The organism is Streptomyces sp. NPDC031365, from assembly GCF_055569765.1.
The window spans coordinates 336410-386451 of record NZ_JBVIIM010000005.1 but is presented as its reverse complement, the minus strand read 5'-3'; the positions used below and the strand labels follow the sequence as shown (position 1 = coordinate 386451).

Sequence of the window (50042 nt, the reverse complement as noted above, 5' to 3'; positions counted from 1 at the left end):
CACCCCCCAGGTCATCCGTTCGACAGGGGGACACAGTCATGCCGGACCCGGAGGCCAGCGGCCCTCTTGCAGGACCGCGAAAAACATAACGGGGGATCAGGCTCTCGCCGTCGCCCTGAAAGTCGTCGCGAGCGCGCCACGGGCCAGCTGTCGACCTGACGTTCTCTGAGTCCCTGACGGCCTAGATCGACGAAGCTGGCCGGGACGGTCTGTCCGTGCTGAACGACCACGACCTCTTGGGCGTTGTGAGCGGGTATGCGGTAGCCTGTGACCTAAATCTCTTAGGTGCATAGTAGAATCTTTTACTGTCGAGACTGACGGAAGCATGCGGAGAGCGGAGTCGCTATTCGCTTGGCCGTCGGTGTCGTGACGCATCCGGACGATGCCGCACGTCCACCCTGGCGGCGGCTTCGGAGCCCAGGGCGGCCAGCGGCACCGGAAACATACGAACCGGGAGATACGCACCTGGAAGGCCACCTCGTGACGGTGCCCTACGAGCTCACGGGGAGCTTGAGCGGCCGATGGAGGTGAGGAGCTCCATGTGCCCGGACAACAGAGCTTTCATCGGTCGCGGCGCCTGCGCTGTCGCCGTACCACTGGTCGAGCCGGGTCGGCACGTGGTGGCCATGCCGCTTGCGCGTGCTCGCCCTCTGCCCGCCGGGCGCAATGTTCATGAGGGGCGGGATGAGCGGCGGCCATGGCAAGGGCCTGGCCGGCAGCTCGTGCGCCGCAGGGGACAGGCGCTACAAGACCGGTACCTCCTCCGCCGCCGAGACGGAACTGAACGAGCAGATCAACGCGCTGCGGGCCCAACCGTGCGCACCGAAGGCCGCCCAGGTCCGGCATCAGAACGTCACCGCTGCCGAGGCCCCGGTCGCCAAGGCCGCTGGCCCCGGCACCGCACCTGACCGCGCCCCGGAGCGCCAGATGCGACATGAGAGGGTGATGGCGCATGCCGAATCCCACAGCAGGATGCGACGAGATCCGCGAATGGCTGGGGGTGTATGCGCTCGGGGCGCTGGAGCCGGGGGAGGACGTGCCGATCCGAGCTCACCTCGACCACTGCCCTGCCTGCCGGTCCGAGTGCGACGACCTCGTCGGCGTGGTCCAGGTGCTCCGCCGTGCTCTTCCGCGGCCGACCGCGGCACACGGTGCGCGACCGCCACACCCTCCGTGGGGAGACTGAAAGGTTCGCGGAAGCGGTGGCACGGTGGTCGCCGACGCCGTCTCAGCCACGTGGACCACCCGTACGGGAGCGAGCGCCCGCGCGGAAAGGTGGGGTCGGAGGGTGAGGCCGGCGGCCGGCCCGTCGGATCAGCAGCAGCGTCAGGAGCACCACCGCTGCGGCCAGCGGCAGCGTGATGGACAGCAGCAGCCAGGCGGACGGCGCCGTGCCCGGACCGCTGCGCAGCAGGTCGGCGTGCGCCTGCTGGTTGGCCTCCAGCGCGGCGAGGAGGGCGACACCGGCCGCGACCGCGGCCCGGCGGTACGTGACCCGGAGGTTCGGCCACCGCCCGCGCAGTCGGCCGATCGCCTCACGCAGCAGCGCTCCAGCGGCTCCCAGGACGAGGACGAGGCTGAGCGGGTTGTAGCGCCACGCCTCGCCGATGTCTCCGAGCATCGCCGCGTGCACTCCCCGGGTGGCGCCACACGGCGGATCCATTACGCCCGCGTAGTGCAGCGGGCCGTGCAGATCCACCGGAGGCAGCCCCAGGACGGCCAGCAACCCTCCCGACACGAGGCCGACGGCTGCCAGCGGCCCCGCCCACCGGTGCCGGTCGCGCTCCTCCCAGATCATCCGGAAGGGCGGCCATCGCCGTCCACGTACTCTCGCAGTCTCCACGAGGTCGCTCATCCCGCCGTCCCATCGCCGAGGGCCGCTGTCACCATGCGTCCACGAGCTCATTGTGGCCACCCACCGGACCGGGACGCATGCATCCGGTGCCGTCGCCGCATCACGGAACGCCAGAGACCGGCGATCCGGCAGCCACCAGCCGGGATCCCGTCCGACCGCGGTGACGAGCCCATCGTCGCCAAAACGAAGGAGGGACGTTTTCCGGGCCCGGACCGAGGCCGGCGAATGACCTGCGGGGTCACAGTTTTCCGCAGGGTCCACGAAGGCGGGCCCGAGCCATGCCGCGGTACCGGGATCCGCCCGGTACCGCGGCATCGTCGGTCTGTCAGACGGCCGATGTCACCTTGACGGGCTCGGTGCCGTCCGCGCTGTGCCGTGCCGCCCAGTTCTCCAGAGCGGTGCGACAGGCGTGGTCGAGGTGGTGCACCCCCGACAGGTTGACCTCGACAGGGCGGTTCTGGGGCAGCGCCTCCAGACTGTCGAGGATCTTCGGCAGCCGCAGGAAGGTGGCATTGCCCTTCAGGTGCGCCTGGATGGGTCCGGCACCCTTGTCGATGATCTCCAGCCGGACGTGCGAGGCATCCCACGCCGTCTTGACCACGGCGAGGGCCAGGCCGATGAGCACGCCCTCGAACATGCTGACCGCGACGATCGACACCGCCGTGACGACGAGGATCAGTGCCTCACCGCGGTGATCCCGCCACAGCGCCTTCACCACCTTGGCCGGGATCAGCTTGAAACCCGAGTAGACGAGGATGCCAGCGAGCGCCGGAATCGGAATGACCCCGAGCGCGGCCGGAAGGAGCGCCGCGAACAGCAGTAGCCACACGCCGTGCAGGACCCGGGATGCCTTGGTGCGGGCGCCCGCCTGGACGTTCGCCGCACTGCGCACGATGACCGCGGTCATCGGCAGCGCGCCGAGCAGCCCGCAGACGGTGTTGCCCGCACCTTGCGCCATCAGTTCCTTGTCGTACTGGGTGCGCGGCCCGTCGTGCAGCCGGTCCACCGCGGCCGCGCTGAACAGGCTCTCGGCGGAGGCGATCAGGGTGAAGGCGAGAACGGTGCTGAGCACCCCGACGTCCACCAGGTCCCCGAAGGCACCGGGCGTCGGCGGCTGTATCGCGCCGAGCAGTCCCTGCACCTCCACCTTGGCCACCGGCAGTCCGAGGAACACCGAAGCGGACGTGGCGAGTCCCACCGCGGCGAGCGGCGCCGGCACCACCTGGATCTCCTTCGGCAGCTTCTTCCACAGCACGAGTACGGCGATGGTGCCCGCACCGAGGCCGAGCGCGGCCCGCGCACCGGGCGACCCCACCGCGTCGGCGAACATCTCTGGTAGCCCGGCGATCTTGGCCAGGCCATCGGCCGGTGCCGTCGCCCCCGCCATGGAGTACAGCTGGCCCGCGATCAGCACCGCTCCGATCCCGGCCAGCATGCCCTCGACGACGGCGACCGAGATGGCCCGGAAGTAGCGCCCGAACTTCAGGGCGCCCATGAGGAGTTGGAGTACACCGGTGGTGAGCACGATGACGCCGAGTCCGGGCAGTCCGTACTCGCGTACGGCTTCGAAGACCAGCACGGTCAGACCGGCGGCCGGGCCCGAGACCTGCAGACTGCTACCGGGCAGCAGCCCGGTGACGAGGCCGCCCACGATGCCGGTGACGAGGCCGAGTTCGGCCGGGACACCGGAGGCGACGGCGACGCCCACGCACAGCGGCAGGGCGACGAGGAAGACGACGAGCGAGGCGGCGAAGTCCTGCCGGAGAGTCGCTCCGGAAGATCCCGCGTTACTGCGGCGGCGGCCGTGCCCCCGGCTGCCCGTGGGCGTCGTACGGGCGACCTTCCTGTGGGCGCTCACAGCGCGACGAAGGTGTCGGTGTGCGGCCGGTGGGCCAGCACGGTGCCGGTGTGGATCTCGTAGAACCAGGCGTGCAGGCGCAGTTCGCCCGCCTCCAGCCGCGGTCCGATGCACGGGTATGAGCGCAACCTCAGAATCTGCGCCAGTACGTGGGACTGCACCGCGTCCGCGACGGTGGGGTCGTCCGGTGCTGTCGCGTCTCCCGGCCGTGGTGCGGCGTGGGCGAGCCAGTCGCGGACGGCGGGTACGGCGGTGAGGTCCTCGCCGCGTACGAGCGCGCCGACCGCGCCGCAGTGCGAGTGGCCACAGACAACCACGTCGTTGACGCCGAGTACCTCCACCGCGTACTCGATGGTCGCGGCCTCACTGGTCGGCCGAGCGAGGGTGTACGGGGGCACGATGTTGCCCGCGGTGCGGAGTTCGAAGAGCTCGCCCGGGCGGGCCCCGGTGATCAGGGACGGTATGACCCGCGAGTCGGAGCAGGTGATGAACAGGGCCTGCGGGGCTTGGCCTTCGGCGAGTCGGGCGAACTCTTCGCGCCGTGCCGCGGTCTGTTGCCGGAACGACCGTGCGTAGTCGATGAGGGGCTGCATGTGAGATGCCTCCTGGGCGCGCCATGAGGGCGCGTCGGTTCGTCAGGTGCGGTATGTCACTGCGGCGGGCAAGCGGAACTGCCTCGGAACGCCTTCGAGCGTGCGAGGGTGCGAGGTGGCTGGGAGTATGGCTTCAGCCGTCCGGTATGGCACTTGCCCGTGGGCTGGATCAGCAGCGGAAGACCTGAAGCGCCGCCGGTGAGAGGTCTGAGGCCGGTCTCTGTCGGCTGTGCGTGTCTCTGTTCGGCGACGAGGCCGACGGTGCCGCGACCGCGTTGGTGTCCGTGATCTGGGTGCTGCGGGAAGGGCCGTCTGAGGTGTGCTCGTCGGCCCGCTGGCGATCGCGGGTCAGGGAGTGCTCGGACATCTCCTCAGAGGAGGAGTGCATGGCGTCACAGACCTCATAGTCCACTGCCTCGCCCTGGGACGTCGTCGTCTCCGGCTTGTGGACGGCTGCGATGGGAGCCGTGTGTGTGAAGAGCTGAAGTGCCAGCAGTGCGGCGGCAAGGGCCGCGAACACGGCCCATACCGGCTTGCCTCGTGACACTTGCGTTCAGCTCCTGGTCGTACGTCGGTCCGTGCAGCATGGGACTGCGCAACGGAGATCTGCACAGCACTCCGCTAAGTTTCTTAGTACATTAACCGTGGTCGGCGTCCGAGCGGTTACGGCGAGATGTCACCCTCATGGGGATCGGTTTCAGGGGTAGGTTCCAACGGCTCTTCCCGCCTGCGCTGCCGCCGCTCCCTCCATATCAGCTCTGCTACCAGGATCACCGCAAGGGCCGCGACCAGTGCCATCGCGAGTGTGCTGATGGTGGAGATCCCTGACAGGAACCCGTCTTCCTCCTTGACGTCCGAAGCGACGTGAAGGGTGCTGGTGATGCCGCTCGGGGTGTAGGCGTCGTTGTGTCCGGTCATGTCCCCCTCCGGTCCCCCGCTGTTGGGGGTGTGTGACGCCTACGTTACCCGAGCGGCTCTAAGGCTCTTAGTAGATAAGCTATCCGGCCCGCGTCTCAGTGGCTGTGTCCGTCTTCCGTGTGACCGGTCTCGGTGTCGGTTGACGCGCTCGTCTCCGGTGCCGCGGATTCGGTGTCGGAAGCCGGGGGCTCCTCTGAGGTGGCGTGCTCGTCGGACGTCTCCGTGCCCTCCCCGTGGCTGTGTCCGCTCTCTCCGGACGACTCGCCCAGGCCATCCGCCACTGCCCGCAGCCCGAAGAAGCTGACAGTCGCGGTGAGGAGGACGGCCAGCCCCATGGGGCCGAAGATGCGGCGCCAGGAGGAGTGGGCGTCCTTGAGTACGAAGGCGATGAAGGAGACCGTTATCCCCAGGGGGACGAGCACAGCCCCGCGGTCCGGGAAGTCCTCGAAGTGCTGCAGGCCTCCGCTGAGCATGCCGATGCCGAACGAGAGCAGCAGTGAAGCCCCGATGACGAGGATCGCGCGCCGCAGTGCGGGCCGGTCGGTGGCGAGAAGAAACTCGTTGACCACTGTCGCGGCCAGGAACACCAGAACGCCGATGACGGCGATTTTCGTGTACCGGGCCGGATCCAGCGGGTGGTGGACCACGGCGCCGCTGATGAGGCCAGCCCCGACGAAGTACAGCACGTATCCGATGTAGCGGCCCGCGAGCGGTGCGGGCTTGCGGGCGCGCCGCCGTCCGCGAGCGCGGCGAGCGGCCGCTCGGCCCCCTGAGGGGGGCGGCTGAGGTGCGGAGCGTACGGGGTGTGCGGGGCGATCGGTGACAAGAGACAAGGCAGGGCCTTTCGGCGACTCGTAGTACACGAAGTTCGGGAAGGAGGTGATCGCAGGCAGAAGCGCCACGGCAGTGCTCAGTCGCAGTCGAAGGGGCGCGGGTGCGTCGCTGCTTGGCTGTGTCAGGACGTGCGAAGCCCTTCACGGAGCTGGAACGTGCGCTCGTGAACAGCGGTCAGGGCGGGGTGCGCCCCGTCTGTCTAAATGCGCAATACGGACGTTGCGGTCACGGAATCGGTGACCAGGTCCGCGACGCCGGTCCTCGTGCCGGAGTGCGGCAACAGGCGGCAGAGTGCGGTCACTTCGAGTGGTGAGTTGCCGGGCGGAGGCACATCGAGGGCCTCATTCGGCTGGCTCGGGGCGCAGTTGTGCGCGGAGTCCGCGAACTCGCCGTCCTCGTGCTGACGGTCCTCGTCGTCGGCCGGAGGCTCCGTTTCATCCACGGGAAATGACGCGGTGACGCCCGCTGCGAGGTGCCCGGCGGCACTCTCTCCATGCAGTCCGTGAGCGAACAGCAGGCTGAACAGCAACATTGCGAGCCACAGCAGACGGGACAGCTGCGGAGCCCGCGTACGGGCTCGCGGCGGGGCTGTGGCCGTCCGTTCCGTGAGCACGGCGTGATCATAGCGAGTCCGGACGACGCTGCGCCGTCGACTTCAAGGTTGCCCGCTCGATGTGGCACCTCCTCCCAGTACCCCGGCTTCGGCACTCTTGGAGTCATACGTCGCGCCGCTAATGGAGACGCTCTGAATTTGACAGAGACAGCGTGTCTCGATAAAGCTGGTCATTGTCATGAGGCCTCGGACGGCGATCCGGAGCGCCCGACGCGACGGGAAGGACACCGGCATGGCCGGCTCACTCCATCACCCCCACCTCCAGCCCGGCTCCGGGGAACCGCTGGAGCCCGACGACCTGTACGCCGAGCCGCCGCCCTGGGACATTGGGCGACCGCAACCGGCATTCCTCGCCCTCGCCGAGGCGGGTGCCATCCGGGGCCGGGTGCTGGACGCCGGTTGCGGGACAGGCGAGCACGTGCTCATGTGCGCGGGCCGAGGTCTGGACGCCACCGGCGTCGACCTCGCCTCCCGGGCCCTGCGCGCCGCGGAGGGCAAGGCTCACGAGCGGGGCCGCACGGCGCGGTTCCTGCACTGGGACGCCCTGAAGCTGGCCGACCTGCACGAAACCTTCGACACCGTGCTCGACAGCGGCCTTTTCCACATCTTCGGCAGCGACGACCGCGCCACCTACGTCGACAGCCTGCGGGCCGCGATCCGGCCGGGCGGCCGTTACTTCATGCTGTGCTTCAGCGACCGGCAGCCCGGCGAGTGGGGACGGGTGCACAAGCTCACGCGAGCCGAGATCGAGGCCTCCTTCGCCGAAGGATGGCGCGTCGACTCCATCGAGCCCAGCACCATCGACATCACCACCGACCCGGACGGCATCCGGGCCTGGCTCGTCGCCCTCGCCAGGATCTGAACCCGAGAATGGCCCGGAAAGGAACGCCATGCTGACCGCGGACGCCCGTGTCGAGACCGAGCGCGCGAGCCGCTACCTCGACCAACTCTGCCGACACGCCGAGCAGATGGGCCGACACCCCCACTATCGGCAGGGCGCTCGCGGCGGCACAGACACGCACAGGCCCCCCGCGGTGCATCACGTCGAATGGACCGACACCGACGGGACCGTCCGTCTGAGCCTGGGCCGTTGGACCTTGCGGGCCACCCCGGACGCGCTCGTGATGCACGTCGAGGCCGCCGCCGAGGAAGATCTGCAACGGATGCGGGATCTCATCGCCGCACGCGTCGAAAAGATCGGCGGGCGCGACCACCTGACAGTGACCTGGCGACAGCCGCCGGAAGCGCCCAGCGCTCTCCCCGGAACAGGCGACCAGGAAGGCGACCAGGAAGACGCTCCGCACCCGAAGGAGCACGGTCACGGAAGTGGCACGACCCGCCGGTGGACCGTCCGGGCAGTCATCGGCGCCGTGGCGCTGCTGGCCGTCGCGCATCTGGTGCTGGGCGGCTCCGTGCTGGCGGCTTCGCAGTGGCTGGGCTGGGGGGCCGGCGCCGTCGTCGTGGTGGTCGTCCTCGTGAAGGTCGTTGGAATGGGCGGCTTCGTCGCCCACCACCGTCGCAGGCGCACCCGGTGACGCGGACGCGCAGATCGCAGCCGACCTCGCCCTCGGCGGCGTTGAGGTGACGTGGGCGACGCAGCGCCCGTCGCGTTTTCTGGCCGACGACGTCGACGGCCGCGTCCTGTCCGACGTCGCCACCGCCCGCCGCCGCGCGCTCGATGAGGCCCGCACCGACACCGGTGGCGTCGCCTCGCTCGGCGACATCGTGGCCGTCCCGCCGGTGCGCGCCGCCCGCGCCGCCGGACTCCTCCACAGGACGGAGCATCCTGGCGGCCTGGCGCCGGGTGCGCTGAGCGGCCAGGATGCCGCTCTGACTGCCCTAGGCGGCCTTGATCATGGTCTTGCCGCAGCAGCATGTCGGGGCGTGCTGGCCGCCGCAGGTCGCCGGGGCGGCCTTGGTGACCGTCAGCTCGCACCCGCAGTTCTCATCGGGGCAGCGATAGACCTCGCCCTCACGGAACGGCATCGCGCCCACCACCCTGTTTACGCGTTCGGTTCGTCGCGAGCGAGGCTAGAACCTGGCCCCAGGGGCAAGGTCAACACTGGACGGGAGGAGGAGCGAGCATGGAGATGCCAGGGATGAGCATCGGGCAGGCGGCGCAAGCAGCCGGGCTCACGCCCAAGGCCGTCCGGATCTATGAGGCCAAGGGGCTGCTGCCGAAGGCGGAGCGCAGCGCGGCCAGCTATCGGCTGTACGGCTGGGACGACGTCGATCTGCTGACGTTCATCCGCCGGGCGTGCGCTCTGGGCCCGCACCTGGAGGATGTGTGTGAGGTGCTGAAGATCCGCCGCGGCGGCACACCGCCGTGCGACGCCGTCCGTGACCTGCTGGACGCGCGCATCGCCGAGATCGACGCAACCGTCACAGATCTCCCGGCACTGCGGCAGGCCCTGGTGGAGACCCGCCGGACCGCCGACGACCGGCCGCGGGGAGAGCCGGCCACGGTCTGCTCGATCATCGAGGACGTCTGAGTGACGCGCCCGGACATGGCCGCAGGCCGACGGCGCTCCGCCAGGTCCACGCCGCGTCACCGACCGACGCTCCCGCGTGCCGACGCGGAAAAGAGCACGCCGCCCGGACGCTCGCTCTCGCGGCTGTCGCGCCAATCCTCCAGGGCCGGCGCGCAGACGCGGTCGTTGACAGAATGGGATGCACACCCTCTCGCCGGTGAGGTGGTCGCCGTGGCAGACGAACGCCCCGCGCGGCCGCAGCCCGGGACGGTGAGGATCGCCGAGGCTGACAGGCAGCGCGTCGTCCTGGCCTTCTCGGGTGTCCTGGACGCACACGTGCTGCGCGAGCTGGAGGAACGACTCCTCGACCAGCGCCTGCGGCAGGCAGGCGTCTGGGTGCTGGAGATGAGCGAGCTCGATCGGATGGACCTCGCGTGCGCCTACGCCTTGCTCCGCGCGGTGACGAGCGCCCCGGAGCCGGCCGCCCTCACCGTCCGTGGCGCTCGCCGCAACGTGCAGCGGACCCTGCGGCATGCCGGCATCGATGTGGTGGCGACGATCGAGGAGTAGCCGACGACACCCACGCACGCGAGGATCCCCTGGGTGAAGGTCAGGTTGCTGGGGCGGCTGTGGTCAGCAGCTTGTCCACCGAGAAGCGCGACAACCCGCTCGAACTCCAGGTCAAGGCCACCCTTGCTGAGCAGGACCTGACCCGCTGGTTCCCCCTCTGGGCCGCCCCCGGCCTGTGACCTGCCGCCCTCCGAGTCAACGGCTGACGACGTTGCGTCCGATCGGTCCGGTGGCCTGCCACTCGCGATCCAGGACATCGGTCATCGCCGATCGATGCTGCCCGGTGTGTCGCGATGCGTGGCGCCAGGAACGTGATGGCCGCGGCGCCGGGGCGGCGTGTTCCGCTGATTCGCGCGGCTCGGAGTGCTGACCACGGCATCAGCAATGTCCCGTCGATGACGGTGAAGGAGTATGCGGCTGCGCGGAGTTCACCGTCTGTTCCAAGCAGTGCTCTGTCCGGGGATCGGCGTGTGCGTGATCGTCAGCCTGCTGGGTGGCGAGGACGAGCACGGCGACCCGGTGGTCGGACTGGACCAGCGTCACGCGTAGCGGGGCTCCCGACCCGTTCGCCAGGACGTATTCGTAGAGCGCGGGCGCCGTCGAGCCGTGGTCCTGCGTATCGGGACTTCGGGTCTGGTGCCAGCCGCACCTGTGCAGGGCGTCGGCCAGCTGTCTTACGGCGCGCTGGGCGGCGGAGTTCTCCGCGTACGCCGCGATGCGGTGCTGTGCCGTCGCTCCGCTGGCTCCTCTGTACGTACGAGCGATCTGGTCCTTGGTGCCGGTCCCGGCGAACCACTGCAGAGCGCAGTCACCCGCCCCGCCGGTGGGCAGGGGAGTGGTGGCACCGTTACCTGTGGTTGTGGTGCGCCAGTGATAGCCGGCGTTCCAGGGCAGCGCGGACGGGGACAACAAATCCGTACGCGGGAGACCACCACCGCTGTCCGGTGAGGGCAGGATCGAGGCGGCCGAGACCAGACCTGGGTTGGTCCGCTCGGGACGGTCGCCCGGCGCGCTGCCGGGCAGGGACGTGAGGCCCCAGAGGCCGAGGGAGAGCAGGGCGGCGCAGCCCGCCGTGGTGACCGCCAGCCGGCGGCGGGTCCGGTGGCGGCGCACCCGCTCGTGTACTTCGGTGACGCCCCCGCTCACGGTGATGAGAGGCTCGGCGTCGTCGGCGTAGCCGTGGAGCAGCGTGCCGAGGTCGTCCTGCGGGGGACGGTGGGTTCCGTCACTCATGAGGGAGGACCTCCTGCCGGGGTTGTGCGGCGGTCGCTGTACGGCCTGTTCGTGCCGTCGGCGTGTCCGGCGAGTCGGTGAGATGGGCGCTGAGAACGCGGCGGGCCCGCATGAGCCGTGAGCGTACCGCCGTGCTGGTCGACCCGGTCTGGCGGGCGACCTCCTCCACCGGGAGGTCGAGGAGATGGTGCAGGACCACCGCGCGCCGCTGTTCGGGGTTGAGGCGACGCAGGGCGGCGACCAGGGCGACGTGGTCGGGTGCGAGGCCGGGTAGATCGGGCGGCGGACCGTGCCGGAAGTGAGCGAGGATCCGGTTGCGGGTCCTGCGCCAGGAGCTGACCGCCAGGCGCAGGGCGACCGTACGCACCCACGGCGTCGGATCCCCTTCCGCGACCAGCTGCTCCCACCGCGGCCAGGCCCTGGCGTACGCCTCCTGGACCGCGTCCTCCGCCTCGCCGAGGTCGCCCGTCACCGCATACACGACGGTGACGAGCCGCTTCACGCTCTCGGTGTAGAAGCGCTCGAAGTCCCTACGTGCGTCCGGTGGTTGCCCCTGGCTCTCCGTCATCGCCCCCTCCTGTGACGGCCACTCGCTCCAAAACGGCGGGTCAGCGGAGCAACGAGCTCGCCGACCTCGGGGATGCGCAGCGGACGCGCCAACACCACGACCGACAGGCCGATGACGGCGGCGCCGAGCACCAGGCCCGAGGCGTCCCCCGTGAGGCCGCCGCCCAGCCGCTCCGTCAACCAGCCGCTCACCGCGTACGCCAGGGCGGCGCCCGGCAGGCAGGCGACGCCGAGGCGCAGGTGCGTGCCGAGTGCCCTGTCCAGGGGACGGCCCAGCCTGCGGCGCAGCACGAGCGCGGTGCAGCACAGGCCCGCCGTACAGGCGATCGCATAAGCGGCCGCGATGCCGGTGACCGCCCAGCGCGCGGGCAGCAGGACGTACGAGGCCGCGGACAGTCCCGCGTTGACGGCGGCGATGACGAGGGTCAGCAGGAACGGCGTACGGGTGTCGCCGAGTGCGTAGAAGCCGCGCGAGAGCACGTACTGCGCGGAGAAGGCCGCCAGCCCAGGCGCGAACGCCGCCAGCACCCAGCCGATCGCTCGGGCATCGGCGTCGCTGACCTGCCCGTACTGGTAGGCGAGCCCGGCGAGTTGAGGCGCGAGCACCAGGAAGAGGAACACGGCGGGCACGATCGCCACCGCTGTCGTGCGCAGGGTCCGGGACAGGCCGGCGCTCACCTGCGTCAGGTCCCCGTCGGTGGCGGCCCGGCTCATCCGTGGCAGCAGCGCGGTGACCAGGGAGACGGTGATGATGCCCTGCGGCACCACCCACAGCTGATAGGCGCTGCTGTACGCGGTGTAGCCGACGCCTTCCGTGACGCCCTCGGCGACGGCGCGCGCCCCGGCGGAGGTGGACAGCCGGGTCACCACCCAGTACGCGACCTGGTTGACCAGGACCAGCAGCAGCGTCCACACGGCGGCCCGGACCGGCCGCCCGAGACCCGATCCGCGCCAGTCGAACCGCGGCCGCCACCTGAACCCGGCCGCCCGCAGCGACGGCAGCAGCGCCAGCGCCTGGACAGCGATGCCCGCCGTACTGCCCAGGCCGAGCAGGAGCAGCTGGCCGTCCGTGACCTCGCCCGCCGTGCTCGCGGTACGGGCGATCACCAGATACAGCCCGAACACCGCGATCACGGTGATGTTGTTGAGGACCGGAGTCCACATCATCGCCCCGAACCGGTCACGGGCGTTGAGGACCTGACCGAGCACGGTGAACACGCCGTAGAAGAAGATCTGCGGCAGGCAGTAACGGGCGAGCGCCACGGTCAGGTCGCGCTGCGCGCCCGAGTAGTCCGTGTACGCGGAGACGATCCAGGGCGCGGCGAGAACCGCCGCCGTGGTGATCGCGGTCAGGGCGGCCAGACAGAGCGTGAGCAGCCGGTCGGTGTACGCGGCCCCGCCGTCCGCGTGCTCCTTCGCCGCCCGCACCAGCTCCGGCACGAACACCGAGTTCAGCGCCCCGCCGATCAGCAGGATGTAGACGATGTTGGGCACCGTGTTGGCGACGTTGTAGGCGTCGCCGAGCAGCGCCGTACCCAGTGCGGCGACCACGACCGCACCGCGGACGAACCCGGTGGCCCGCGACGCCAGGGAACCCAGCATCATCACCGCCCCGCCGCGCAGCCGGGGCGTCGAACGGGACTTCGGAACCGACCCGGCGGCCGCTCCCGCCTGTTCCTGAGCCGTCACGCCGCGTGTCCTCCCCGCCGGTCGAGCAGCTCGGTGAAATTCCCCGCCACAGGCCGGGGCCGCCAGGCGTGCAAGAGACAGGCGGGTCTGTCCCGCCGCCCTCCCGGCGGAGGAGAACGGACCAGATCGAGGAGACCTGCCACATGGCCGTGACAGAGGCGCAGATGTCCGAAACCACACACACCCGCAGCTACGAGGTGCTCACCACGACCGCCGAACAGCACCTGGGATATCTGGACTCTCTCCCCGGACAGGCGAGCTTCCTGCAGTACCCGTCCTGGGCTGCGGTGAAGGCAGGCTGGAAGGCGGAACGGCTCGGCTGGTTCGACGGCTCCGGACGCCAGTTCGGCGCGGCACAGGTGCTGTACCGGCAACTGCCCGGAACCCGCCGGTACTTCGCCTACCTGCCGGAAGGGCCGGTGGTGGACTGGGCGGACCCGCGGCTGCCGCAGCTCCTTCAGCCGCTGCTGGACCATCTCCGGTCGGCCGGCGCCTTCGCGGTGAGGATGGGGCCGCCGCTGCCGTACCGCCGCTGGAACGCCGCGACGCTCAAGGAGGCGGTCGGTCCCGGCCGCCGTGTCGGGGACGTGCTGCCGGACCTCGTCGACCCGGTCGGCGCGGCCGTCGCGGACCGGCTGCGTGCGGCCGGCTGGCGGCGCTGCGGAGAGGAGGGGGACTCCGGCGACGCACAGCCCCGCTACCTCTTCGAGGTGCCGCTCGCCGGCCGCAGCCTCGACGACCTGTGGGCCGGGCTGAACCAGGAGTGGCGACGCAACATAAAGAAGGCGGCGAAGGCCGACGTCGAGCCCTGCGTCGGTACGGCCGACTATCTGCCGGAGTTCTACCGGCTGCTGCACCTCACCGAGCAGCGCGACGGTTTCCGGCTCGGACGCTCGCTGGAGTACTTCCAGCGCCAGTATCAGGAGCTCAACGCGGAGGCGCCCGGCCGCATGCGGCTGTACCTGGCGTGGCACAACGGGGAGGTGCTCGCCGCGCACACGCTGATCGTGGCGGGGCGTCGGGCCTGGTACCAGACGGGGGCGTCCGCGGACCACCGCCGCGAGGTGCGGCCGAGCAACGCCCTGCAGTGGCGGATGCTCCGGGACGCGCACGCGCTGGGTGCCGAGGTGTACGACATGCGGGGCGTGCCCGATGTACTCGATCCGCAGGAGCGGTCGTTCGGCCTGATGCGCTGGAAGCTCGGTACGGGAGGCCAGGTAGTCGAGACGCTCGGTGAATGGGAGCTGGCGCTTGAGGGCGCTGTCAATAAGACCCTGCACCGTGCCATGCAGAGGTATCTGGCACGGCGCTGAGGGCAGCCCCGGGGCGTGCGGATCGGTCATGGGGAAACAGTAGCCGCGAAGTGCTAAGTAATTTAGTACTGGGTTCCGCTCTGCTGGGCGAATGGGAGCCCCGGGGTGCGCGGGAGTGCGGTCAACTCGCCGCAGCCTTCTCTGGAGTGTGCCTCTTGCCGTTCACAGCGGCGACGGCACTCGGCGTGCTGCCCCGCACTGCGCATACGCGATCGCGGGAGCCTCGCTCACCCGCCCTCCTGCTCCCAACCGCAGACACGGTTGTCATGACGCTGCTCACCCTCGTCTCCCTGTGGAGAGCCAGGCCCACATTCATTCCGCGGAACGCCGACGAGGCGGTTTGACCGGGGGTGGCAGTGGCGACCCAGAAGTCCCAGCCGCCGTCGCCGAGGGTGGTTGTCGCTGGCGTCGGGTCCCTGGGCGGATCGCAGCGACTGCCAGCACGGCGGCGGCCAGCGCGATCCCGGCGTTGACCTGGAAGCCCAGGGCAATGCCGTCGGTGAACGCCTCGGGATCGACACCGGAGTCGGCCAGGTCGCCTGGCCATTGGGCCGCCACGATGGCGCCCATGATTGCGATCCCCAGCGACAGTCCCACCATGCGCGAGGCGTTCAGGGTGCCGCTCGCGATGCCGGTGCGTTCCGGCGGAACGTCGCCCATCGCGGCCGTGGTGATCGGCGTAGTGGTCAGCCCGATACCCACGCCGGTGATCAGGAGACCGGGGAGCAGTTGCCACGCTCGCCATCCCGCGTCGATTCCGGCCAGCACGAGAAGCCCGACGGCCGTCAGCGCCATGCCGCCGGCGATGAAGGTGCGGGCGCCGACGCGGGAGACCAGCCACCCGGTCACGGGTGCCACCACGGCAATGAGGAGGGTCAGCGGCAGCAGGGCGAGCCCTGCCCGCACCGGCGAGAATCCGCTCGCGAACTGGAGGTACAGGGAGAGGAAGAAGAACAGACTGCACATGACGGCCAGGCTCACAAGGCCGAGGATGTTGCCGGCCAGGAAGTTGGGCAGCCGGAGCAGCGCCCGGTCCAGCAGGGGCTGGGCGGTGCGGCGTTCGATCACGACGAAGAGTGTGAAGCCGATCACGGCGGCGCCCAGTACGGCCCACAGCGTCGGCGATGTCCACCCGTAGGTGTTGGCCTGGGTGAGGCCGAACACGACCGCCGAGAGGCCGACGGCCCAGGCGAGCCCGCCTGTGATGTCCATCCGCCCGTGGCGGGGTGGCAGTTGGGGCCTCGGGAGCACGATGCGGGCGGCGACCGCCAGCCGAAGGCGTCGGTGAGGACTGCGCCCAGCAGGGGGCCGATGGCCAGTGCGGTGGCGCCGACGCCGGACCACACGCCCAGAGCCATTCCTTGGCGCGGTCCGGTGAATGAGGTGCACAGCAGGGCGAGCGCGGCCGGTCCCATCAGCGCGGCCCCGGCGCCCTGCCCGGCACGCATGCCGATCAGTGCGCCGCCGGTCGGCGCCAGGCCGGAGGCCAGTGAGAAGGCCACGAACGCCGCCAGCCCGGCGAGGAATACCGGTCGCGCGCCGAGCCGGTCGGCGAGCATGCCGCCCCACAGGGTGAGCACCGCGAAGGAGAGCGTGTAGATGTTGACCACCCACTCCAGCCCCGCCAGGCCAAGACCAAGATCACGCCCGAGCGAAGGCAGCGCGATGGCCGCTGCGGTGTCGTCGAGCAGCACCAGGAACCACGCGAGACAGACGGTCCCCAGCAACCACCGCCCGTGCGCAGCTGCCGCCGTACCGGCCGGGCCGGCAGGGACACCGGCACCAGGCTCTGCTCCGACGCTCACGCGGTGGGGCGTGGCGTCGCGGCCGGTCGGCGAGCGAGGCCGCTCACCATCGTCTCCTCCGTTCGCCCCGACCTGGGCAGCGTTTATGACCCGGCGCCAGCGCATGCCGATCCGCTCTTGAAGGGCGCCGCACGCTGCACGTCCATGCCGATCACGGTCCACTTCGCCGGCTCGGCTTCACTGGTTCTCCGTGTATCGGTCCGGGTCTGCGGTGAATCGCGCCTTGCAGGCGTGCTGCAGAACAGGTAGGTCCGCCCCTGGTAGCTGATACGGGGCGTGGTGGGGGATTCCTCAACCGTCATGCCGCAGACGGGGTCGGTGGCCTTCGTCGCCATGGTCTTCTCCTGTATTGCTGGTTGTCATCAGGCTGGTGTGCGCCGTTCGGCGTAGCGGGCAGGCTGTCCACGGCCCTGCGGTGTCGGAGGTCAGGCGGCGCGGCGGCCGGTGTCGGGCCCAGCGCTCTCGCCAGTGACGGGGGCGGCCGTGGCGCTGGGGGGCTGGTCGGCGGGCGACGGTGCCGCGCCGGGCAGGTGGAGGCGTTTGAGGGCGAGGGCGTTGACGGCGACGATGATGCTGGACCCGGACATGGACAGCGCGGCGATCTCCGGCCGCAGCACCAGGCCGAGGGCGGGCTCGAAGACGCCTGCGGCGATCGGCAGCGCGATGGCGTTGTAGCCGATGGCCCAGCCGAGGTTCTGCCGCATCTTGCGCAGGGTGCCGCGGCCGATGCGCAGCGCGGTCGGCACGTCGAGGGGGTCGGAGCGCATCAGGACGAGGTCGGCGGTCTCGATGGCCACGTCCGTGCCGGCGCCGATGGCGATGCCGAGGTCCGCCTGGGCGAGAGCCGGGGCGTCGTTCACGCCGTCGCCGACCATGGCCACCTTGCGGCCGCCCCGCTGCAGTTCGGCCACCTTGGCCGCCTTGTCCCCGGGCAGGACCTCGGCGATGACGGTGTCGATGCCCAGACGGTCCGCGATCCGCTCGGCGGTCGCCTGGTTGTCGCCGGTGAGCATGACCACTTCGACGCCGAGGGCGTGCAGTTCGGCCACGGCGGCGGCCGAGGTCTCCCGGGGCGCGTCCGCGATGCCGATCAGGCCCGCCGCCTGTCCGTCGACGGCGGCGATGACGACGGTACGGCCGGTGGCGGCCAGCGCCTCGCGTTGGGCGGCCAGTTGGCCGAGGTCGACGCCTTCGCGCATGGCCAGTCTGCGGTTGCCGACCGCGACCCGGTGGCCGTCGACGGTCGCGCTCGCACCGTGGCCGGGGACGTTCTCGAAGTGCTGCGCGCTCACTGCCGCCACGGCCCGGCTCTCGGCGTACCGCACGACGGCTTCGGCCAGCGGGTGCTCGGACTCGCGCTCCACCGCCGCGACCAGCCGCAGCAGTTGGTCCTCGTCCGTTCCCGGGGCGGTGATCAGATCGGTCACCTCCGGCTCGCCCTTGGTCAGGGTGCCGGTCTTGTCCATGACCACGGTCTGGATGCCGGCCGATGCCTCCAGGGCGACGGCGTTCTTGAACAGGACCCCGCGCCGGGCGCCCAGTCCGGTGCCGACCATGATGGCCGTAGGGGTGGCCAGACCCAGGGCGTCCGGGCAGGTGATGACGACGACGGTGATGGCGAACAGCATCGCGGTGCCCAGCGAGCGGTCGGTGGCCAGCAGCCAGACGGCCAGCGTCGCGGCGCCGCCGATCAGGGCGACGAAGACCAGCCAGAACGCGGCCCGGTCGGCGAGCCGTTGGCCCGGTGCCTTGGAGTTCTGGGCTTCCTGGACGAGCTTGACGATCTGGGCCAGGGCGGTGTCGGCGCCGACCTTGGTGGCGCGCACGCGGAGCGTGCCGTTGGCGTTGATGGTCGCGCCGATGACCTGCGAGTCGGGGGCTTTGTGCACCGGCAGGCTCTCCCCGGTGACCATCGACTCGTCGACGTCGCTCTCGCCCGCCTCCACGAGTCCGTCGACAGCGATCTTGGCTCCGGGCCGGACCAGCAGCAGATCGCCGACCACGACCTCGGCGGTGGGTACCTCCACCGGCTCTCCGCCCCGCACGACGAGTGCCTTGGGCGGGGCCAGGTCGAGCAGGGTGCGGATGGCGTCGTTGGCGCCGCCCCGGGCGCGCATCTCGAACCAGTGGCCGAGCAGCACGAACGAGGCCAGCACGGTGGCCGCCTCGTAGAAGACGTCGCCGCCCCCGGTGAGCGTGATGATCAGCGAGTACGTCCAGCCGGAGCCGACGGCGACCGCGACCAGCACCATCATGTCCAGGGTGCGGGCACGCAGGGCCCGCACCGCGCCGTCGAAGAAGATCGAGCACGAGTAGAAGATCACCGGCAGGCTCAGCAGCAGCGCCCAGACATCCTGGCGCAGTCCGAAGGGCACAGGGACGTCCAGTCCGAGGACGTCCTCGCCGATCGGTGACCAGATGACGATGGGGATCGAGAAGAGCAGCGCCACCAGGAAGCGGTTGCGCATGTCGGCCACCATCGACGCCATCGACATGGCTCCGTGGCCGCCGTGCCCCATCATCTCGTGCGGCGTCGGCATTCTCTCGGCCTCGGCGGGAGCCTCGGCCCCCGCGTGCTCGACGTGCTCGGCATGTCCCGCGGGCGCGGTTGGAGCGGCCACCGGCGCGGCATGGCCATCATGCGTCCCCTGACGGTCCTCAGGGGCTTCGACAGCAGGGTCCGGCTCGGCCATCGGATCACAGACATGGGACGGCACGGACTGGCCGGCGCAGTGGTAGCCGCATTCGGTCACCCAGCGGCGCAGTTGGGCCAGCGACGTACGCCGCGGATCGAAGACCACCGTCGCCGACTGCGCGACCGGGTTGGCCTCGACCTGAAGTACGCCAGGCCGCCGGCGCAGCACAGCGGCGACGGTGCTCTGCTGGGACGCCCAGGCCAGACCGCGCACGTCCAGAACCGCCGTACTGCGCTCCTTGCCAGGATCCTCGGGCCCAGACGTTTCGTGATCGTGATGATTCGCGTGGTGCTGCACGGTCAGTCCTTCTTCGGCGAGTGGGGCCGGGACGGCTGGCGGCAGAGCCGTCGACCACGTGGAGCCGGCCGAAAGGGCGTGAGCGGTTCTGCTTGTCCTACGAGAGAGAGTGCGGTGTCCGCAATCCTGCCCGCGTGGCAGGGCCGGGAACAGGTAGCTCTTGTCACTCTTCGCGCCAGGCAAGTTTGATCAGCAGGTTCTTGGCCTCCTCGGCGACCTCGGCGTCGGCGACCACGTCGTAACGGGCGGCCACGATCTGACTGCGGGAGGAGAAGTCGCGACGGCCGCCGCTGAGAGCATGACCGGCGAAGCCGAAGACCGCACCGAAAACTGCCCCGTAGGCCAGCCCGCTCAGCATCAGCACCAGGACGTGGTGGTTGCCTGCGGCGAACATCGACAGCAACAGTCCGATCAGCAGCCCGAACCAGGCACCGCTGCCGACGCCGGCCAGGGCGGCCCGGCCGCGGGTGAGGCGGCCGAGGACGGTCTCGACCATACGCAGGTCCGTACCGATGATCGCGGTGTGTTCCACCGCGAATTTACTGTCGGACAGGAAGTCGACCGCGCGCTGGGCGCCGATGTAGGTCGGATACGAGCCGACGACCGGACGGTCGACCGCCACTGTGGGCGGGTACTGGGTCATCGAAAGACTCCCTTCGTCATCAAGCAGCCTGCGCCCGCACCACCTCCCGTGCAACGGACACCGCCGACGGGTGAGCGCACGTTGGTGCGCAATGGCAGGGTGGCGACGGCAAGGACGGCCGCCAGACTCGGGCCCGATCGGCTGGCTGGCCGCCGGGAATGCAACTGTGCCGGGTGGTACCGGTCGGCGTTGTCGAGCCTGCTCCTCGGGCGTGGACCGGCACAAGGTCCGACCGGCCCCCCGGGGTGGGCCGGTCGGGCCCTGCCCTCCATGGGCGTCGCGAGGCGAGGATGGTCCCAGGCCGAGCGTGCGGCCCGTGCCTTCACCGGCCCGCAGGGAAGGGCGTGGGTACGCAAGGGCCGAGGTTGCGGCCCGGACCACGGCACCAGAACCTGGGGATGTCCGCCGGCATGGCACGCATGGCCTGGCTGATTGCTCACTCCCGTCGAGAGAAGGCCGCTATGAGCAGCATTGCTCACCGCATAGCCGCCCTGTTCCGGATCAAGGCGAACAAGGCGCTGGACAAGGCCGAGGACCCCCGTGAGGTGCTGGACTACTCCTATGCTCAGCAGCAGGAGATGCTGCGGAAGGTACAACGCGGTGTGGCGGACGTGGCCACCAGCCGCAAACGCATCGAGCTGCAGATCAGCCAGTTGCAGCAGTCCGGCGGCAAGCTGGAGGGACAGGCCCGGCAGGCGCTGGCCGCCGGACGTGAGGACCTCGCCCGCGAGGCCCTGACCCGGCGCACCGCCGTGGCCTCGCAGGTCACCGACCTTGAGACCCAGCAGTCATCGTTGCAGGACCAGGAGGAGAAGCTCACTCTCGCCTCGCAGCGCCTGCAGGCGAAGGTGGACGCGTTCCGTACTCGCAAGGAGACCATCAAGGCCACCTACACCGCGGCCGAGGCCCAGACCCGTATCACCGAGGCCGTCACCGGCATCGGGGAGGAGATGGGCGATGTCGGCCTGGCCATGCAGCGGGCCCAGGACAAGACCGAGCAGATGCAGGCCCGCGCCGGCGCACTGGACGAACTGCTCGCCTCCGGCGCGCTGGAGGACGCCACCCTGCCCGCCGGCCGCGACGACATCCAGGCCGAACTCGAGCGCGTCACCGCCGGCAGCGACGTGGACAAGGAACTGGCCCGGATGAAGGCGGAGCTCCCGGCGTCCGCCGCGCCGCCGGCCCTGGAGGGCGGCGGGACCCGGCAGGCACCGCCGGAACAGGAGACAACGTCATGATCATGCGGATTCTCGGCGAGGGCCAGTACGAGATCGCCGAAGAGCACCTCGACCGTCTCAACGAGCTGGACGCCCCGCTGCAGTCGGCCGCCGACGCGGGCGACGAGGCCGCGTTCACCACCGCCCTGTCAGCCCTGCTGGACGCGGTACGCAGCCTCGGCACACCACTGCCGGACGAGACGATCACGCCCTCCGACCTGGTGCTGCCCGATGCGGACACCAGCCTCACACAGGTGCGGGAACTGCTCTCCGACGAGGGCCTGATCCCGGGATGAAGACGATGCGAAGCCGCTTCGAGCCCGACCGGCAGCTGACCGCCCGCATGATGGTCACGATGTTCCTGCTCGGGCTGGTGTACGTGGCGTTCATCGCCGCGCTGATCGTGCTGCTCAAGTCCGTCGTCGTGGTGGTCGTGATCGCCGCCGGACTGCTCGGCGCACAGTTCTGGTTCTCCGACCGGATCGCCCTTTACGCCATGCACGGCCACCTCGTCACCGCGGAGGAACAGCCCGAGCTGCACGGGGTCATCGACCGGCTGTGCGCCACCGCGGACATGCCCAAACCCCGGGTGGCCATCTCGGAGATGGACCTGCCCAACGCGTTCGCCACCGGCCGCAACGCCGACCACGCCGTCATCTGCGTCACCACCGGGCTCCAGCGCCGTCTGACGACCGAGGAACTCGAAGGCGTCCTCGCCCACGAGCTCTCCCACGTCGCACACCGAGACGTCGCGGTGATCACCATCGCCTCGTTCCTGGGCGTGATCGCCGGACTCATCGTCCGCTTCGCCTTCTACTCCCAGCTGTTCGGCGGACGCAGCCGCGACCAGAACACCGCCGCCCTGCTCGCGATCGTCATGGGAGTCTCCGCGCTCGTCTACGGCCTCAGCTTCCTGCTGATCCGGGCGCTGTCCCGCTATCGCGAACTGGCCGCCGACCGCGCCGCGGCCATGCTCACCGGCAAGCCCTCCGTGCTCGCGTCGGCGCTGACCAAGGTCAGCGGCGACATCGCCCGTATCCCGACGAAGGATCTGCGCACCGCCCAGGCGTTCAACGCGTTCTTCTTCGCCCCCGCTCTGGGCCCCGGCAGCGCGCTGGCCGGCATGTTCTCCACCCACCCCAGCCTGGAACGCCGCATCGAGGCGCTCGCGGAGATCTCCGTGGAGCTGGGCGAGGCGGGCGGGAAACCGGGGGACGACGCGTGACGAGAAGGAGCTGAAGACCCGTGGGTTTCCTGGACGTCCTGCTCGGCCGGACCAAGCCGGTCAAGCCCGACCTGGACCAGCTCTTCGGCCTGCCCTCGGCGGCGATCACCCTCCACGCCGCCAGCGGCCTCACCCCGACCGGAGCGGGCTCGGTGTGCTTCGCCGCCATCGAGGGCGGGGCCTTCGCCCAAGTCCAGCAGGAGGTACGGGCCCTGCTGGACGCCGACTCCCAACGGGGCGGTACTCCAGTGGAGTTCAGCCGTGACTCCTACGGGTACTCGTGGCTGCTCTCCCGTCGCGACCCCGGCGACCTGCCCGCCCTCGTGAGCGACCTGCACGCGGTGAACACCGCCCTGGAGGACAGCGGCTTCGGCCCGCAACTCCTTTGCTCCCTGGTCACGTTCCACGACGCCGAACTGCGCCCCCTCGCGCTGGTCTACCTCTACAAGCGCGGCACCTTCTACCCGTTCGCTCCGCTGCCCGGCCACAAACGCGACAGCCCGCTGGAACTCCAGGTCAAGGCCACACTCAAGGACGACCTGCGCGTCGAGGAGGACCTGACCCGCTGGTTCCCGCTCTGGGGCGCCCCCGGCCTGTGAACCTGCGGCCACCTTCTGACGGGTGCGCCTGGGCCGCGCTGCGGCCCTCCCCAGCCAACGCGAACCCCGAAGGGAGTGCCCGGGGAAAATGTGGAGGGACGTGTCGCTCAGCGCGGGGAGGCGTCGGCCACGGCTGTGAGGGCCCGTCGCAGATGACCGGCGTCGGGCGCGCCGGCAAGGCCCTGGGGGGTGCGGTAGACCCGGCAGGCCAGCCCTGGCGGGCGGCCCGGCTCGGTGAACAGGTCGCGCCCGTCGACGAGGATGGTCGGGGAGCCGGTGAAGCCGTCGCGCTCGGCCTCGGTCTGGTCGGCGATCACGCGCGTGGTGAACCCGGTCTCGCACAGCCCGATGTCGTCGAGCGCCCGCCGCAGTTGGTCGGCGACGGTCTGCTCGTTGGGGCAGCCGGGCACGACCAGGACTTCGATCTCCATGCCTCCAGGATCGCTCGCCTGCGGGCCGCAGGGAAGCCGAAGGGCCCGCGTTCGCCGAGCGCTGCGGCACACTGCCTTTCATCTGGAACCGGAAAGATTGACCGGCCGGCGGCAGGGGCGTCCGCCCCCACACCGTTCCGATGACCTGCCTCTCGCGGTTCCAGGGCGCCGGGCGCCACCGCTCGGGCACTGCTCGCATCTCTCGGCCGCGTTCCCCGGCGACGGTGGTTGGGTGGCACGCAAGCACTCCGCATGCCACCCAACCCCGAGGTCATGCCTGGTAAGCCACGATTGCCATCATCCCGGCCTCGCCGTGGTAGGCGTTGTGGCAGTGCAGCATCCACTGGCAGGGGTTGTCGCAGTCGAAGAAGACGGACAGTTCCTTCTTCGGCAGGACGGTCACGGTGTCCTTGCGCGGGCCCAGGTCGCCGAGTTGGTAGGTGTGGCCGTGCAGGTGCATCGGGTGCCACATGGTGGTGTCGTTGATGAAGTCCAGCCGCACCCGCTGGCCCTCTTCCATCAGGATCGGGTTGGCATCCGGGTTGGCCATGTCGAAGGGCTTGCCGTTGATGGCCCAGTTGTAGTGCATCATGCCGCCGGTGAGCTTGATCTGGTGCGTGACGTCGGTCCTGGCGGACTTGAGGCGCACGTCGTCGGCCGCGCGGAGCTGGGAGGCGGTCATGATCAGGCCGTCGAGTTCCTTCGGCCGTACGGACGCCGACGGTGCGCGGCCGGATCCCGTACGGACCAGAGCCAGGCCGCCGGTGTTCTTGCCCTCGGCCGCGGCGACCAGGGGGAAGACGCCGTCGCCGAGGGTGACCAGGACGTCGTAGCGTTCGCCCATACCGATGAGCAGGGCGTCCACCTGCTGGTGCTGGACCGGGAAGCCGTCGGTGTGGGTGTGACGGTCAGCCGGTGGCCGCCGAGCGCGACCCGGTAGGCGGTGTCGGAGCCGGCGTTGATGATCCGCAGCCGCACCTTGTGGCCGAGCTTGCCGGTGTAGACGTGCGGGTCGGCCGGAATACGGCCGTTGACCAGGTGGTACGGGTACTTCACATCACCGGCGTCGCCGCCGAGCAGGTCGCTCTCGGCGCCCATGAGCATGAACCTCGACGACATACCGCCCGACGAGGAGGACGGGGACGGGGACGGGGACGCCGCATCCTCACCCATGCCTCCCATGTTGTGCATGTCGTGGCCCTCCATGCCCGAGCCGGAGGCACCGCCCGTGTCCATGCTGCCCATGCCCTGCTTGAGTTCGGCGAAGACCTCGTCGGGGGTGCCGGTGACGCCGTCGACCCAGTCGTCGAGGACGACCACCCATTCGTCGTCGTACGCCAGCGGCTCGCGCGGGTCCTCCACGATCAGCGGCGCGCACAGGCCGCGGTCGAGCTGGACGCCGACGTGCGGGTGGAAGAAGTACGTGCCCGGGGCATCAGCGATGAACCGGTAGGTGAAGGTGCTCCCGGCGCGTACGGCGGTCTGGGTGGCCGGGGGACGCCGTCCATGTCGTTGCGCAGGGCGATGCCGTGCCAGTGGAGCGAGGTGGTGGTCTTGCCCGGTAGCTGGTTGGCGAGTTCGGCGGCCAGGGTGTCTCCGGCGGAGAGCCGGACCTCCTTGCCGGGCGTGCGGCCGTCGAAGGTCCAGGTCTTGGCTCTGATGCCGCCGCCGAGGTCGACCGTGGCGGGCACTGCGGTGAGTGTGATCTTGTGCTGCCTGCCGGTGCCGGTCCGCTTCTTCTCGGCGGTGGCTACGGCGGAGCCGGAGGGGCTGACCAGGGTGGGGGTGGCGCTGGTGGAGTTGGTGCAGGCGGCGAGCGTGCCCGCGCCTGCGGCGCCGAGTCCGGCGAGCAGGACGGAGCGGCGGTTGATGCTGTTCACGATGTGAGTCCCCTTGTTCGAGCTGCATGTGGGGTCGCGGACGCAAGACGGCACACAGGTGCCGTGGGCGCGGCCTAGATGCGCAGCTGGGAGAGGACCGACAGGTCAGGTGGCGCGCGGCCGATCGTCGCGGCGGACACCGGGCCGGATTGGGCCTCATACGGGTTTGACGACTGCCCGGCAAGCCCCCGCGGCGGCACAGCGAGCTTGACCACCTCGACGCCCGGAGTGGTGCAGTGCTGCATGCCTGGGGTGGCGTAGGCGCTGTGGGGAGAACTGTGCGCGGACGGACTCGCGCCGGGCACGTCCGTGTGGCCGGCGGCAGAACTCATCGGCATCGCGTCGGCGGACCAGGACGCCATGCCCGGCATTACGTGCCCGGCATGCGGGGCGGAGGGCGCGGAGGTTTCGGCGATCGCGGCGGTCTCATGGTGGACCAGCACGGCCAGGGCGGCGCACAGGGCGATGACCACGCCGCGCACTCAGCGCACGGCGCCCGCGCGGGCTGACTGTGTCGCCATCGCCTCCGCCCGGGCTTCTGTTCTCCGAGCCCCGTGGGTGGGAGCTCGCCCACTCGCCCAATATACCCCCGCGGGGTTTGTCTGGCCTTTGGGTCGCGGAGGCGGTCACAGGCGTAGTGTGCGGCGCAGGGAGAGGGCGAGTTCGCCGAGCTTGGCCTCGCCCGCGGCCGGGTCCGAGCGGGCGGCGTCGGTCACGCAGTGCCGCACGTGGTCGTCGAGCAGGCCGAGCGCGACTTCCTGCAGGGCTCGGGTGACGGCGCTGATCTGGGTGAGGACGTCGATGCAGTACCGGTCGTCGTCGACCATGCGGGTCACCCCGCGCACCTGGCCCTCGACCTTGTGCAGCCGGGCGAGATGGTCGGACTTGTGGTCGGCGTAGCCGTGCGGGGCCGCGCCCGGTGCCGGGTCCGGAGTACCTGCGGGGCCGGAGATGGTGGTCACCTGGTCTCATCTCCTCGTGGCGTGCCTCGCGCAGCAGATGCCCGGTAGCGGTCCGGGTCGGCGCAGAAGGTGGCAGCGCATCCGGCGGAGCAGAAGTAGTACCACTCTGCGTCCATCACGTGACGCTCCGCGGCGGTTTGCGGGTTGATCTGCATGCCACACACCGGATCTGTGACAGCGGTGGCGGACTCGTGCTGATGGTCGTGGCTGGGGCCTTCGCTCTCCGGTGCCGTGGCGGGCTGGGGGGCGTGGTCGGTCTGGATCTCCGTCCGCATCTCGGCCCCTGGTTCGACCGCTGCCGCTGCGGCGGGCGGCAGCGGGCTGGTGTGCCAGCGGCGCAGGCGGGATGCGTTGGTGACCACCGACAGGGAGGACAGGGCCATGGCGGCGGCGGCGATGATCGGGCTGAGGCGGATGCCCCAGATCGGGTACAGGGCTCCGGCGGCGAGGGGGACGCCGACGGCGTTGTAGACGAGGGCGAAGAACAGGTTCTGCCGGATGTTGCGCATGGTGGCCCGCGAGAGCCGGATGGCGGTGACGACTCCGGTCAGGGAGCCGGAGATGAGGGTGATGTCGGCGGCCTCGATGGCCACGTCGGTGCCGGTGCCGATCGCCAGGCCCACGTCGGCGGCGGCCAGGGCGGGCGCGTCGTTGATGCCGTCGCCGACCATGCCGACCGTGCGGCCCTCGCCCTGCAGGCGGCGGATCTCATCAGCCTTGTGCTCGGGGAGCACCTCGGCCAGGACACGGTCCACTCCGACCTGGGCTGCGATCGCGGCGGCGGTGCGGGCGTTGTCGCCGGTGAGGATGACCACGTCGAGGCCGAGCCTTTGCAGGGCTGTGATGGCCTGGGTGGAGTCGTCCTTGACGGTGTCGGCGACGGCGAGCACTCCGGCCGCGCGGCCGTCGACGGCCGCGAGTACGGAGGTCTTGCCCTGGGAGGACAGTTCGGCCGCGACCGGGGCCAGCGCGGTGGTATCGATGCCGGCGTCGGAGAGCAGCCTGGCGGTGCCGACCAGGACGGCGCAGCCGTGGACGGTGGCCTGTACGCCCTTGCCGGTGACCGAGTCGAAGCCGCCCGCCGCACGGGGGGTGAGGCCGCGTTCCCGGGCTCCGGCGACGATCGCCGCCGCGAGCGGGTGCTCGCTGTCCGCCTCGGCCGCTGCGACCAAGGCCAGCAGTTCGTTCTCCTGGAAGTCTGCGGCCGTGTGCACGTCGGTGAGCACGGGCTTCCCGGCGGTGACGGTGCCGGTCTTGTCCAGCACCACGGTGTCCAGCTTGTGGGCGGTTTCCAGCGCCTCGGCGGAGCGGATCAGGATGCCTGCCTGGGCGCCCTTGCCGGTGCCGACCATGACCGACAGCGGGGTGGCCAGGCCCAGGGCGCACGGGCAGGCGATGATCAGAACGGCGACTGCGGAGACCAGCGCGAGGGTGAGTGCCGGTGCCGGTCCCACCGTGTACCAGAGCGCGAAGGTGGCGATGGCGATGGCGATGACGGCGGGCACGAAGTAGGCGGAGACCGCGTCGGCCAGCCGCTGGATGGGCGCCTTGGACGCCTGGGCCTGCTGCACCAGGCGGACGATCTGCGCGAGCATGGTGTCGGCGCCGACCTTGCTCGCGCGCACCCGCAAGGATCCGGTGCCGTTGACCGTGGCCCCGATCACCGTGTCCCCGGCGCGTTTGGTGACCGGCATCGGCTCGCCGGTGACCATCGACTCGTCCACCGCCGAGGAACCCGACAGCACCTCCGCGTCGACCGGCACCGTCTCCCCGGGCCGGATCAGCACCTCATCGCCGACCGCCACGTCCTCCACCGGGATCTCCGTCCCGGTGCCGTCGCGGATCACGCGGGCGGTGCGGGCCTGCAGCCCGAGCAGCGCGCGGATGGCCTCACCGGTGCCGGCCTTGGCGCGCGCCTCCAACAGCCTGCCGAGCAGGATCAGGGTGAGAATCACCCCGACCGCTTCGAAGTACACCTCACGCACGTTCTCGGGCAGCAGGGAGGGGGCGAGCGTGACGATCAGGCTGTATCCGTACGCGGCCATGGTGCCCAGCGTGATGAGGGAGTTCATGTCCGCGCCGCGGTGGCGCAAGGTGAGCCAGCCGGTCCAGTGAATCGGCCAGCCGGTGTAGAGCATCACCGGCGTGATCAGAGCCAGCTGCAGCCAGTGGTTCAGCAGCCAGCCAGGCACCCAGTCGGCGCCGAAGAGTTCGTGCGCCATGACGGCGAAGAGCACCGGGGCGGTCAGCACCGCGCCGAGGGCGACCCGCCGGGTCAGGTCGGCGATCTCCGCGAGCCGCTCGGCGGACTCTGCGGCCTCCGCCTCGGCTGCCGCGGCCTCGCCGCCCGGCAGACTGCTCGTCGGCCCAGCGGCAGTCGTGGTGGCAGCCGCCGTCCGGCCTCCACCGTCCGAGGCGGCATCCGTGCCACTGGCCGGTTCGACCAGCAGCGTGCCGTGGATCATGTTCATCCCGCATGCGAAGCCGAACGAACCGGTCTGATCCGGGCTGAGGTGCACGGTGGTACGTGCGTACGCCGGGAGCCCTGCGCTGACCCGCAGGTCGGGGAAGACGACCCGGGAGGTGCATTCCCCGCTCTCCTGCCGGTCGAAGACCAGCTCCACCGGCACCCCTTGGCGGACCTTGATGACGTCGGGGCTGTAGCCACCCCGGACGATCACTTCGACCCGCTGCATCCCGCCCTCGATCAGCGCGGTGCGGGCCCTGCGCGGGCCGAAGAAGAACCAGCCCAGACCGGCGATCAGCACGGCCGCGGAGACCACCACGACGACATCGGCAACATCCATGACGGATCGGCCTCCCTGCGTGTTCACTCCCTCCAGTCTCACTCGCGGCTACCCCAACCAGGTAAGGGCTGACCGGCCCCACCGCCCGGGACCTGTGGACCCTGTGCTCTCAGGCCAGAACAGGAGGACTCTGGAAGCAACACAAGAACGGAGCCGGACAGCGGGCCCTGCGCCCGCCGCTCGGGTGACCTGGGGACGTGATGGTGATGATGTTCTGGTACGACCACGACGTCAGCGGATGGGGCTGGTTCGCGATGTCGGCCAGCATGATCCTGTTCTGGGCGTTGATCATCACCGCCGCCGTCCTGCTCTTCCGGGCCCTGGGCCGCCCCCACGAGCACACGCACAGCCCGGCCGGTCCCTCGCCCGAGCAGCTGCTCGCCGAGCGGTTCGCCCGCGGCGAGATCGACGAGGAGGACTACCAGCGGCGCCTGGCCGCCCTGCGCTCCTCGGGCCCCCTCACCAAACACTGACCCGCCCTCCCAAGGAGGAGGCCCCGCCATGAGGAACAACCGGAATTACGGCCTGTACGCGATCGCCGTCGCCATCGCCTTCGTCGGCGCCCTGGTGCTCGGCATGCCCCTGGGCAGCCTCGCCCTCCTCGCCATCGTCGTCGCCTGCCCGCTGATGATGTTCTTCATGATGCGCGGCATGCACGGCGGCCACGGCGATGGTGACCAGCACACCGATCAGAGCGATCCGCTGCGCAAGCACGACCAGCACCAGCACCCCGGAGGCCGGCCGTAACCGGCCGGATCCCCGCCTCGACGGCATGGCGAGGAGAACGCCATGAGCGCCGTGATAGCCATTTCGATCGGCACGCTGATCCTGGCGGGCGTGGTCTACGACATCGCGCGCCTGATCATGCCGAACGAGCCCAGCTGCCCTCCCCTGGCACGCCTTCGGGGGCGGCGCGCCGCCCTGGAAGACGCTGAGTGCGGATGCCGCATACGGCCTGTGGCCGCTGGTGGTGCTCCACCCTGCTCTTCATCGTCTTCGCCGCCAGCTTCTTCCACCCGAAAACCAAGCGGGACTGGCGGGCCATGGGCGCCTACAGCGCGTTCCTGGTGGCGCTGTTCACCGAGATGTACGGCACCCCGCTGACCATCTACCTGCAGGGCAGCTGGCTCGGCAACCAGTTCCCGCTGCTCAAGGACACCCACGCAGGCGGTCACCTGTGGAACGACCTGACCGGCTGGGGTGGCGATCCGCACCTGAGCCCCTTCCACCTCGCCAGCTACGTCGCCATCGGTGTCGGCACCTGGCTGATCGCCGCCGCCTGGAAGGTGCTGCACGAGGCCGCCCAGCACGACCACCTCGCCACCACCGGCCCCTACGCCTGGGTGCGCCACCCGAAGTACGACGGCTTCCTCCTCATCATGATCGGGTTCCTGCTGCAGTGGCCCACCATCCCCACCCTGATCATGTTCGCGGTCCTGGTGTACGTGTACGCCCGCCTCGCCCGCAGCGAGGAACGCGAGGTCGCAGACCGGTTCGGCGAGCGGTGGACCGCCTACTCCGCCAGCACCCCCGCCTTCTGGCCCAGGCAGCCCCACAGGACGCCGCCCGCCACGAAGCACGGCACCCCCAGCACCCCCGGGTCCGCGCGCGGACCCGGCTCACCAGCCACGCGGAGGTGACCTGGCATGGAAGCACTCGTCTGGACTCTGATCGTCCTCGGGGTCCTGGCCACCGCCGCGTGCGCGGTGCATCTCACCCGGAGCCAGAGGCGCGACGCCGCGCACCTGGGCCGCTCCATCCACCGCACCGCCCCCGTCCTCCTCGCGGCCAGCCTGCTTCCCCTTCCCGCGCTCCTTGCCGCTGACGCGTCCGCGGCAGCCTGGGGGCTGTGGGGCGCCACCACCATCACCGCCGCCCTGGTCTACGCCTACGCCGACACCCTCGGCGACCTGCCGCCGCACGCATGGACGGCATCCCGGCCCGGGAGCGGGCCGTGAGCGGCCGGGACCGGCGGGAAACACATAACAGCGGTCCCAAGCCGATCGATGCACCGCACATCAGCGCGACAGAACCAGCCCGGCCGAGCGCCGACCGCGCGGCACTGGAGGCAACCGGGATCGAGAAGACCTACCGGCGCGGCCTGTGGCCGGCCTCGCGCCGGATACCGGTGCTGAATGGCGTGGACCTCACCCTGGCCGCCGGCGAAGTGGTCGGCCTGGTCGGGGAGAACGGCTCCGGCAAGAGCACCCTGATGAAGATCCTGGTCGGGGCCCGGAACGCGGCGTCAGGGAGGCAGTGAGGACGTGTCTGTCGATCACTGATGTGCCGCGCCCGGGCTGCTGCGTCTTGAGGATGCGCACCATGGCGTGAGGAGGTGAAGTGCGTGGAGGAGGCGGTGCCGAAATTCGGCATTCTGGACCACGCTCCTATCCACGAAAGTATTTAGGAGCTATGCGCACTTTGCTGGGCATCGCGGATGGCCATGTCGATGAACGCGAGCGCCTGGGAGCGGCGTTCCAAGGGGCTGCGGTACAGCGACTTCTCGGGGGTGCCGCACCTGATGCGCAGGCACTCCTCGATGATGCGCTCCCAGAGGTCGTCGAACCGTGTGAGCGCGTACTCTCCGGCGCCCCGCTTGGAGGTGATCCGGCCGGTGGTCAGGGTGTAGTGCAGGCGGCTGACGCCGAGGACGCCCCAGGCCGGTCCCCAACTGCCCAAGCAGGCAAGGCCCAGTGGAGAGGGAAGCCGTGACGCACGTCGCCACCAGGGTTGCCAGTAGTCGGCCAGATTCCCGCGCGTCCATCCGGCGAGGCCGGCGCGGTCGGTATGGATGTGGATGTCGCCCGGGAGCGGCCCGCGCAGGGCGGTGCCGTGGTCGGCCAGGGTGTGCCAGGTCACGGGGTGGCGGTCACCGTGGGACGTGCGGCTGAACTTGTGCTCGTGGACGTGCGGACCGGGCGCAGCCAGCAGCGGGTCCGCGGCGAGCTCGTCCCAGGTGACGTACGAGCCGTCGAAGTAGGGGCGGGCATACGCGTCCGCCACGTGCGTGTGAACCCGCTCGAGAGCGGCGAGTTGGCGGTCGTCCGGGGGAGCTGCCGTGACGGCCACGAAGTCGATGTCGCTAGCCTCGGGATGGAAGTCGTGCAGCGCTACGGAGCCCACGAGGTAGAGGCCTTGGACCAGCCCCGGGAGGGCCGTGTCGACGGCGTGTACGTAGGTCTGGACGACTACGTAGACGGAAGGATCCAGGATCATAGGGGCAGAGCGTGCACCTCAGTCGTCGTCGGCGCCAGTGTGCATTCCCCGTCCCGTGCGGAGTCGATCAGTCCTCTTCTGCGATGCGGGGCCTGAGGGCCCACTTCTCCTCGATGCGGCCGTAACGCCAGATCAGCAAAGCGGCGGCCCAGGTGACGACGAAGAGCAGGACGACGGCGTACCCGACGCTGTTGAGGTCGATGCCGCCGATCCAGTTCCAGAAGGCGCCGTGAAGGGAGAGCTTCTCCGCGGCGATCGACAGCAGCTCGACCGTGCCGATGAGCAGTGCGGCGGCGACCGACAGGCCGGTGATGGTGATGTTGTAGAAGACCTTGCGGACCGGGTTGGAGAAGGCCCAGGAGTACGCGAAGTTCATGAACGAGCCGTCGATCGTGTCGAGCAGGCTCATCCCGGCCGCGAACAGCACCGGCAGACAGAGGATCGCGTACCAGGGGATGCCGGCGCCCGCCGCACCCGCCGCCAGGAAGAGGAGTGAGACCTCGGTGGCGGTGTCGAAGCCGAGACCGAACAGGAAGCCCAGCGGGTACATGTGCCAGGGCTTGCCGACGGCTCGCGTCGCCCGACCCAGGATGCGGCTCATCAGCCCGCCACCGGCGGTGAGTTGTGCCTCCAGGTCGGCTTCGGTGTGGCTACCGGCCCGCATCCGGCGGAAGACACGCAGGATGCCGATCAGCGCGACGAGGTTGAAGGCCGCGATGACGTAGAGGAAGACGCCGGAGACCGAGGTGCCGATGAGGCCGAGCGTCTGTTGCAGCGCGGAGCCGTCGTCCTGCACCGGCCCGGCGAGGGAGCGCACGCCGAGCGCGAAGAGCAGGGCGAGCAGGAAGACGACGGTCGAGTGCCCGAGGGAGAACCAGAAACCCACGGAGAGCGGGCGCTGCCCGTCGGAGATCAGCTTGCGGGTGGTGTTGTCGATCGCGGCGATGTGGTCCGCGTCGAAGGCGTGCCGCATGCCGAGGATGTATGCGGTGACGCCGAGGCCGACGCCGAACGCCCCTTGGCTGCCCAGGTCGAAGTGCTGCGGGACGACGACGAACAGCAGTGTGCCCCAGCCGATGACGTGTAGGGCGAGGATCGCGGCGGCCAGTAAGCCGGCCCGGGCCCATTCGCGTGGGGTGAGCGCTTCGCGCACGCGCCGGACGAGGCCCGGCTGGGGGTGGGGTGCAACGGTCATCGTGGTGTCCTTGATCCGGGTCGTGCTTACATCGCACTCCATTCTCTATGGCGCTTAGTAGTTAGGTGCAAAGGGATTGCAATAACTTGGACGAGGGTGCTGCTCAGGCTGATGCGGGGTCGTGGGACGAGGGAGCGAGTCAGTGGCCCGAGCGCCCTACGCGGCGGCCATGGTGCTCTTGCCGGCTCGCCGACCTCTGGTTATCCGACGTGAGGTGCCCCTCGCGCAGCCCGGACAGGGTCACCGTGACGAGCCGGTCGGCCGCCGCTTCGGAAGGCAGGGCGGTAGCGGCCGTGAGGGCGTGGAGGCAGTACGTCGCCAGCTCGTCGGGTGCGATGTCGTCACGGAAGGCGCCGGTCTGCGCGCCCTCGGCCAGGAGGTCCCGGATCATGCCGTGGAGCTGCTGCTGCGCTCGGACGACGCGCTCGTCCCGGTGAAGGAGCGCGGAGAGTTCGGTGCCGTGGTGCCCGCGGGACTGGCGTGAGATGTGAGCGAACGCCCTCAGGACCGCCTCGAGTTGTTCGCCGGCTTCGTCGGTCTTATCGCGGACCTCCGCGAGCTGTCCCAGGTGTTCGGTGATCTGGCGGTCGTGCCAGGCGAGCAGGATCGCCTCGACGTCCGGGAAGTACTTGTAGAGCGTGGCCCGGCCGATGCCGGTGTTCTCGGCGATCTGCGACATCGTCACCGACCGCAGGCCGTGCTCGGCGGCCAGCTCGGCGGTGGTGTTCAGGATCGCGTCGCGTACGGCGCGGCGGTGCGCCTCGATCGTCTCGTTCCACAGCTTCGGCACTGGGTCAGTGTACGTGGCGGCGATGTCGATACGCTCTGGTTGACATCGTAGACATCGTGTCTCGTAAACTGCGGCTGGCGCGAACCGTATGACATCCACGCACTGTGAGGAACACGCACATGGCTGACTCACCTTCTCGCCCCGACGCCGCAAGTCATGGGCCTGGTCCCGCGGCGCATCCCGGCATGCCGCGCTGGGCGAAGACGCTGGCGATAGCCGCCGGAGCCGCCCTGCTCGTGGCGTTCGTGCTCATGCACACGCTCGGTGGCAGCATGGGGAACCACTGATCGCGATGACCATGAACCCTCGCCTCCGCAAGTTCGCGCTCACCGCGCACGTCACTTCGTCGGTCGGCTGGCTCGGTGCCGTCGCCGTCTTCCTCGCCCTCGCCGTCGTGGGGCTGACCAGTCAGAACGCCCAGACCGTTGGCGGAGCCTACCTCGCGATGGAGCTGACCGGCTGGCTCGTCCTGGTCCCGTTGAGTCTCGCCTCGCTGCTCACCGGGGTTGTCCAGGCCCTGGGTACCTCGTGGGGTCTGTTCCGCCACTACTGGGTCCTGTTCAAGATGCTGATCACCGTTGTTGCGACCGTTCTTCTGCTGGTGCACATGCAGGTGGTCGGCCACGTCGCCGATGTCGCGGCCGGGACGAACCTGTCCAGCGGCGATCTCGTCGGGATGAGGATTCAGTTGCTCGCCGACGCCGCCGCTGCCCTGCTGGTACTGCTCGTGGCGGTCACGCTGTCGGTGTACAAGCCGAGGGGCCTGACACGTTACGGATGGCGCAAGCAGCACGAGCCGCGAGTCCAGCGGCGGCCCGCAGCCCGAGGCGACCAAGCAGCAGGTCTGCCCGTCTCCTGAAGCGGTACGAGGAATACGAGGAAGTGGTGGGCAGGGTCAGGCAGATGCCGCTTCGATAGGTGTGCGGCGCTCACCGGATTGAGCAGGCACGATCGCTATCCCTGTTCTGTGGGGGTTTCGCGAGCCTCGAGCGTGTGTCCCACGTGCTGTTTCTTCCCGAGCAAAGTGGCCACGAGGCCGGCGCCGAGCATAAGGAGGGCTGCGGCGACGGTGAGCGCCAACGAGAAGCCTTCCGTCGCGGCGCGCTGCGGGGTGGCGGAGTCGGCCAGGTCGTTGCTGCGGTGTGCTGCCAGGGTGACCAGCGCCGCCAACCCCACGGCGCCGCCGACTTGTTGCACCGAGCTCAGGACCGCCGAGCCGAGGCCGGCGTTCTCCCCAGTGGTGCCGGTGAGTGCGGCCATCGTCATGGCGGGCAGGCTCAGTCCGCCTCCGAGGCTCGTGACGAGCATGCCGGGCAGCACTCCGGACGCGTAGCCGTCGCCAGCTGCCACGCCGGACAACAGGAGCAGTCCGGCTGAGCTGGTCACAAACCCTGTGACGAGCGTCAGGCGTATCCCGAGCCTGACCACCGCACGGGAGGAGAGCCACATGCCGGCGAGGATGCCGCCGCCGTAGGGCAGGTAGGCGACGCCGGCCGTGAGCGGACCGTAGTGAAGAACGGTCTGCAGGTGCAGCATCAGTAGGAAGGCCATCGCATAGAAGGCGGCTGAGAACAGCAGGGTCGTACCGTTGGCGACGGCGCGGATCCGCGAGGCCAGGAAGCCCAGCGGTACGAGGGGCTCGGCGGTACGTGTCTCGACCGCAAGGAACGAGACCGCCAGGACGACGGCAAGGACCAGAGGGACGACGGAGGCCGCGTCACCCCAGCCCGACTCCCCGGTCTCGAGCAGGCCGTAGACCAGGGATATGAGCGCGCCGGTGCCCAGCACCGCACCGGGTACGTCGATGCGTGCCCGGTGGCTGGCCCGGCTCTCGGCGACCAGGCGGGGGAGCAGTGCGAGGGCGAAAAGGGCCACTGGCAGGTTGATGAGGAAGATCCAGCGCCAGGACGCCAGACCGGTCAGCGCACCGGAGATCACCAGGCCCAGCGTGCCACCCAGACCCGCGATGCCGCCCCAGACGCCGAGCGCCTTGGCGCGCTCCTCAGGGCCGGGGAACAGGAGAGTGATCAGGGCCAGCGCGGCGGGGCTGGCCATGGCCGCGCCCGCACCCTGGACGAACCGTCCGGCCACGAGCTGCCAGGGTTCCTGGGCGAGCGCGCAGGCCAGGCTTGCCGCACCGAACAGTGCGACACCGGCCAGGAAGACACGTCGGCGGCCCAGCAGATCGGCCGCGCGGCCGGACAGCAGCAGCAGTCCGCCGAAGGCGAGGAAGTAGGCGTTGACGACCCAGGCCAGACCTGTGGTGCTGAAGCCGAGATCGTCCTGGATGCTGGGGAGCGCGACGCTCACCACGGTGTCGTCCAGGACGAGCATGAACTGCACGAAGCACAGGACGATCAGTGCGGGGAGACGGCGGTTGGCGCCTGCGGCCGGGGCCGGTGCCGAGGTCATGCCGGGTATCCGGTCGTGGGCCTGTCCGGCGCGTTCGTACGGCGATGGCGGCGCTCGTGGCGCTGATGAGTGATCGGCATGAGGCGAGGCTATGTACCGGTCCCATGTGGCCGCGATGCGCTACGAGGCCAGGTCGTATCGCATTGAGGACATACGCTGGGACGTATGGATGAGGCTGTCGCGTGTGCGGCCCCAACTGGGGTAGGGGCGATCGTCGTTGGGAGCTTCCCGCTGTCGTCGGGGCAGTGGTTCGACGAGCACAGCCATCCGCAGCACCAGTTGGCCTGGACTCGGCGTGGTGTGCTCGGTGTCGCCGTCGGCGACGCCTACTGGATCCTGCCGCCCACCCGGGCGTTGTGGTTGCCCGCGGGGGTTGTCCACCGGACCGGTGCGACCCGCGACGCCGTCCTGTGCAGCCTCTATCTCGAACCGGACCGCTGCGGCCTGGACTGGGCCGAGCCCACGCCGGTCGGCGTAGACGGGCTGCTGGCCCACCTGATCGCTTACCTTGCCCGTGAGGACCTCGCCGATGACGCGCGGCTGCGGGCCGAGGCAGTCGTGTTGGACCTGTTGCGCCCCCTGCCCACCACGCCCATCGACGTGCCGTATCCCGTCGACGACCGCCTGCGTGCCGTGGCCGACACACTTCTCGCCGACCCTGCGGACCCGCGTCGCCTAGATGCGCACGCACGGGCCGTCGGGGTGAGCAGGCGCACCCTGACACGGCTGTTCGTCCACGACACCGGCATGAACTTCGATCGCTGGCGCACTCATGTGCGGCTGCGTGCCGCGCTGTCTCTCCTCGCCGAAGGCCAGCCTGTGTCCCGTGTTGCACACACCGTGGGGTACGCGACTGCGAGCGCCTTCCTTGCGGCGTTCCGGCGGACTGTCGGTACCTCCCCGGGTCGCTATCTCAACGGCGACGCCATGTTCGGGGCGCCCGAGCAGAGCCCCGACTCCGACGGATGACACCGCGCACCCGATCTGTCGCACCGCGACCTGGAGCGCCCGGCGGCGGAGGAGAGGCCGCAGATGCGTGCTTCTGATGAGGATGTGTCTGTCGGCTTTGCGAAGCCGGGTCAAGAAGCAAGCGGCGCCAGCTCGGAGAAGGTCTTGCCGCCGTCCCGCGACTCGTACACACCCGTCATCGTCGCCGCGAGGACGTGGTCGGCGTTCACTGCGGTCAGCGCCTGGGGCTGCCCGCCGGGCACGGTCGTGAGCTCCTTCCACGTCTTACCGCCGTCCGCGCTGCTGCTCAGCTTCCCGGACGTGCCGATGCCGAAGAGGGACTTCTCCGCGGGCCAGGACACAAACGCCTGCACCGGCTTGGCACCCTTGCCGAAGGTACGGCCGCCATCCGTGCTGGTGACGACACCCTCCGCCGTGGTGGCCAGCAGCTTGTCCCCGGAGGGGTTCACCGCGAGGTCGAGGGCCTCCAGCGTCGTCCGGTCGTCCCAGTTCTTGAGGTCGCTGCTGACCCGGATCCGGCCGCCCTCGTATCCGTAGACGGTGCCCTTGGCCGAGTCCAGGGAGTGGAAGTCGGCCTCCCCGGACAGGGACCGGGACGTCCAGGTGCGGCCCGCGTCCTTGGTCTCGATCAGGCCGACGTTGCCGGGACGGTCGCTGCCCGGGGCGCCGTGTCCGCTGGCGATGAAGGTGTTCTCACTGGTGATGGTGAAGCCCATGAAGTCGTCCTTGCGGTCGCCGACGAGCTTCGGCTCCTGTCCCTTGGCCACGGTGTAGAGGCCGCTGTGGGTGGCGACGTAGACGCGTCCGTCAGCGGGATCGACGCCCAAGCCGTGCACGTGGGACAGCGGCCCCGACGAGTCGGATGCGTCTGCTGCCGTCTCCGCGTCGGGAGGACCGCCTCCGCAGGCGGCGAGGACCAAGGCGGCGATCGAGATGCCGGCGATGGCGAGCAGGGGGCGGCGGACAGGCGGGTGCGCGGTCACAGTGGTTCCTCGGGTGGTGGTACGGGGGTTGGTGCTCAGGGCCTGCTCGCGGCGAAGAACGGCATGGAGTCCAACGGGACGATCTCCACGTTCTTGCCCGTGCGCGGCGCGTGGATGGCCTTGCCGTTCCCGACGTACATACCGTTGTGCTGGTTGTCGTTGTACCAGTAAATGATGTCACCCGGCTGCAGATCGGACTTGGCCACCTTCCGGCCGGCGTCGTACTGCTGCTTGACGGTGCGCGGCAGCGAGACGCCCGCCGCACGCCAGGAGGCGCCGGTCAGGCCCGAGCAGTCGTAGGAGTTGGGACCGGTGGAGCCCCACTCGTAAGGCTTGCCGAGCTGCGCGTACGCGAAGTCCAGCGCGACCTTGCCGCGGCCGCTGGCCGGGCCGTTGTAGGTGGTCGGCGCGTCGCTGGCGCCCGCGGCGGCGTCCTCACGCTCCTGGTCGGCTTCCATCTTGGCGCGCTGGGCAGCGGTCAGGCTGTTGAGGAGCTTGCGCGCCTTCGCCAGCTTGTCCTGGACCTCGGCCTTCTTCTCGCCGGCCTTGGTGCGCGTCTCCTCCAGAGCCTTCAGACGCGTCTGGGCGGCCAGGCGTTCCTGCGTGAGTTCGCGCTGCTTGGCCTGCATCGCGCTCAGGGCCTCGGCCTGCCGGTTGCTCGTACGGTCGAGCATCTGGGCCTTGTCGAGGTAGTCGTCCGGGTCGCCGGACAGGAAGAGCTGCACGCTCGGATCGATGCCGCCGCTGCGGTACTGCGCGGCCGCCAGCGGGCCTATCTTCTCGCGCAGCTCGTTGATCTCCTGCTGCTTGCGGGCCAGCCGGTCCCGTGCGCCTTCCACCTCGCCCTGCAGCTTCTTCTGCTTCTCGCTGATGGCGTTGTACTCCTCGGTGGGGGCCTCAGCCTCCTCGTAGAGCCGCTCCACCTCCTTGCGCACTTCCTCCACGGTGGGGTTGGGGGCCGCCTGGCTCTGCGTCGGCAGGAGGCTGACGGCGCCGGCGGCCATGCCGACCGTGGCGATCCGGGCGCGGCTGGGTGGCTTCGGCCGACGGTGCGTTCCCATCGTGGAGTGACTCCTCTGCGCGTCTGTGGACCGAGCGACGGGCTCTGGTCGTCGGGCGACGCCAGTCAGCTTCGGCACTGTTCCCGTGGACCCGACGGTGGGCGCGGGTTGAACTCGCCCCCGCCCAGCGCCGCATCATCGAGCGGGTTAGAACTTAGTAGCTTCGTATTACGCATCGCAAGTGAGTCCGAGTCACAGCGGCCTCACGCGGAGCTGGAATGTCCTGGCGTCAGGCGAGTCCGGGCGGGCAGGCGACCAGCAGCGGCAGCAGCGGCACTGTCACGACCGCGGCGGCCGCCGAACCCCACAGGGCGGGGTGCGGGGCCTTGCGGGGGCCGAGGACTCGCTTCAGGCGGATCAGGACGTTCTGGCCGCCCGCCGCCAAGGCGCCCTTCGGGGTACGGGCCGAGGCCATCTCGTACATCGCCGTGGCCAGCACCTCGTGGGAGTGGCTTCGCAGTGCGCGGTCGTCCGCGACCATCTCCAGCAGGAGTGCCGTCTGCTCCCGCGCGTGGCGGGCCAGCGGCAGCCACCGGAACACCGAGTGGAACGCTTCCACGGCGGCCAGGAACAGGTGGTGGCGACCCGCGATGTGGGCCTGCTCGTGCTCCAGTACGGCGGCGAGCTGGTCGGGCGTCAGTTCGCGTACGGCCGCGTCGCTGATCACGATCCGGGGATCACGGCCGGGCAGGCAGTAGGCGGCGGGCACGTCGTACGGCAGGACGGTGGCGCGGAGCCGGGCCGAGTGGCGGCCCACCAGGTCGACGGCATCCCGGTGCTCTGTCCGCACCCGACGGGCTCGTACGACGTGGAAGACGAAGCTCGCGATCAGGGCGATCCCGATTGCGGCGGGGACGCCGACGGCAAGCCGGTCCGCGATGTTCGGATCGGGCTGAGCCGTGCCCACGTCCACTCCGCAGGTGTGCAGCAGGCCCACCAGGCCCGCGTGCAGGTGCTCGGCCGGCATGGCCAGGCTGTACGCGGCGAGCGCGGCCCCGATCGAGAAGGAGACCGCCAGGGCGTGCCACACCGCTGCAGCCAGCGCGGGGGCCCGGTGCTGCCAGCTGCCGCGCAGCATGAGGTGCGGGGCGACAAACCCCACCGCTGCCGTGTAGCCGACCAGGGCCGGGGCCGCGTTCACGACTCGGCCTTGTCCTGTCGTCCCACGTTCCGCAGGGCCCTGCGCAGGGCGGCCTGTTCTTCCTCGGACATGTTCTCGACGAAGTGGACCAGCGCGGTCCGACGGTCCTTGCTCTCTCCCAAACCGTCCTCCATGAGCGCGGCGGAGTACGCCTCGCGGCTGCGCACGGGTGTGTACAGCCAGGCGCGACCCTGCTTGCCCCGCAGCAGCCAGCCCTTGGAATAGAGGATGTTGGTGACGGTCATCACCGTGGTGTACGCGACGGGGCGGGTCTTGTTGATGTCATCGACTATGTCGCGCACGGTCGCCGGACGGTTCCATGTCCAGAGACGATCCATGATCTCTGCCTCGAGATCTCCTAGCCGTCGCATCGCCCTGACTTCCTTTCGCCACCGAGTACGCAAGGCCATAGTAGACGGCCGCTCGGTCAGGCTTACGGTGCAAGGTGAAACGTCACGCCCGCCCTGTGAGTGCGTAACCCGCCTCGTCGATCGCCTCACGCACCCGAGTGTCGTCGAGCGGGGTGGTGGACGTCACGGTGACGCGGCCCGTGGGGACGTCGACCTGTACGTCGACGACGGTGTCGAGCGCCGAGACCTCTTCCTTAACGGCGTTCTCGCAATGGCTGCACGTCATGCCGGACACGGAATAGTCGGTCGTCAGTACGTCGGACATGGTTCCTCCCGGCGGGAGCTGTAATACCCTGGGTGGGTATCACGTCTCCGTGTCTACTCTCGTGGCCTCCGCGATGCAAGAGGCTGTTGATCTATGCGTACGATGAAGCCGTGACCCGCTTCGGACAGCTCGCTCGACCGCACTCGACGGTGCGGTCCGGTGGGCTGCTCGTGTGCGCTCTGCTGCTGGGCCTGCTCGGCATGCACGGCCTCGGACCGATTCCGGAGGTCTCCGCTGCCTCGGGGCATGACCGGATGGTCTCGGTCGCGCACGCGGACGTCATGGCGTCGATGCCTGGCGCGTGCGATCACGGCGAGGGTGGCTGTTCGGGCCACACGGATCATGCCGATCCGACCTGCGTTTCGGCGTCCGTCGCCGGAGGCCCCGTGGTGGCACCGGTGCTCCTGCCCGATGTGGCGGCCTGCGCCGGCGCGGTGGACGTGCCTGCCTCTTCGGCAGGCAGTGATCCCGACGGCGGTCGCGCTCCGCCCTCACTCTCCGAACTCCAGCTCCTGCGGATATAGAGCGACCCGCGCGACGCCGTACGCCCACAGGGGGCGGCGCCGCGTCTCGGCATGCCCTACACAGACCCGAACGCAGGAGTTCACGTCATGACCGCACACCGCAAGCTCATCCGCCGTACCGCTCTCGCCGCCACCGCGGGAGTGGCAGCCCTCGTGCTCTCCGCCTGTGGTGGCGGAGGTCACGACATGGGGTCCATGGGCTCCGACTCTGCCAGCCCGTCCGCGTCCGCCTCGGCGGAGGCCGGCAAGCACAACGACGCCGACGTCTCCTTCGCCACGGAGATGATCCAGCACCACCGTCAGGCCGTCGAGATGGCGGACCTGGCCGCCGACCGCGCCTCTTCGCAGGAGGTCAAGGACCTCGCCACGAAGATCAAGGGAGCGCAGGACCCGGAGATCAAGACCATGTCCGGCTGGCTCACCTCGTGGGGTGAGGAGGTCCCCGCGGACATGTCCGGCATGGAGGGCCACGACATGGGTGACATGTCGTCCATGCCCGGCATGATGAGCAGCGAGGACATGGACAAGCTGGAGAAGGCATCCGGCGCCGAGTTCGACAAGATGTTCCTCGAGATGATGGTCAAGCACCACGAGGGCGCCGTCACCATGGCCAAGACGGAGAAGGCCAACGGCGAGTACGGTCCCGCCGTGAAGCTCGCGGACGACGTGATCACGGCCCAGACCGCCGAGATCGAGCAGATGAACAAGATGCTCGACAAGAGCTGACCTGGCGACAGAAGCGGCGCGGCCGGGCGGTGTATACCGCCGTCCGGTCGTGCCGTTTTCTGTTCTCGGCGGCCGTCGCGCGGGGCCAAAGCAGACGTTTGCGAACGATGAAGTCCCCAGCCGTTCGGTGCGGTTGGTCCTTCCAGGTGACCCTGGCGCCGTCATGTGGCTGGGTTCACGCGATGTTCTCCTGAGACGGCGTGCCGGGGTCTCGCGATCAGGTTAGGATCACAGCATGATTACGGCCTGGTGTCCCTCCCGTATGCCGAGGAGCCGCTCATCAGCGGCTCTGTGGCGTGTGCTGGGGCTGGGCCTGTTCCTCTTCGGTCTGCTGTATACGCACGCCGTCAGCCCTGACGCGACGGTGAGTCACCTCGCCTCCGACAAGGGCGTCTCGGCGTCGGGCGTTCATTTCGAGCCAACTGCCGAACACGAAAACGTTGCGAGTGCCACGTCGGCGCAGCCGACGGGCGAGCAGCCGGAGGACCATCACGACGGCCACGGACAGCCGCACGCCGATGCGGACTGTGCGATGGGGCAGCCTTCGCAGGGTCCCGCTGTAACGGAGCCCTGTCTGTCTCCGCTGAACTCGGAGAACGGCGACGGGGCGGCTGGCTCTGCGCCCGCCCGTCACGCCACCGCGGCACGGGACTTCGCGGCCCCGAGAACCCAAGCGGCGGACTCCGCGGTTCTTCGTATCTAGGTCAGCGCCTCCCGAACCGGTCGCCCCTTCCAGGGATTTCCGGACTCGGCCCGAGGCCGCGTCACGTCTTCTCCCGGCGACCGGTCCACGGCGTCTGACCTCCTGCGCACAGCGCCCCACAGCGTGGCGCGGGGACGGTCGACGGCCCTCTTCCCCGACCCCCCACCGATCCCTGCCTTGACCGGGAGAGTTCCCGTACGGGCAGTGACCGCCGCGCGGAGGACCTGTGCCGCCCACCCCTGCCCTTTCCCTTGCCCATGCCTTATGCGCACGTCCGCTCCGTAAGAGCCTGCTCGTCCGGGGCACGTTGTACGCCCTGTTGTTCGTGCTGCTGACGTGCCTCGGCGATCAAGGGCATGCGCCGGAGTCGCCCGCTCGTTCAGCCGCGGCGCCGGCTGAAGCCCCTCTGCCCGCAGAGGGCTCCGACGGCGAGAATCTCGACCCGTCCGAGTCTCCCGACCGTTGCCACGGCCCCCGCCTCGCGCAGGCCATCTCGCCCCAGTCGTCCCCTCGGGTCCCGCCGCCCGCCGTCGCCGTGCTGTCGCTGACGGACGCCACAGCAACTCCCGTGCGCCAGCCCTCTGGAGCCGTCCGAAGACCGCTGCCGAGCGGCGGCCGGTCCGCTCTCACCGCCATCTGCAGGTGGCGCATATAGGAGCCACCCCGCGGGTCGGCCCTGGTCGCCCCGCCGCGCGTCGTGCCTTGTCCGTCGCGCGAGATGAGCATCCGCACGCGTCCATATCGATATGAGAGCGAAAACACATGCACTCCATGACCAAGAGTGACCTGACTCCCGCCGGCTCCGGTTCGGGCTCCGCCCTACGGGGACTTGTCGGCAACACCCCGCTACTGCGCGTCTCCCAGCCCTTCACCGAGCCGGACCGCGGCTTCTGGGCGAAGCTGGAGGGCTTCAACCCCGGCGGCATCAAGGACCGTCCGGGCCTGCACATGGTCGAGCGCGCCCGCGCCCGCGGCGAACTACAGCCGGGCGCCAGGATCATCGAGTCGACCAGCGGCACCCTCGGTCTGGGGCTCGCCCTGGCCGGAATGGTCTACGGGCACCCCGTCACGCTGGTCACCGACCCGGGGCTGGAGATGTCCATGACCCGGCTGCTGACCGCGTACGGGGCCCAGGTCAATCTCGTCTCCGAACCGCATCCCACCGGGGGCTGGCAGCAGGCCCGCCGTGACCGGGTCGCCAAGCTGATGGAGCAGCACCCCGGCTCGTGGTGTCCGGACCAGTACAACAACCCTGACAACACGACCGCGTACACCCCGCTCGCCCTCGAACTGGCCACGGAACTCGGCCATATCGACGTGCTGGTGTGCAGCGTGGGCACCGGCGGACACTCCGCCGGAGTCTCCCGCGTACTCCAGCAGCTCTACCCGGACCTCAAGCTGGTCGGCGTCGACACCATCGGGTCGACCATCTTCGGGCAGCCCGCCCGGCCACGGCTCATGCGGGGCCTCGGTTCCAGCATCTACCCGCGCAATGTCGCCTACGACAACTTCAGCGAAGTGCACTGGGTCGCCCCGGCGGAGGCGGTGTGGACCTGCCGCCAGCTGGCAACCTCCCACTACGCAACCGGCGGCTGGAGCGTCGGCGCGGTGGCGATGGTCGCCGGCTGGCTGACCCGCACCCTGCCTGCGGACACCCGGATCGCGGCGATCTTCCCCGACGGCCCGCAGCGCTACCTCGGCACGGTCTACGACGACGACTACTGCGCCGCCCACGGCCTGCTCGACTCCCCGCCCGCACCCGAACCGGAGGTGATCGGCCGCCTGGACGAGAAGGAGGTCACCCGCTGGACGCGGTGCGAAAGCGTCGTGGACCCGCTCGCGCTGGCCGACTCGGAGCCGCGCTCCGACATGGCCGGTCCGCTCGACGCATACGACGCGGAAGCCGGGGCGTCCGTGGACAGCGACGCCGCCGAACAGCTTGACGGCGGCGACGCGCATGCGGAGGGGAACCGGTGAGGTCGACCATCGCGCAGGTTCGTTCCTACGAACGCAGTGTCCAGTTGTTGATGGTGAATCAGTTCACCATCAATCTCGGCTTCTACATGCTGATGCCGTACTTGGCCGCGCATCTGGCAGGCCCGCTGGGCCTGGCGGGCTGGCTGGTCGGGCTGATCCTCGGCGTACGCAACTTCAGCCAGCAGGGCATGTTCCTGCTCGGCGGCACGCTGGCCGACCGGCTCGGCTACAAGCCCATGATCATCGCTGGGCTGGTGCTGCGTATCGTCGGCTTCGCGACCCTCGGACTCGTGGAGTCCGTACCCGCCCTGCTGGCCGCGTCGGCGGCGACGGGCCTGGCCGGGGCGCTGTTCAACCCGGCCGTACGGGCCTATGTGGCGGCGGACGCGGGTGAGCGGCGGGTCGAGGCATTCGCCCTGTTCAACGTCTTCTACCAGGCCGGGATTCTGCTCGGCCCGCTGGTGGGCATGCTGCTGACCGGCGTGAGCTTCCGCGTCACGTGCCTTACCGCGGCCGGGATCTTCGCTGTGCTGAGCATCGTCCAGATCCGGGCCCTGCCCGCCCGCCGGGGCGACGACGCCAAGCGCGGACAGGAGCAGGAAGGCGTGCTAACCCAGTGGCGCGGCATCGTGGCCAACCGGCCGTTCCTGCTGTTCTCGGTTGCCATGATCGGCTTCTACGTCATGCAGTTTCAGGTCTATCTCGCCCTGCCGCTGGAGGTACGCCGCCTGGGCGGTGACGGGACGTTCGGCACGGGGGCGGTGGCGGTGCTGTTCGCGGTGTCGGGCCTGAGCACCATCCTCTTCCAGACCAAGGTGACCGCCTGGTGCAAAGCCCGCATGGAACCGGGCCGCGCCCTGACCTGGGGCCTGTTGACCATGGGCCTAGGGTTTGTTCCGCTGCTGGTGGCCACCGCGATCCCGGTACCGGACGGCGGCGTGGGGCTGTGGCTGCTCGCGGCCGTGCCGCCGGCGCTCTCCGCACTGCTCCTCGCGATCGGCACGATGATCGCGTACCCCTTCGAGATGGACACCATCGTCCGCCTCTCCGGCAACCGCCTCGTCGCCACCCACTACGGCCTGTACAACACCATCTGCGGTATCGGCATCACCCTCGGAAACCTGCTGACGGGCGCCGCGCTCGACGCCGCCCGGGCCGCTGGGATGTCCGCGCTGCCGTGGGTGGCGCTGTGCGCACTTGGCATCGCCTGCGCGGCCGCCCTCTACGGGCTGCACCGCACGGGCCGGCTGGCGCCACCGGTGCGCGAGGCGCAGCCAGAGCCCGCGAACGCATAACACGACGTCACCTGGTGGAGGGGGCGGACGAGTTCGCTTCCGTCCCCTCCGGCCGGCCACGCCCACGTCGATCGTTGGGCGCGTCGGCCGGCGTGTGCGCCCACGGACACAAGCACCGCCAGGCGCTCGCCCGCCCGTGCCACGACCTCCTGGCCCGGCACGTCATCTGCCCTCAGGACGTACTCGCGCATCACGCCGCCGTCGCCCCGTGCGCGGGCGCGGCACGTTACGTCTCTATGCCGGCCGCACTCCTCCAGCACCCGTAGAACCACATCGCAAGCCGCCACCACCTTCGGCCGCCGAGACGGCCGTCCGCGAAGCAATAGGTAAGGACTGAAGACCACCGTGAGCCCGAAACCTGCCGTACTGATCGCTGAAGAGCTGTCGCCCGCCACCGTTGACGCACTCGGGCCGGACTTCGAGATCCGGCACTGCAACGGCGCCGACCGAGCCGAACTCATCCCGGCGATTGCCGACGTCGACGCGATCCTCGTGCGCAGCGCGACCAAGGTCGACGCCGAGGCCATCGCCGCGGCCAGGAAACTGAAAGTCGTCGCCCGCGCCGGTGTCGGCCTCGACAACGTCGACGTATCCGCAGCCACCCAGGCCGGCGTGATGGTCGTCAACGCACCCACGTCCAACATCGTCACGGCCGCCGAGCTCGCCTGCGGCCTGCTGATCGCCACGGCACGCAACATCCCGCAGGCCGATACCGCCCTGAAGAACGGCGAGTGGAAGCGCAGCAAGTACACCGGCGTTGAGCTGAGCGAGAAGACCCTCGGCGTCGTCGGCCTCGGCCGCATCGGTGTCCTGGTCGCCCAGCGCATGTCCGCCTTCGGCATGAAAATCGTCGCCTACGACCCGTACGTACGGCCCACGCTGGCCGCGCAGATGGGCGTCAAGCTGCTCTCACTGGACGAGCTGCTCGAGGTCTCGGACTTCATCACCGTGCACCTGCCGAAGACCCCGGAGACGCTGGGCCTGATCGGCGAGGAAGCGCTGCACAAGGTCCAGCCGCACGTCCGGATCGTCAACGCCGCGCGCGGCGGGATCGTCGACGAGCAGGCGCTGTCCAACGCCCTGAAGGAGGGCCGGGTCGCGGGCGCGGGCCTGGACGTGTACGCGCAGGAGCCCTGCACGGACTCCCCGCTCTTCCAATTCGACCAGGTCGTGTGCACCCCGCACCTCGGCGCCTCCACCGACGAGGCCCAGGAGAAGGCGGGCATCGCCGTCGCCCATTCCGTCCGGCTCGCGCTCGCGGGCGAACTGGTCCCCGACGCGGTCAACGTGCAAAGCGGCGTCATCGCGGAAGACGTACGGCCCTGGCTGCCGCTCGCCGAGAAGCTCGGCCGGATCTTCACCGCCCTGGCGGGCGAGGTCGCCGTCCGGCTCGACGTCGCGGTGTACGGCGAGATCATCCAGCACGATGTCAAGGTCCTCGAACTCTCCGCGCTCAAGGGTGTCTTCCAGGACGTCGTCGAGGAGACCGTGTCCTACGTGAACGCCCCACTCTTCGCGCAGGAGCGCGGCGTCGAGGTCCTCCTCACCACCAGCTCCAAGTCCCCCGACCACCGCAACATGCTGACCGTCCGTGGCACACTCGCAGATGGTGAGGAGGTCTCGGTCTCCGGCACCCTCGTCGGCCCCAAGCACATCCAGAAGATCGTGTCGGTGGCTAAGTACGACATCGACCTGGCGATGGCCAACCACTTGGTCTTCCTGCGTTACGCCGACCGCCCGGGCATCGTCGGTACCGTCGGCCGGATCCTCGGCGAGTCCGGCCTCAATATCGCCGGGATGCAGGTCTCCCGCCTGGATGAGGGCGGCGAGGCGCTGTTCGTGCTGACCATCGACAACGACGTCCCGACCGACGTCCTCAGTGAAATCGTCCAGGAGATCGGCGCCACCTCAGCCCGCTCGGTCAACCTCGACTGACCGACAGGCACCCGCTGAGCGGCGCGGAGCGCCGTTCAGCGGGCAACCGGGTACTTGGCGCCCGTATGGTCGCCCGGCGCACCTGCTCGATCTGCACCCCTTCTTGTCCGGGCTCGACCTGTATGTGCTTTCCCTGCAGCTGATCGCACTGGGCGGCCCATTGGACATCGGTTGCCTCCCGCACGTGATCCGGGACGAGGTTGAACCACCCGGTGCGGACGTATGGAGCCCCCGGCCGGTTGAGGCCAGCGGCTCGGAGAGTCTATGGAGGGCCGGGCTGGTCTAGTACCAGTTGTTGGCCTGCCAGAACTGCCAGGCGCCGCAGGGGCTGTCGTAGCGGTCGTTCATGTAGTTCAGGCCCCACTTGATCTGGGTGGCCGGGTTGGTCTGCCAGTCGGCGCCGGCGGAGGACATTTTGGAGCCGGGCAGCGCCTGCATGAGGCCGTAGGCGTCGGACGTGGGGTTGTCCGCCTGGTAGTTCCAGCTGGACTCGCGCTCCACGATGTCGCTGAAGCACCGGAATTGGTCGGCGGGCACCATCTGGCGCGCGATCGCCTGCACCTCTGCGGCGGTGTACGCGCTCTGGACCGGGAAGGAGGAGGAGCCACGGGTCGAGCGGCTGGCGGCCTCCTGTTGGGCTTCCTCCCGCTCCTTCGCGAGTTTCTCCGCCGCGGCTTTCTTCTCCGCCTCGGCCTTCTTCTCCGCAGCTTCTTTCTTGGCCGCCGCATCCTCGGCCGCCTGCTTACGCGCCGCCTCTTCGGCGGACTTCTTCGTGGCGGCGTCCGCCGCGATGGCCTGGGAGTCGGCCTGCTGAGCCATGCCCTGGACCTGGGCCTGCTGGCCCGCGGGTATGTCCGCGAGAAGGGTCGCGTCGGCCGCGGTCGCATCGAAGTCGTTCGATGGCTGTGCGGTGTTGCCCGGGGCAACACCCGCGACGGCGCCAACAGTCGTGACCGCAGTGGCGGAGGCCACGGCGAATCCCCGGATCCGGCTCACACGGTGTCCTTCCAGCATCGCCCGCTCCAGGTTGGGTGACCTAGCGGGCGCGATTGAGCCCCCTGGCGCTGGCCTCCGTTGCTGACAGGTCACGGGAGGCACGGGCCCGGTGCGCAACTCCCTTGCGGGGAGTGTCGCATGGTGATCTCGGGCGGCATGCGGCGACTCGCGATGTTGTTCCGGAGAAGTTCTGGGGTCGTGTGTCGTCACGGGTACTGCTGTGTCGCATGCGGGGCCTGACGAAACCCAGACTCTGCCGGATCGGGACGCCGCGAGGCAATCCTGAGTTGCATGGGAAACGTCACATGCCTTTTGCCCTCTCCGCCTCCGCCGGTCGGGTTGGCGGCGACGTCGCCGTGTCCACCGGT

At 69.8% G+C, this 50042-nt stretch carries 54 protein-coding genes and 3 pseudogenes; 26 read left to right on the top strand and 31 right to left on the bottom strand.

The features are described 5' to 3' along the window. The first annotated feature begins 952 nt into the window (after positions 1–952). Positions 953–1186 carry a zf-HC2 domain-containing protein gene (locus ACZ5C2_RS11920; RefSeq protein ID WP_078889972.1) on the top strand — a complete coding sequence of 78 codons (234 nt, stop codon included), beginning with the start codon at positions 953–955 and terminating at the stop codon, positions 1184–1186. 42 nt (positions 1187–1228) lie between these two features. Here ACZ5C2_RS11920 and ACZ5C2_RS11915 read toward each other — a convergent pair whose 3' ends face one another. The 7 genes from ACZ5C2_RS11915 to ACZ5C2_RS11885 all read right to left on the bottom strand — a co-directional run bounded on the left by ACZ5C2_RS11915 (position 1229) and on the right by ACZ5C2_RS11885 (position 6671). After that, positions 1229–1843: a DUF2752 domain-containing protein gene (locus ACZ5C2_RS11915; protein WP_189909585.1), complete on the bottom strand. Its 615-nt coding sequence runs from the start codon at positions 1841–1843 to the stop codon at positions 1229–1231. A 337-nt stretch (positions 1844–2180) separates the two neighbouring features. After that, the gene (locus tag ACZ5C2_RS11910) at positions 2181–3713 is read right to left on the bottom strand and encodes a SulP family inorganic anion transporter (protein ID WP_189909584.1); all 1533 of its coding nucleotides are present in this window, start codon (positions 3711–3713) and stop codon (positions 2181–2183) included. Beyond that, the gene (locus ACZ5C2_RS11905) at positions 3710–4306 is read right to left on the bottom strand and encodes a carbonic anhydrase (RefSeq protein ID WP_189909583.1); all 597 of its coding nucleotides are present in this window, start codon (positions 4304–4306) and stop codon (positions 3710–3712) included. Before ACZ5C2_RS11905 ends, ACZ5C2_RS11910 begins: the two co-directional genes overlap by 4 nt. 169 nt (positions 4307–4475) lie before the next feature. Beyond that, entirely contained in the window at positions 4476–4853 is a 378-nt protein-coding gene (locus tag ACZ5C2_RS11900; RefSeq protein WP_466408028.1) for a hypothetical protein, read from the bottom strand. A gap of 116 nt (positions 4854–4969) precedes the next feature. Next, entirely contained in the window at positions 4970–5224 is a 255-nt protein-coding gene (locus ACZ5C2_RS11895) for a hypothetical protein (protein ID WP_189909582.1), read from the bottom strand. Positions 5225–5319: 95 nt separating this feature from the next. Continuing rightward, positions 5320–5910 (bottom strand): hypothetical protein, encoded by a 591-nt coding sequence (locus ACZ5C2_RS11890; protein ID WP_189909581.1) that lies wholly within the window; start codon positions 5908–5910, stop codon positions 5320–5322. Positions 5911–6257: 347 nt separating this feature from the next. After that, entirely contained in the window at positions 6258–6671 is a 414-nt protein-coding gene (locus ACZ5C2_RS11885; protein WP_450622018.1) for a hypothetical protein, read from the bottom strand. Between the two features lie 232 nt (positions 6672–6903). Here ACZ5C2_RS11885 and ACZ5C2_RS11880 point away from each other — a divergent pair, with 232 nt between their 5' ends. The 3 genes and pseudogenes from ACZ5C2_RS11880 to ACZ5C2_RS11870 form a co-directional block, all read left to right on the top strand. Then, entirely contained in the window at positions 6904–7533 is a 630-nt protein-coding gene (locus ACZ5C2_RS11880) for a class I SAM-dependent methyltransferase (RefSeq protein WP_189909579.1), read from the top strand. A 28-nt stretch (positions 7534–7561) separates the two neighbouring features. Continuing rightward, entirely contained in the window at positions 7562–8206 is a 645-nt protein-coding gene (locus tag ACZ5C2_RS11875; protein ID WP_220451490.1) for a DUF2218 domain-containing protein, read from the top strand. After that, positions 8202–8441, top strand: a pseudogene (locus ACZ5C2_RS11870) (pyridine nucleotide-disulfide oxidoreductase); the annotation flags it as partial. The gene ACZ5C2_RS11875 and the pseudogene ACZ5C2_RS11870, both read left to right, overlap by 5 nt. Before the next feature lie 69 nt (positions 8442–8510). Here the strand turns inward: ACZ5C2_RS11870 and ACZ5C2_RS11865 are convergent. Then, positions 8511–8657, bottom strand: coding sequence for a hypothetical protein (locus ACZ5C2_RS11865; protein ID WP_266404526.1), 147 nt, complete (start codon positions 8655–8657; stop codon positions 8511–8513). A gap of 98 nt (positions 8658–8755) precedes the next feature. Here ACZ5C2_RS11865 and ACZ5C2_RS11860 point away from each other — a divergent pair, with 98 nt between their 5' ends. From ACZ5C2_RS11860 to pspAB (ACZ5C2_RS11850), 3 genes and pseudogenes are all read left to right on the top strand, one after another. Continuing rightward, positions 8756–9163: a MerR family DNA-binding protein gene (locus tag ACZ5C2_RS11860; protein WP_189909578.1), complete on the top strand. Its 408-nt coding sequence runs from the start codon at positions 8756–8758 to the stop codon at positions 9161–9163. Between the two features lie 210 nt (positions 9164–9373). Continuing rightward, positions 9374–9712 (top strand): STAS domain-containing protein, encoded by a 339-nt coding sequence (locus tag ACZ5C2_RS11855; protein WP_246531973.1) that lies wholly within the window; start codon positions 9374–9376, stop codon positions 9710–9712. 77 nt (positions 9713–9789) lie between these two features. Next, positions 9790–9891: pseudogene (pspAB, locus tag ACZ5C2_RS11850) on the top strand (PspA-associated protein PspAB); the annotation flags it as partial. A 199-nt stretch (positions 9892–10090) separates the two neighbouring features. Here the strand turns inward: pspAB (ACZ5C2_RS11850) and ACZ5C2_RS11845 are convergent. From ACZ5C2_RS11845 to murJ, 3 genes are read right to left on the bottom strand one after another with little or no spacing between them, the layout of a single operon-like run. Then, positions 10091–10945 carry a hypothetical protein gene (locus ACZ5C2_RS11845; RefSeq protein ID WP_189909577.1) on the bottom strand — a complete coding sequence of 285 codons (855 nt, stop codon included), beginning with the start codon at positions 10943–10945 and terminating at the stop codon, positions 10091–10093. Then, on the bottom strand, positions 10938–11513 hold the full coding sequence (locus ACZ5C2_RS11840; protein WP_062641132.1) for a SigE family RNA polymerase sigma factor: 576 nt from the start codon (positions 11511–11513) through the stop codon (positions 10938–10940). The genes ACZ5C2_RS11845 and ACZ5C2_RS11840 overlap by 8 nt, the downstream gene beginning before the upstream one ends. Beyond that, positions 11510–13201: a murein biosynthesis integral membrane protein MurJ gene (gene murJ, locus ACZ5C2_RS11835; RefSeq protein ID WP_189909576.1), complete on the bottom strand. Its 1692-nt coding sequence runs from the start codon at positions 13199–13201 to the stop codon at positions 11510–11512. Before murJ ends, ACZ5C2_RS11840 begins: the two co-directional genes overlap by 4 nt. A gap of 143 nt (positions 13202–13344) precedes the next feature. Between murJ and ACZ5C2_RS11830 the strand changes: the two genes are divergently transcribed. Beyond that, positions 13345–14514, top strand: a complete 1170-nt coding sequence (locus ACZ5C2_RS11830; protein ID WP_281402953.1) for a lipid II:glycine glycyltransferase FemX — start codon at positions 13345–13347, stop codon at positions 14512–14514. A 312-nt stretch (positions 14515–14826) separates the two neighbouring features. Here ACZ5C2_RS11830 and ACZ5C2_RS11825 read toward each other — a convergent pair whose 3' ends face one another. From ACZ5C2_RS11825 to ACZ5C2_RS11805, 5 genes are all read right to left on the bottom strand, one after another. Then, entirely contained in the window at positions 14827–15720 is an 894-nt protein-coding gene (locus ACZ5C2_RS11825) for an MFS transporter (protein WP_266404477.1), read from the bottom strand. Continuing rightward, complete coding sequence (locus tag ACZ5C2_RS11820; protein ID WP_466408022.1) at positions 15603–16319, bottom strand: MFS transporter; 717 nt, start codon at positions 16317–16319, stop codon at positions 15603–15605. Before ACZ5C2_RS11820 ends, ACZ5C2_RS11825 begins: the two co-directional genes overlap by 118 nt. 83 nt (positions 16320–16402) lie before the next feature. Beyond that, the gene (locus ACZ5C2_RS11815) at positions 16403–16654 is read right to left on the bottom strand and encodes a YHS domain-containing protein (RefSeq protein WP_189909575.1); all 252 of its coding nucleotides are present in this window, start codon (positions 16652–16654) and stop codon (positions 16403–16405) included. Positions 16655–16744: 90 nt separating this feature from the next. Next, positions 16745–19312: a heavy metal translocating P-type ATPase gene (locus ACZ5C2_RS11810; RefSeq protein ID WP_189909574.1), complete on the bottom strand. Its 2568-nt coding sequence runs from the start codon at positions 19310–19312 to the stop codon at positions 16745–16747. A 163-nt stretch (positions 19313–19475) separates the two neighbouring features. Further along, positions 19476–19955: a general stress protein gene (locus tag ACZ5C2_RS11805; protein WP_189909573.1), complete on the bottom strand. Its 480-nt coding sequence runs from the start codon at positions 19953–19955 to the stop codon at positions 19476–19478. Positions 19956–20416: 461 nt separating this feature from the next. On the opposite strand from ACZ5C2_RS11805, the gene ACZ5C2_RS11800 reads away from it, so the two are divergent. Genes ACZ5C2_RS11800 through pspAB (ACZ5C2_RS11785) form a run of 4 tightly spaced genes read left to right on the top strand, consistent with a single transcriptional unit; the run spans position 20417 to position 22996 of the window. Beyond that, the gene (locus ACZ5C2_RS11800; RefSeq protein ID WP_189909572.1) at positions 20417–21193 is read left to right on the top strand and encodes a PspA/IM30 family protein; all 777 of its coding nucleotides are present in this window, start codon (positions 20417–20419) and stop codon (positions 21191–21193) included. Next, a complete protein-coding gene (pspAA, locus tag ACZ5C2_RS11795) occupies positions 21190–21468 on the top strand; it encodes a PspA-associated protein PspAA (protein WP_189909571.1) in 279 nt (92 codons plus the stop codon). Before ACZ5C2_RS11800 ends, pspAA begins: the two co-directional genes overlap by 4 nt. Before the next feature lie 5 nt (positions 21469–21473). Continuing rightward, a complete protein-coding gene (gene htpX, locus ACZ5C2_RS11790) occupies positions 21474–22397 on the top strand; it encodes a zinc metalloprotease HtpX (RefSeq protein ID WP_189909714.1) in 924 nt (307 codons plus the stop codon). Positions 22398–22417: 20 nt separating this feature from the next. Then, positions 22418–22996, top strand: coding sequence for a PspA-associated protein PspAB (gene pspAB / locus ACZ5C2_RS11785; protein WP_189909570.1), 579 nt, complete (start codon positions 22418–22420; stop codon positions 22994–22996). 107 nt (positions 22997–23103) lie between these two features. On the opposite strand, the gene ACZ5C2_RS11780 is transcribed toward pspAB (ACZ5C2_RS11785), so the two are convergent. The 5 genes and pseudogenes from ACZ5C2_RS11780 to ACZ5C2_RS11760 all read right to left on the bottom strand — a co-directional run bounded on the left by ACZ5C2_RS11780 (position 23104) and on the right by ACZ5C2_RS11760 (position 29076). After that, positions 23104–23427 (bottom strand): DsbA family protein, encoded by a 324-nt coding sequence (locus tag ACZ5C2_RS11780; RefSeq protein ID WP_189909569.1) that lies wholly within the window; start codon positions 23425–23427, stop codon positions 23104–23106. Between the two features lie 271 nt (positions 23428–23698). Next, a pseudogene (locus tag ACZ5C2_RS11775) lies at positions 23699–25307 on the bottom strand (multicopper oxidase family protein). Between the two features lie 74 nt (positions 25308–25381). Next, on the bottom strand, positions 25382–25789 hold the full coding sequence (locus tag ACZ5C2_RS11770; protein ID WP_468789120.1) for a hypothetical protein: 408 nt from the start codon (positions 25787–25789) through the stop codon (positions 25382–25384). A gap of 144 nt (positions 25790–25933) precedes the next feature. Then, positions 25934–26269, bottom strand: a complete 336-nt coding sequence (locus ACZ5C2_RS11765) for a metal-sensitive transcriptional regulator (protein ID WP_246531970.1) — start codon at positions 26267–26269, stop codon at positions 25934–25936. Next, a complete protein-coding gene (locus tag ACZ5C2_RS11760) occupies positions 26266–29076 on the bottom strand; it encodes a heavy metal translocating P-type ATPase (protein WP_189909568.1) in 2811 nt (936 codons plus the stop codon). Before ACZ5C2_RS11760 ends, ACZ5C2_RS11765 begins: the two co-directional genes overlap by 4 nt. Positions 29077–29282: 206 nt before the next feature. On the opposite strand from ACZ5C2_RS11760, the gene ACZ5C2_RS11755 reads away from it, so the two are divergent. From ACZ5C2_RS11755 to ACZ5C2_RS11735, 5 genes are all read left to right on the top strand, one after another. Continuing rightward, positions 29283–29549, top strand: a complete 267-nt coding sequence (locus tag ACZ5C2_RS11755) for an SHOCT domain-containing protein (protein ID WP_189909712.1) — start codon at positions 29283–29285, stop codon at positions 29547–29549. Between the two features lie 28 nt (positions 29550–29577). Then, entirely contained in the window at positions 29578–29823 is a 246-nt protein-coding gene (locus ACZ5C2_RS11750; protein WP_189909567.1) for a DUF2933 domain-containing protein, read from the top strand. A gap of 194 nt (positions 29824–30017) precedes the next feature. After that, positions 30018–30716, top strand: coding sequence for a methyltransferase family protein (locus tag ACZ5C2_RS11745; protein WP_266403011.1), 699 nt, complete (start codon positions 30018–30020; stop codon positions 30714–30716). Positions 30717–30722: 6 nt separating this feature from the next. Continuing rightward, positions 30723–31034, top strand: coding sequence for a hypothetical protein (locus ACZ5C2_RS11740; protein WP_189909566.1), 312 nt, complete (start codon positions 30723–30725; stop codon positions 31032–31034). Continuing rightward, a complete protein-coding gene (locus ACZ5C2_RS11735) occupies positions 31031–31336 on the top strand; it encodes an ATP-binding cassette domain-containing protein (RefSeq protein ID WP_266403014.1) in 306 nt (101 codons plus the stop codon). Before ACZ5C2_RS11740 ends, ACZ5C2_RS11735 begins: the two co-directional genes overlap by 4 nt. A gap of 143 nt (positions 31337–31479) precedes the next feature. Here the strand turns inward: ACZ5C2_RS11735 and ACZ5C2_RS11730 are convergent, their stop codons facing one another. From ACZ5C2_RS11730 to ACZ5C2_RS11720, 3 genes are all read right to left on the bottom strand, one after another. Further along, positions 31480–32292, bottom strand: a complete 813-nt coding sequence (locus ACZ5C2_RS11730) for an aminoglycoside adenylyltransferase domain-containing protein (protein WP_189909564.1) — start codon at positions 32290–32292, stop codon at positions 31480–31482. Positions 32293–32359: 67 nt separating this feature from the next. Continuing rightward, positions 32360–33487, bottom strand: a complete 1128-nt coding sequence (nicT, locus tag ACZ5C2_RS11725) for a Nickel transporter NicT (protein WP_189909563.1) — start codon at positions 33485–33487, stop codon at positions 32360–32362. Positions 33488–33626: 139 nt separating this feature from the next. Continuing rightward, positions 33627–34277, bottom strand: a complete 651-nt coding sequence (locus ACZ5C2_RS11720; RefSeq protein ID WP_189909562.1) for a TetR/AcrR family transcriptional regulator — start codon at positions 34275–34277, stop codon at positions 33627–33629. Positions 34278–34396: 119 nt separating this feature from the next. Between ACZ5C2_RS11720 and ACZ5C2_RS11715 the strand changes: the two genes are divergently transcribed. Further along, positions 34397–34564, top strand: coding sequence for a hypothetical protein (locus tag ACZ5C2_RS11715; protein WP_189909561.1), 168 nt, complete (start codon positions 34397–34399; stop codon positions 34562–34564). Positions 34565–34569: 5 nt separating this feature from the next. Beyond that, positions 34570–35136: a hypothetical protein gene (locus ACZ5C2_RS11710; protein WP_189909560.1), complete on the top strand. Its 567-nt coding sequence runs from the start codon at positions 34570–34572 to the stop codon at positions 35134–35136. Between the two features lie 95 nt (positions 35137–35231). Here the strand turns inward: ACZ5C2_RS11710 and ACZ5C2_RS11705 are convergent, their stop codons facing one another. Then, complete coding sequence (locus tag ACZ5C2_RS11705) at positions 35232–36689, bottom strand: MFS transporter (protein ID WP_189909559.1); 1458 nt, start codon at positions 36687–36689, stop codon at positions 35232–35234. 165 nt (positions 36690–36854) lie between these two features. Here ACZ5C2_RS11705 and ACZ5C2_RS11700 point away from each other — a divergent pair, with 165 nt between their 5' ends. Next, complete coding sequence (locus ACZ5C2_RS11700) at positions 36855–37658, top strand: AraC family transcriptional regulator (RefSeq protein ID WP_189909558.1); 804 nt, start codon at positions 36855–36857, stop codon at positions 37656–37658. Between the two features lie 110 nt (positions 37659–37768). Here the strand turns inward: ACZ5C2_RS11700 and ACZ5C2_RS11695 are convergent, their stop codons facing one another. From ACZ5C2_RS11695 to ACZ5C2_RS11675, 5 genes are all read right to left on the bottom strand, one after another. Then, complete coding sequence (locus ACZ5C2_RS11695; protein WP_189909557.1) at positions 37769–38641, bottom strand: F510_1955 family glycosylhydrolase; 873 nt, start codon at positions 38639–38641, stop codon at positions 37769–37771. Positions 38642–38676: 35 nt separating this feature from the next. After that, positions 38677–39702, bottom strand: a complete 1026-nt coding sequence (locus tag ACZ5C2_RS11690; protein WP_189909556.1) for a C40 family peptidase — start codon at positions 39700–39702, stop codon at positions 38677–38679. A 229-nt stretch (positions 39703–39931) separates the two neighbouring features. Further along, on the bottom strand, positions 39932–40843 hold the full coding sequence (locus ACZ5C2_RS11685; RefSeq protein WP_189909555.1) for a M56 family metallopeptidase: 912 nt from the start codon (positions 40841–40843) through the stop codon (positions 39932–39934). Continuing rightward, positions 40840–41214, bottom strand: coding sequence for a BlaI/MecI/CopY family transcriptional regulator (locus ACZ5C2_RS11680; RefSeq protein WP_266403023.1), 375 nt, complete (start codon positions 41212–41214; stop codon positions 40840–40842). The genes ACZ5C2_RS11685 and ACZ5C2_RS11680 overlap by 4 nt, the downstream gene beginning before the upstream one ends. 82 nt (positions 41215–41296) lie before the next feature. After that, positions 41297–41518, bottom strand: a complete 222-nt coding sequence (locus ACZ5C2_RS11675) for a heavy-metal-associated domain-containing protein (protein WP_189909553.1) — start codon at positions 41516–41518, stop codon at positions 41297–41299. A gap of 110 nt (positions 41519–41628) precedes the next feature. Here ACZ5C2_RS11675 and ACZ5C2_RS11670 point away from each other — a divergent pair, with 110 nt between their 5' ends. From ACZ5C2_RS11670 to serA, 6 genes are all read left to right on the top strand, one after another. Continuing rightward, a complete protein-coding gene (locus tag ACZ5C2_RS11670; protein ID WP_246531969.1) occupies positions 41629–42042 on the top strand; it encodes a DUF6153 family protein in 414 nt (137 codons plus the stop codon). Positions 42043–42129: 87 nt separating this feature from the next. After that, positions 42130–42768 carry a DUF305 domain-containing protein gene (locus ACZ5C2_RS11665; protein ID WP_189909551.1) on the top strand — a complete coding sequence of 213 codons (639 nt, stop codon included), beginning with the start codon at positions 42130–42132 and terminating at the stop codon, positions 42766–42768. A 235-nt stretch (positions 42769–43003) separates the two neighbouring features. Continuing rightward, positions 43004–43471, top strand: coding sequence for a DUF6153 family protein (locus ACZ5C2_RS11660; protein ID WP_468789112.1), 468 nt, complete (start codon positions 43004–43006; stop codon positions 43469–43471). Positions 43472–44233: 762 nt separating this feature from the next. Beyond that, on the top strand, positions 44234–45448 hold the full coding sequence (locus ACZ5C2_RS11655) for a PLP-dependent cysteine synthase family protein (RefSeq protein ID WP_468789110.1): 1215 nt from the start codon (positions 44234–44236) through the stop codon (positions 45446–45448). Then, positions 45445–46743, top strand: coding sequence for an MDR family MFS transporter (locus ACZ5C2_RS11650; RefSeq protein WP_189909548.1), 1299 nt, complete (start codon positions 45445–45447; stop codon positions 46741–46743). Before ACZ5C2_RS11655 ends, ACZ5C2_RS11650 begins: the two co-directional genes overlap by 4 nt. A gap of 345 nt (positions 46744–47088) precedes the next feature. Next, complete coding sequence (serA, locus tag ACZ5C2_RS11645; protein ID WP_468789108.1) at positions 47089–48678, top strand: phosphoglycerate dehydrogenase; 1590 nt, start codon at positions 47089–47091, stop codon at positions 48676–48678. 282 nt (positions 48679–48960) lie between these two features. Here the strand turns inward: serA and ACZ5C2_RS11640 are convergent, their stop codons facing one another. Then, complete coding sequence (locus ACZ5C2_RS11640) at positions 48961–49674, bottom strand: aggregation-promoting factor C-terminal-like domain-containing protein (RefSeq protein ID WP_457853142.1); 714 nt, start codon at positions 49672–49674, stop codon at positions 48961–48963. Positions 49675–50042: the final 368 nt, after the last annotated feature.

What these genes read in the sequence shown, in the direction of transcription:
- ACZ5C2_RS11920 (WP_078889972.1), top strand. Translation starts at nt 953, where the DNA reads ATGCCGAATCCCACAGCAGGATGCGACGAGATCCGCGAATGGCTGGGG.
- ACZ5C2_RS11905 (WP_189909583.1), bottom strand. Translation starts at nt 4,306, where the DNA reads ATGCAGCCCCTCATCGACTACGCACGGTCGTTCCGGCAACAGACCGCG.
- ACZ5C2_RS11895 (WP_189909582.1), bottom strand. Translation starts at nt 5,224, where the DNA reads ATGACCGGACACAACGACGCCTACACCCCGAGCGGCATCACCAGCACC.
- ACZ5C2_RS11880 (WP_189909579.1), top strand. Translation starts at nt 6,904, where the DNA reads ATGGCCGGCTCACTCCATCACCCCCACCTCCAGCCCGGCTCCGGGGAA.
- ACZ5C2_RS11875 (WP_220451490.1), top strand. Translation starts at nt 7,562, where the DNA reads ATGCTGACCGCGGACGCCCGTGTCGAGACCGAGCGCGCGAGCCGCTAC.
- ACZ5C2_RS11865 (WP_266404526.1), bottom strand. Translation starts at nt 8,657, where the DNA reads ATGCCGTTCCGTGAGGGCGAGGTCTATCGCTGCCCCGATGAGAACTGC.
- ACZ5C2_RS11860 (WP_189909578.1), top strand. Translation starts at nt 8,756, where the DNA reads ATGGAGATGCCAGGGATGAGCATCGGGCAGGCGGCGCAAGCAGCCGGG.
- ACZ5C2_RS11845 (WP_189909577.1), bottom strand. Translation starts at nt 10,945, where the DNA reads ATGAGTGACGGAACCCACCGTCCCCCGCAGGACGACCTCGGCACGCTG.
- ACZ5C2_RS11840 (WP_062641132.1), bottom strand. Translation starts at nt 11,513, where the DNA reads ATGACGGAGAGCCAGGGGCAACCACCGGACGCACGTAGGGACTTCGAG.
- ACZ5C2_RS11830 (WP_281402953.1), top strand. Translation starts at nt 13,345, where the DNA reads ATGGCCGTGACAGAGGCGCAGATGTCCGAAACCACACACACCCGCAGC.
- ACZ5C2_RS11815 (WP_189909575.1), bottom strand. Translation starts at nt 16,654, where the DNA reads ATGGCGACGAAGGCCACCGACCCCGTCTGCGGCATGACGGTTGAGGAA.
- ACZ5C2_RS11805 (WP_189909573.1), bottom strand. Translation starts at nt 19,955, where the DNA reads ATGACCCAGTACCCGCCCACAGTGGCGGTCGACCGTCCGGTCGTCGGC.
- ACZ5C2_RS11800 (WP_189909572.1), top strand. Translation starts at nt 20,417, where the DNA reads ATGAGCAGCATTGCTCACCGCATAGCCGCCCTGTTCCGGATCAAGGCG.
- pspAA (WP_189909571.1), top strand. Translation starts at nt 21,190, where the DNA reads ATGATCATGCGGATTCTCGGCGAGGGCCAGTACGAGATCGCCGAAGAG.
- htpX (WP_189909714.1), top strand. Translation starts at nt 21,474, where the DNA reads ATGCGAAGCCGCTTCGAGCCCGACCGGCAGCTGACCGCCCGCATGATG.
- ACZ5C2_RS11780 (WP_189909569.1), bottom strand. Translation starts at nt 23,427, where the DNA reads ATGGAGATCGAAGTCCTGGTCGTGCCCGGCTGCCCCAACGAGCAGACC.
- ACZ5C2_RS11760 (WP_189909568.1), bottom strand. Translation starts at nt 29,076, where the DNA reads ATGGATGTTGCCGATGTCGTCGTGGTGGTCTCCGCGGCCGTGCTGATC.
- ACZ5C2_RS11755 (WP_189909712.1), top strand. Translation starts at nt 29,283, where the DNA reads ATGATGTTCTGGTACGACCACGACGTCAGCGGATGGGGCTGGTTCGCG.
- ACZ5C2_RS11750 (WP_189909567.1), top strand. Translation starts at nt 29,578, where the DNA reads ATGAGGAACAACCGGAATTACGGCCTGTACGCGATCGCCGTCGCCATC.
- ACZ5C2_RS11745 (WP_266403011.1), top strand. Translation starts at nt 30,018, where the DNA reads ATGCCGCATACGGCCTGTGGCCGCTGGTGGTGCTCCACCCTGCTCTTC.
- ACZ5C2_RS11740 (WP_189909566.1), top strand. Translation starts at nt 30,723, where the DNA reads ATGGAAGCACTCGTCTGGACTCTGATCGTCCTCGGGGTCCTGGCCACC.
- ACZ5C2_RS11730 (WP_189909564.1), bottom strand. Translation starts at nt 32,292, where the DNA reads ATGATCCTGGATCCTTCCGTCTACGTAGTCGTCCAGACCTACGTACAC.
- nicT (WP_189909563.1), bottom strand. Translation starts at nt 33,487, where the DNA reads ATGACCGTTGCACCCCACCCCCAGCCGGGCCTCGTCCGGCGCGTGCGC.
- ACZ5C2_RS11715 (WP_189909561.1), top strand. Translation starts at nt 34,397, where the DNA reads ATGGCTGACTCACCTTCTCGCCCCGACGCCGCAAGTCATGGGCCTGGT.
- ACZ5C2_RS11710 (WP_189909560.1), top strand. Translation starts at nt 34,570, where the DNA reads ATGACCATGAACCCTCGCCTCCGCAAGTTCGCGCTCACCGCGCACGTC.
- ACZ5C2_RS11705 (WP_189909559.1), bottom strand. Translation starts at nt 36,689, where the DNA reads ATGACCTCGGCACCGGCCCCGGCCGCAGGCGCCAACCGCCGTCTCCCC.
- ACZ5C2_RS11700 (WP_189909558.1), top strand. Translation starts at nt 36,855, where the DNA reads ATGGATGAGGCTGTCGCGTGTGCGGCCCCAACTGGGGTAGGGGCGATC.
- ACZ5C2_RS11690 (WP_189909556.1), bottom strand. Translation starts at nt 39,702, where the DNA reads ATGGGAACGCACCGTCGGCCGAAGCCACCCAGCCGCGCCCGGATCGCC.
- ACZ5C2_RS11680 (WP_266403023.1), bottom strand. Translation starts at nt 41,214, where the DNA reads ATGCGACGGCTAGGAGATCTCGAGGCAGAGATCATGGATCGTCTCTGG.
- ACZ5C2_RS11675 (WP_189909553.1), bottom strand. Translation starts at nt 41,518, where the DNA reads ATGTCCGACGTACTGACGACCGACTATTCCGTGTCCGGCATGACGTGC.
- ACZ5C2_RS11665 (WP_189909551.1), top strand. Translation starts at nt 42,130, where the DNA reads ATGACCGCACACCGCAAGCTCATCCGCCGTACCGCTCTCGCCGCCACC.
- ACZ5C2_RS11660 (WP_468789112.1), top strand. Translation starts at nt 43,004, where the DNA reads ATGATTACGGCCTGGTGTCCCTCCCGTATGCCGAGGAGCCGCTCATCA.
- ACZ5C2_RS11655 (WP_468789110.1), top strand. Translation starts at nt 44,234, where the DNA reads ATGCACTCCATGACCAAGAGTGACCTGACTCCCGCCGGCTCCGGTTCG.